Here is a 57671-nt window from a genome sequence, read left to right as displayed (position 1 = left end):
CTAATTTTTCTAAAAACTCGAAATTTGGTGCTTCTTTCTTAAATATATCTATTAAAAAATTACTACTCAAAAATGGATCATTTAAACAAGCTAAAACTAACCCACCTATTGGTAATACCAAATCAAGTTTTTTAATAATCTTAATATAATCACTAGTTGCAACAAATGAGCCTTTTTGAAAAGATGGAGGATCTATTATAACAATATCATAAGGTGACATTTTTTTGATTTTACCAAATGATTTTAAAATATTATGTGGTAAAAATTTTACATTTTTTACATCTAAATTGTTTAAATAATGATTTGTTCGCCCAATAGACAAACTAGCTTTTGACATATCAATATTTACTACACTTGAAGCTTTACCACTAATACAAACTACACTAAAAGCACAAGTATATGAGAAAAGATTTAAAACATTTTTATCTTTACAAATAGACTTTATATACTCTCTACCTTTTTTCATATCAAAAAACAAGCCAATATTTCGATTTTTAAAATCTATTTTATATTTTAATCCATTTTCAACTACAAAAAAATCTTCTACAATCTCTCCATAAATAACTTCATAAAAATCTCTCTCTTTATATTTTCTTTGAATAATGAAATTCTCAAAAGAACTATTTTTTGAAACAATCTCTAAATTTTTTATAATTTCTTTTTCATCAAAAGTCTCTTCAAAAAAAGTTGCAAAGAGCGTATTATCTAAACTATCAACTGTCAAATATGAAAAATTATAATAAAAATTCCCACGACCATGAAAAACTCTTTTTACTTCATTTGTTCTATTCTCTAAATTTTTTTCTATAATATTTTTTAAATCTTTTATAATCATTTAACCTCTATATTTAATATTTTAAAAATATTATTGAAATTGTATTTTTTATTTTTATTACACTAAGAACTATATGTTTTGTAATTTTCAAAAAGTAAAAAGTAAGCTATACAGCTTACTTTTTTATATATTTTTTATTTAGTAATTTTATCTACAAAATTACTAACAGGAGTTACTAATCTTTGAAGAAGCATACTTACTAAAATAAATGCAACCAACCAAGCAATAACAGCAGCCCAAGCTGGAAGATATACAAAGAAAATATCATACTTTGCCATAAGTGGCCAGTGAATTAAGTAAACTTCATAAGAGTAAACTCCATACATTGTCAGAAATTTGCTATCAACTTTTTTAAGTATAAAAATAACTGTAAATGCTAGCATTATTACAATTGACATTAGTTGTTCTACAAAAAAACCTTGTCCTAAAATAGAAGTTAAAGCAGGCCATGAACCAGCACCTGTTCTTTGTGATACATAAAATACAATAGCAAACATAATAAAAATAATAATATATTTCATATCTTTTGAATTGTCTCTGAAATCTTTAATATATTCTATAAATCTATTTTTTTTACCTTCTTTTACTTGTAAAAGCCAAGCTAAAATAATACCCATAGAAAAAGCAACAGTATGAAGTCTATGAAGCCAGTTACTTCCCAAATCAAAGATATTAAAAGTTCCAATAATTGTAGCAATAACCGCTAAAATAATTGCAGTTAACCATGGTTTATCTTTAAAAAATACCAATGGATATATCAAATAAAACATAATCATCCATGTAATATACCAAAAAGGAGAGTTTACATCACCAAAACCGTCTGCTGTTGGGAAAAATCCTAACATAGATTTTATAATATATCCTATAGAATAAGTTTTATCCATAAACATTGCATCTGCAATAAACATAATAATTAAAGCAATCCAGAATGGAATAAATATTTTTATAACTCTTTTTTTATAAAAATCAACTGCCTTCATAGGTCTTTTAAGCATTCCAACTGTAAGACCAAATCCTGACATAAATAAGAATAAATCAACTCCAACACCAGCAATTATAGAAAGTGGAAACAAAAAATCAGCATTTGTAACTTTCATATATGCAAAGTGTGCAAAAACAACTGTTAAAATTCCAAGACCTTTTAACTCATTTGTAACAGATATTGGAAAAACATCACTATGTGTTGATTGTTTCAAAGTAGTAAACAAAACCAATATTGCAAAAGCAATAACAACAAAAGTAGATAACTGAAGACTAGTAAACGATACAACATCATTTGCAAGTGTAATAGGACCCATCATTTTATAAATTCCCCCTAATAAATTTTAAATTAACAAAAGATTTAGTACCTTTTTTAAAATTGTGCGGATTTTACCCAATCTTAAATTAATAAAAAGTTAATAAATTATTCTTTTTTTATAATTTTTTTGTTATTATATTTTCTAAAAAATATTTTAGTATAAATAATTATCGAAAATATTCATTTCATTAATTAGGAGAGAGATTATGAAAAAAATTATTTTTATGTTTTTATTATTTGTTTCAACACTTTTTGCAAATATAGGAACAATAACACTTATTGAAGGTGAAGCTTTTGTAAAAAGAGGTGAAGAAACACTTAGATTAAACATTAGTGACCAAATAAGTAATAATGACTTTATTGAGACAAAAACAAACTCAAAAGTAAAAATAACTTTTATAGACAATACTGTTATCACAATAGGAAAAGAGTCAAGTTTAAAAATTGAGGATTATTTCTTTGATTCAAATAATAAAAACTCTGCAAAAACTGAATTAAGTGTATCTAAAGGTGCTTTTCATGCAATTACAGGACAAATTGGAAAAGTAAATCCAGAAAAATTTAAACTAAAAACAAAAAATGCAACTATTGGAATAAGAGGAACTGAAATTTATGGTGATCAAAATAGAGTATTTTGTACTCAAGGTGCAATTTTTGTAAATTCTTTTGGAGTAACTAGAGAAATTTCTCAAGGTTTTTTTGTAAATACTTTCAGTAATCAAATTCCAAGTCAATCAACGCCTATTGAACCACAACAATTTCAAGATGTTAACTCAAGATTAAACACTAATAGTTTAGGTAATAACCAAAGTCCAAATAACTTTGATAATCCTAGTAGTCCATTAGCTTTTCAAAATAGTCAAAGCCCTCAGATGACTCCAAATCAAGATAATCAAAATTCTTGGGGGTACTGGGGAGTAGGTCCAATTCAAGATGAAAATAATAATGCAAGAATTAGTAACTCTATAAACAACTCTATTCAAAATTCAAATAATTCATCAAATATAACAGATCCAGCTTATGTTCAAAATTTGATGGATAATACAACAACCACTCAATTAAACTTTAGGGGAACTATCACTCCAAATATGGATGTTGGAACAATACATGAAAATATAATATTTTTTAATTTTATTTTTGGAGGAGGAAATAGTAGAGTATCTGGAGGTTATGAGTTCAATTCAGATAATTTTATTTCAAGTGAAAGCTTAAGTGATGGCGTAATATCAAATAATGGATTTAGTTGGTCTAATATTTCAGGTGTATTTAATGGTGCTACAATAGACAGTGTTTCTGGAAATATTACGATGGATAATCGTTCAAATACTTTAGAAGGCACATTTAGTGCAAATAAGGAACCGTAAAAATATGAAATTAAAATCAAATAAAAAATTAATTTTTCAAGCACTATTTTTACCTACACTAATTTTTGCAAATGAAAACTACTCGAATGAGCATTTTGCAAAAGCTCTTGATAGTTACAATAATAGAGCTTTTCAAGATAGTTATTTAGCATTTAAAGAGTATTTAAAAAAAGAGAAATTAGACTCTAATCTAACATTTATTCTAGCAAGAAGTGCTTATGAGATAGGTAAGTTTGAAGAGGCTGAAACTTTATATAAAGAGCTTTTAGAACAAACTCCAAATAATAGTAGAGTAAAACTAGAACTTGCACAAACATATTTTCAACAAAAAAAATATGAAGAAGCTGAAGTTTTATATCAAGATGTATTAAAAGATAATAGTTTACCTATGAATGTAAGAAAAAATATAGAATTAACTTTAGATTCTTTAAATAAAAAGTCTCAAAGAAACTTTTTAAAAACAACTTTAGGTTTTGGGTATGGATATGATTCAAATACAGACAACAACTCAAATGATGATTTTGTAAATTGGGGGAATATTCCTTTATCTATTCCAGATAAAAAAAGTGATCATGTTGCAGAATATATCTTAGCTTTAAACCATACATTTAAGATTAAAGAAAATTTAACTATGGATAATAAATTCGTAGGATATATGCAAAAGTTTAACAAAGACCATAACAATGATTTAAGCCTTGCAGTTTTTGGAACTGGACTTTCTTACTATACTTCAAAATCAAAATCATCTTTAGCTTTCGATTACAACTATGTTTGGTTAGATAATAGTACATATTTATTTAACTATATTATAACTCCCTCTTTTGATTATCAAATAGATAAAGATCTTATTTATAAAACAAAAGTAAAACTTATTAAAAAAGATTTTAAACAAACGGATTATGAGTTTAGAGATTCAATGTATTATGAACTTTCAAATAGTTTAGTTTTATTAACTGAAAAATTTGGTATGAATACTTTATCTTTTGCTTTTGGAACAGATAATAAGGATAAAGGTAAAGCTTGGAATGTGGACTATAACTTTGCAAGTTTAAGATATGAAAATATGTATCCACTTACACAATCAACAATTCTTACAAGTGGAATTGAACTATATAAAGATCAATATAAAGTAAAAGAAGAGGTTTTGTATAACAACAAAAAAAGAGATGATAAAGTTATTCTTGATTTAGGTGTTTTACAATCTCTAAACAAAAATCTCTCTTTAGGTGCAACTTTAAGATATATAAATAATGATTCAAATCAAAATATATATGAATATGATAAATATGTTGTAAGAACAAATATTTACTACTCTTTCTAAGCTTTTGTTGTATGCAAATAAACACCATCAAAATCTTTTGGTGGTGTTTTTATAAACTCTTCACATCTTTTTATATAAATTTTATAAATATTTTTATTCGTTTTATTTTCGAGATTTTCTAGTTTTATAAAAAGTTCTAAAGCATCTGAAAAATTTGACTCTTTATAAAACTCAATTGCCTTATGATAATCTTCTAACTCATCTTTTAATTCATCTTGAGCCTCACCAGTTCCTATTACTTGCCAAATTTCAACTGGTTGGTTTTTACCTTTTACTCTTACAAAATCTAAAAATCTAAGTATATATTTTTCTTTTAATTTATCTTTTGTAAAGTTTGTTATATTTAGCTTTGAACCATAATATTTACATAAAGACTCAACTCTTGAACCTAAATTTATAGCATCACCAATAACAGTATAATCACTTCTTAAACTACTTCCCATCTCACCAACTATTACTTCACCAGTATTTAACCCTATTCCTATATCAATCGTTGGTAATTTATCCTTTACAAATTTTCTATTTAATTCATCTAAAGCTACTAATTGTTCTAATGATGCTTTAACTGCCATATCTGCATGATTTTCAACATCAAGTGGAGCATTCCAATATGCCATAATAGCATCTCCAATAAACTTATCAATTGTTCCTTGATTTTTTATAATAATACTACTCATAGGTTCCATATAAGCATTTAAATACTCTATTAGTTCTTTTGCTTTTAGTTGTTCTGAAATTTGAGTAAAACCTCTAATATCACTAAAAAAGATTGTTATCTCTTTGTTTTTTGCACTAAATTCATTATTATCTATATTTTTTAAAATATCATCCATAACACTTTTGGATACTTTTGAAGCAAACTTATTTTTAATAGCTTTTTCTTGTTTTATATTATAGAAAAAATCAATTATGATAGAGAATACAAAGGCTAAAACTATAGAAGAAAGTGGAAAAATTATATTTAAAACTAAACCATAAGAAAATAAAGCATGATACGAAAAAACTACATATAAACTAAAAAATAGTAAAAAAACAAAGGGCTTTAAAAGAAAAGGAGTAACTGAAACTAAAAAGAATGCAAAAAAAGCAAGTACAAAAATTGATACTATATTTACACCATCAAGATAAGAAGCTTTTTGAAGAAAATCACCTTGTAAAATATTATCAATTACATTTGCATGTACTTCTACCCCTGGAAATACATTTTCATAAGGGGTTGCCCTTAAATCATAAAGTCCTGTTGCACTTGTACCTAAAAGGGCTATTTTCCCTTCTATATCTTCTGCTTTAAAATTGTTGTTATAAATATCTTTTGCACTAATATATTGAAAACTTTTAGAAGCTCCACGATAGTTTATAAATATTCTTCCAAATTTGTCTGTAGGAATATAAAAATCTCCTAATTGAATATTTGAAACTCCATTTTCATCATAGTTTACAAAAACTTTTTGGGTATCATTTAAAGCTCTTATAATCTCCAAAGCCAAAGATGGATATAAAGTATCATTATAAGAAATTAACAATGGAACACTTCTTATAACTCCACTTTCATCTGGAATAATATTAAAAAAACCACTTGAATATGAATTTTCTTGCAATATTGGAAGATTTAAAGTCGTTCCAAAAGCCTCAATTAAATAGTTTGCATCACTATTTTTATTTTTTTCAATAAATATTGCAGGAATTTGAGGTGAATTTTTACTTGAGTTATTATCTTCAATATTAAAGCTATATCCTAAAATTACAGCCGATTTTGAAATGACTTGTGCAAACTCAAAATCATAGTTTTCTAACTCTTTGTTTATACCTAATTTTTTTGCTATTAAAGATGGTGAAGTTCTATCTTCTTCTGCAAAAACAATATCCATTCCAACTACAGCAATATTTGAATTTGTTAAATTTTCTATAATTTTTGATAATATATTTCTACTCCAAGGCCACTGTCCAAACTCTTTTATAGAAATATCATCTATATCTATAATTACAACATTATTTGAAGTCTTTGTTTCACCTTTAAAAATAAAATATGAATCTCTAATTCTATTATCAAAAGAATCAAGAAGTGATGGGAAAAATATATAAAAAACTATTAAAAAACTTGAAATTAAAAAAGAAAAAAATCCATAGATTAAAAATTTTTTAATCTTGCTTTTAAACATCTAACTGCTCAGTTAAAAGTTCAGTTTCACAATATTGTATAAATGCTCTACTCTTTTTAAAAAAATCTAGTAAATCTTTATCTATTTCACCATCTTTTACCATAAAATCTAATATTTTAAATATTTCACTTAGTGTCTTAACACCTTTATATGGTCTATCATTTGAACTAAGTGCTTCAAAAATATCAGCTAAAATTAGAATTCTATCTTCTAAAGCTATCTCATGTGCACTTAATCCTCTAGGATAACCTTTTCCATTTAATTTTTCATGATGATTTACAGCAATATGCATAATATTTGAATACTTTTTAGGAAATGGCAATGCACTTAACATTTCATAAGACAATGTTGCATGAGAGTTCATAATATCTTTCTCTTCTTTTGTTAAAGTTCCTTTTCGAATTGATATATTATAGACTTCATCTCTAGTTAAAAAGTCTTTTTCTATACTATTTTCATAATATTTATATAAAGATATCTCTTCAACCCTTTTTATATCAACATCACTCATAAACTCTTGACCTATATTTGCTTTTCCTATAAACTCCAAACTATCTTCAATATTTTGTAAACTATACTCATAGCTCTCTTTAGTTAATTTATTTTCTAAAAAATCAATTTTTAAATCTCTTTTTATAATCTCAGCTCTTAATTTTATAAGCTCAAAACCATCTATAAGTTTTTGAAGTTTTGTACTTTTATCTATTACCCACTCTGGTACTGATATTTTTCCAACATCATGAAGTTTTGCAGCTAGTTCAATTTGTTTTAAATCATTTTTAGAGTAGTTTATATTTTTATATATTGTTTCATCTTCATTTATTGAATTTGCAATCATAGGAGCTAATTTTGCCATCTTTGTAATATGTGTTGAAGTATGTCTTGATTTTGCATCAATTGCATTTGCAATAGAATTTACAAAGCTTTCCAAAAAGTTTTCTAAACTATCTATTAAAATAGTATTTGTTAAAGCCATAGCAGCTTGTAAAGATAGAGCTTTTATTATTTTCTCATCATAAGAAGTATAAATACTATTTTTCTCTTTTATCTCTTTATTTATAAGTTGGATTACTCCTATTACATCATTTTCATGATTTACCAAAGGAACTACTAACATTGATTTAGAATGATAATTTTTACTATTATCAAATGCTTTTGTACCTTCAAAATTATAATCATTACTATTATAAACATCTGAAATATTTATAACTTTTTTATCTAAAGCACAAACAACGGCTACCATAGCTCTATTTTCTTCACTATTTTCAAGATAAAGAGGTAAAGGATTCCAAGATATTTTTTCCTCTTTTGTTCCTAAAAATATATTAAGAGTTTCATTTTGAACTACTTTAAACTCTAAATGTTTTTTATCCTCACTTATTAAATATAGTGTTCCTGCATCACTTTTTGTAAGTTCTCTTATTAGAGTTAAAATCATTTCATATAAATGCTCTTTATCATTTTCACTTGATAACTTTAAATTTATATCCATAACTCTATCAAAAAGTTCAATATCTTGTATCTTTGAGTGAACTTTTAAATCATCAATGTGAATAATATCTCCATCTTCTAGGATTTTTCCACCATTTTTTAAAATACCTAAATTTTCTACCTCTTTTCTTAAAATATCTTGTTGTACAAATTTTAAGTGATATAAAAATATAGCTAGATTTTTATTCTCTATTTTATTTAAAATCATTTTTAAACTATTAGGAGTTAAATGTTTACTTACTTTTGCAATATTTTCTAAACTATTAGGAAAAGAGCACTCAATAAAAAGAGCTTTTAGATTTTTTGTATTATTTATATGAAAGATTAAATTATCATTAAAATCAGTATCTCCACTTATTATATAACTACTACTATTTTTAGAAATAATATATCCAAAAGAGCCATCAGTATGTTCTGTTTTTATAGCTTTTATTTTAAATTTACCATGAATTATCTCTTCATTTTCTTTTAATTCTTTAAATAAAAGAGTATTTTCATCTTTATTCAAAAGCTTAATATTTGAGAAATCTGGCCAAATTTTATTATTAAAAATATGCTCTTTTAAAAATTGTATAGTCTCTAATGAGCCATAAACAGTAAGTGGTGTTTCTCTTTTTGTAAAACAGTTATCCAACATAAAAGGAATATCACTTACATGATCCAAGTGTGAATGTGTTACAAAAATATGATTTATTTTATAAGCTTCATCATCTAAAGAATTTATTATATTTCCAGCATCAATAGTAGTGTCATTTGAGATTTGAAAAGAAGTAGTACCAAAATTCTTTGATTTATTGCCACTACTTCCGAGTATTTTTAGATAATTCATAAGCTTTCCCTAATTTAGATTATAAATTATTGTATCAAAATTAGGTTTAATTTTAAAATTATTTTTCTACAAACTCTTTGATTCTATTTATTCCATCTTCTATAGCTTTCATACTTGTAGCAAAAGATAATCTAACATATCCTTCCATTCCAAAAGCAAGCCCAGGAACAAGTGCAACTCCTTTACTTTCTAGTAAATCAGCACAAAATTTCATAGAGTCATTTGAGTATTTCTTAATATTTATAAATAGATAAAAAGCACCATCAGGATCATAACAAGATAGTTTAGGAATATTATTTATAGCTTCTACTGCATAATTTTTTCTTTTCTCAAACTCAACTCTCATCATCTCAATATCTTTATTGGCTTCACCTTCTAAAGCTACAATTGCTGCATATTGTGTCATCGAATTTACATTTGATGTAACTTGACCTTGAAGTTTTGACATAGCTTTTGCAAGGGCATTGTTCGGACATGCAACATAACCAAATCTCCAACCAGTCATTGCAACAGATTTACTTAAACCATTTATAGTAACTGTTCTATTATACATATCTTCACTAACTTCAGCAGTTGCAGTGAATTTTTTACCTTTATATATTAGTTTTTCATACATTTCATCTGATAAAACTATAATATCTGTACCTTTTAAAACTTCACCAATAGCTAATAACTCTTCTCTTGAGTAAATTGACCCTGTTGGATTTGAAGGAGAATTTAACATTAAAATTTTTGTTTTTGGTGTAATTTTCTCTTTTAATTGTTTTGCTGTAATTTTGAATTCTGTACTTTCATCTGTTTCAATAAATACAGGAACTCCACCGCTATAAACAACTAATTCAGGATATGTAACCCAATATGGACTAGGAATTATAACTTCATCACCTTCATCAATTAGTGCTTGAGCTAGATTAAATAAAGAGTGTTTAGCTCCATTACTTATTACAATTTTATCTAGCGTATAATCTAAATTGTGGTCTTTCTTTAACTTATTAATAATTGCTTGCTTAGTTTCTTTAATACCTTCAACTGCTGTATATTTAGTTTTTCCTTCATTTATTGCTTTAATAGCTGCATCTTTTACAACTTGTGGCGTATCAAAATCAGGTTCTCCTGCACTAAAACTTAGAATATCTTTACCAGCAGCTTTTAAATCATTTGCTAAAGCTGTTATAGATAAAGTAAGTGAAGGAGCTAGTTTCTCCATTCTATTTGCAATTTTCATAATAGTTTTCCTCAATCAAATTATCATTACACTTATGGTATAATCGGGCGGATTTTATCTAAAATTTACTTAAAGGTTTTTTTTGAATTTTGAAATTAATTTGAATAATAGTGTAATAAATGTTGAATTACATAATAAAAAGCATATAAAACATTGCTATTTAAGAATTTTAAGAAAAGATTTATTGCAAATAAAAGCAAATAGATATTTTACAATTTATGATGCAAAAGATTTAATAAATAGGAAAAAAGATTGGATACTAGAAAATATAAAAAAAGTTGAAAACAAAACATTAGAAGATGGTTATTTTCTATATTTAGGAGAAAAAAAACTTTTATCTGATTTTCCTATAAAAAATCTTGATAGTTTTTATAAAAAAGAGATAGATAGTTTTATTTGTACTTTTATTGAAAAATATTCAAATTTAATGCAACTATTTCCAACAAAAATCTCATATAGAAAAAATAAAAGAACTTGGGGTTCTTGTAACTATAAAAATGAGTTAAACTTTAATATATTGCTTATGAAATTTCCACTTTATATAATGGAATATATTGTTATTCACGAACTAGCTCACATAAAACATAAAAACCATTCAAAAAGATTTTGGGAATTAGTTGAAAAATACTCTCCAAACTACAAAGAGATAGAAAAAATATTTAAAACTCTTTTATAATTTAGATACTACTTTGATTAGTTGAATTTTTTATAATCGATCTTATCTCTTCAAATTTTTTAAATAATCTTTCATCTTTTGCCCTATTTTCAAAAATTCCAACACTTTTTTCTATATATCTTTCATCTATAACTTGATTGTTTTTTCTAAGTAAGTTATCAACATTATTTGATACAAAAAAAACAAAATTTGAAACATCTTTTATTTCTGCCATTTTTAAAAGTGCTTTTAATGTATCTTTGTTGTGTTCGAACTCAACTTTGAAAAGTTGGTGAGTTAGAACAAAATGCATAGTTTGATTTTTTATATATACAAACTTTATGCCACTTTTTAATTTTAAAGGTAGTATATTTACAAATCTTTTTATCTCTAAAAAGATATTTAATTTATCATAAGAGGGATTATTTGTAATATGATTAAGAATTTCATTAATATTTTTCATGCTTTTATTATAGCAGGAGTTTTATTTAGTTTTAGTGGTTGCGGTTTTAAAGCTAATCCAGTTTACAAACCAAGCGACAAACAACAACAACAAACAACAGAACAACAATGATATATGATTATATTATAGTTGGGGCTGGAATAGCAGGGCTTAATGCTGCTAGACTTCTACCAAAGAACAAAAGAGTTCTAATTTTGTGCAAAATGTCAACGTGGAATTCAAACACTTTTTGGGCTCAAGGCGGGATTGCAAGTGCTGTTGATAAAAGTGATATACCAACTCATATAAAAGATACTTTAGAAGCAGGTGCTAACTATAACAACCTTGAAGCAGTTGAGCTTTTAAGTACTGAATCAATTCCTACAATAAAAGAAATTATAGAAGCTGGTATGATTTTTGATAAAAATGTAGATGGAAATTTAGCATACACAAAAGAAGCAGCACATAGTAGAAATAGAATATTACATGCTCAAGGTGATGCAACGGGAAGAGAAATTCATCTATTTTTACTTGAACAATGTTCTCATGAAATAGTAACTCAAGCTGTGGTTTGTGATTTATTGATACAAGATGATATTTGTTATGGAGTTCAATATTTTACTAGTGAGTATGAACAAAAAGTAGCTTTTGCACACAATACTATTATAGCAAGTGGTGGAGTTGGTTCTTTATACAAATACCATACAAATTCAACTGCAAATGCTGGTGAAATTCATGGGATTATTGCTGAAAAAAATATATCTTTGAAAGATATGGAAATGACACAGTTTCATCCAACAGTTTTAAAAGGAACATCATTTGCAAGAAAACCACTTCTAAGTGAAGCATTAAGAGGTGAAGGCGCATTTGTTGTAGATGAAAATGGTAACAGATTTCTATTTGATTATCATCCTAGTGGTGAGTTAGCTCCTAGAGATATTGTAAGCCGTGCAATTTTTGACTACAACAAAAAAACAGGCTTAGGTATATTTTTATCTTTTAAAAATTTTGAGAAAAAAGCATTTAAACAAAGATTTCCAAATATTTATGAAAATATCAAAGATTTAGGATATGAGCTTCCATTTGAAAATGTTCCAATAAGCCCTGCTTTTCACTACTGTATGGGTGGAATAGAAGTTTCTTTAAATGGATTAGTAAAAAATTTTAAAAATCTTTATGCTATTGGTGAAGTAGCTTGTAATGGAGTTCATGGAGCAAATAGACTTGCTTCAAATTCACTTTTAGAGGGTCTTGTTTTTTCAAGAATTGCAGTTAATAAATCTTTACAAGTAGATTTTAAAATAGATAAACAAAACTACAAAAAAGAGATAAAAAAGTACATAAGAAACAAAGAGATTGATAAAGATATAAAAGATGATTTAAGAAGAACTATGTGGGAATCTGCTGGAATTGTAAGAACAAAAAAAGAGCTAAAAGATGCTTTAAATAAAATAGAGAGTTATTTATTACTTGATATTGGAAGATTGTTGTATCTTAGGCTTTTAACAGCAAAAACTATATTAAAAGCTTGTCTTCTTAGAGAAAAATCTTTAGGTGCACATTTTATAAAAGAAGATTAAAAAGAGTTTTTAGATAAAATATTCGATTAAAATATAGAAGAAAGGTTAAATATATGAAGCATGTACCAATAGTTGTATTAGATTTTGGTAGTCAATATACACAAATAATTGCAAGAAAACTAAGAGAAAGCGGAGTTTATTCTGAAATTGTTCCGTACAATGAATCAATTGAAGATATTATGGCAAGAACTCCTAAAGGGATTATACTTTCAGGTGGTCCAGCTTCTGTTTATGCTAACGATTCATATCACCCTGATTCTACAATCTTTGATTTAGGACTTCCTATTTTAGGAATTTGTTATGGAATGCAACTAATTGCTCAGCACTTTGGCGGAAGTGTAATTCCAGCAACAAGTCATGAATATGGAAAAGCAAAACTAGATATTATTGTAGAAAATGAGATTTTTAAAGATACACAAAGTGGTCAAATTGTTTGGATGAGCCATGGAGATAGAGTTGAATCAATTCCATCTGGATTTGAGAAAATAGCAATTAGCGAAAATTCTCCTTATGCAGCTATTGCTGATACAAATAGAAATATTTATGCTTTCCAATTTCATCCTGAAGTTTATCACTCAGAATGTGGAAGCAAACTTCTTAAAAACTTTGCAAAATATATTTGTGGATGTGAAAGCACTTGGAATATGGGTTCTTTTGCAAAAGAGCAAATAGAAAGAGTTAAAAAACAAGTTGGAGACAAAAAAGTTCTATGTGCTGTTTCAGGTGGAGTTGATAGCTCTGTTGTAGCAACTCTTCTTTTTGAAGCAATTGGGAATCAAGTAATTCCTGTATTTGTTGACAATGGACTTTTAAGAGCAAATGAAAGAGAACAAGTTGAGACTATTTTTAAATCAAGAGGTATTGATTTAATAACTGTTGATGCAAGTGAGCAATTTTTAACAAAACTTGCAGGTGTTACTGATCCTGAAACAAAAAGAAAAATAATTGGTGAAACATTTATTGAAGTATTTGATAAAGAAGCAAAAAAACACGAAGGTGTTGAGTTTTTAGCTCAAGGAACACTTTATACTGATGTTATTGAATCTGTTTCTGTAAAAGGTCCTTCAAAAACTATAAAATCTCACCACAATGTAGGTGGACTTCCTGATTGGATGAAATTTGAACTTGTTGAACCTTTAAGAGAGATTTTCAAAGATGAAGTAAGAGAGCTTGGACTTGAGCTTGGACTTCCAAGAAATATGATAAATAGACACCCATTCCCTGGTCCTGGACTTGCTATTAGAATTATGGGAGATGTAAACAAACCAGATTTAGAATTACTTAGAAAGGCTGATGTTATATTACTAGATGTTTTACACTCAACTGGATACTATGAAAAAACATGGCAAGCATTTACAGTTTTATTAAATGTAAAATCTGTTGGAGTTATGGGTGATAATAGAACTTATGACAACACTGTTTGCGTAAGAATAGTAGATGCAACAGATGGTATGACAGCAACTTTTGCACACATTCCTCATGAAATATTAGAAACAATCTCAAGAAGAATTATAAATGAAGTTGATGGAATAAATAGAGTAGTTTATGATATTTCATCAAAACCACCTGCAACTATTGAGTGGGAATAAAAATAAATTTTCATAATTGACTTTTTGTCAATTATGAAGAACAACTAACATGTGAAATACCAGCTATTCCAAAAAAATCTGTTGGTTTTTTAATATAATATTTTTCTTCTATCTCTTTTGTTTGTTCCTCATATGGTTTTGTCATTATCTCTTGTAGTTCATTTACAGGTTCATAGTTTCCTTCTTGTGCTTCTTGATATGCCAAAACTAGATGCCATTCTCTTAAACTGTATTTTGGATTAGTTAGTTTCATTTGATTTGATAGTTTTTGTTTAGACTCGTCATCATTTACATTTATTTGTGATTTCCAAATTTCTAGCCAATTATTCCATCTTAATTTGATATTTTCATCTTTTAAACTTCCATAAAAACTTTTTTCAAGGCTACTAATATCATCGGTAATATTTGACAGTTCTCTAAAAAATATTGTGTAATCAACTTTTGTATCAATCATAAGATTTATTAATTCTTCAAACAACTCAAAATCAAAATTTTCTAATCCCAACTTACTAGCCCAAATATTTTCCATCTTATCTTGCATAATATTTGCAAAATTATTTTCGATTTTTTCGAGTTCTTCTAAAGCTTCTTTATTTGAATTTAATAGTGGTTTTAAAGCACTACAAAATGATTTAAAGTTTTTTTGTGCAGCAACTGGCTGATTAAAAAATGAAAAGTGCATTCCACCACCTGTCCAAGATTGATATTTTGGGTCAAACATCTCTATAAATCCAAATGGACCATAATCAAGTGTAAATCCACCAGCTGCACAGTTATCACTGTTAAAATTACCTTGACAATACCCTACTCTTATCCAGTTAGCAACCATTGATGTAAGACGATTTTGAAACTCATTTGCTAGTAATATGATTTTTTCTTCTAAGTCTAAATTTTGATTTATTACCTCACTATATTCTCTATCAATCAAATGTAAAACAATCATCTCTAGCTCTTTTAAAGCATTTTTATGTTCATTTTTTCTAGCTCGTCTTCCAAAAAGTTCAAGTTGCCCAACTCTTATAAAAGAAGATGCAACTCTTGTAGTAATTGCTACATCTTCTTCAATCATAACTTCAGGGTCCATTGAGTAAGAATTATCTCTAAACCAAGGTCTTGTTACTTGCTCTTTTTTAGAAGTAAATAAAGTCAAAGACCTAGATGTTGAAATTCCAAGTGCGTATATATGTTCTTGAGCTAAAAACTCTCTTACACTTGATCTTAAAACTGCTCTTCCATCAGCACCTCTACAATATGGAGTTTTTCCAGCACCTTTTAGTTGAAATTCCCATCTTTTACCATTTATTACAGCTTCTAAAACAGAAATTGCTCTACCATCTCCATAACCATTTCCTGTTTGAAAAGGGCATTGAGAATAGTATTCACGACCATAAATAGATAGTGCATATCCTGTCGCCCAACCTTTATTTTGTCTAAGATTATCAATATTAGACATATCTCCTGAAAATAGCTTGATAAAATCATCAGATTTTATTAAATTCTCACTAAAGCCTAATTCTTTAAAAAAATTAATGCTATGAGAAATATATATTGGCTCTTTTATAGCAGTTGGACTTACAAGAACATAGTGTCCGCAAAAGACTTCTCTTGGTGATTTGTTTTCTTCATTAAATTTTGCATCAGGGTCACTGTTTAGATTATTTACAAAAGAGTAATCACTTAAATTAATTAATTCATTAAAAGTTTCTATATTATTTTTCATTATTATATTTTCCATTTATATCTTAGTTTACTAAGATTCTAACATAAAATAAACAATAATTCTTTTAATAATATTTAAAATAATAAAACTAATTTTAATCCTCATCTAAATAAGCTTTAGATACTATACGAGCCATTTTTAATAATTTTATAGGCTTGGAGACATATGAGATTTCTTTTTCTTATTATATTTTTACTCACAAATATATATGCAAATACAAACAAAGATTTTACTCTTTATAAAAAAGATGGAAAAATATCAGGACACACTTTACTTATAATTGGTGGAATACATGGAGATGAGCCAGGAGGATATTTTGCACCAGCATTTCTAGAAAAATATTACACTATAAAAAAAGGGAGTGTTTGGATTGCTCCTAGTGTAAATATAGATAGTATGATTGCAAACCAAAGAGGCATATATGGGGATATGAATAGGAAATTTAGCACTATTTCAAAAGATGACAAAGATTTAAAAAATATCGAAAAAATAAAATCTCTTATTTTGGATAAAAAAGTAGATTTAATTTTAAATCTACACGATGGGCATGGTTTTTACAGACAAAACTATGAAAATGCAATTTTTAATCCAAGAGCATGGGGACAAGCAACTATTATTGACCAAGATAAAATACACTCTTTGGAAAAATTTGGAAATTTAGATGAGATTGCATCAACAGTAAGAGATAATCTAAACAAAGATAAACTTTTTCAAGACCATCACTATTTTGGAGTAAAAAATACAGAAACAAAAGCAAAAGATGAACAACAACAACTATCTTTGACTTTTTTTGCAGTTACAAACAATAAACCAGCATTTGCAATAGAAACAAGCAAAAATATTACAGATTTAACAGAAAAAGTAATTTATCAATTAAAATCTATTGAAGAGTTTATGAGAATTATGGATATTGAATTTAGTAGAAATTTTGATGTAAACAACTATAAAGAGGTACAAAAATTACTTTTTGATTTGGGAAGAATTGAAATAAACAGCAATATATCTTTTTATTTAAATGATATTAGAAAAAACTTAAGATTTATTCCACTTAAAAAAAGTGAAAATAACTTTAACTTTGAGCACTCTTTAGGAAATAGTAAATTTACAAATGGTAACTATGAAATATATATTGGAAATAACCTAATAACAACTTTATCTCCTCAAATATTTGATAAAAATGGCTCGTTTGACAGTGTTGAGTTAGAAATAGATGGAAAAATAATAAAAAGTAAGTTTGGTCAAATTTTAGAAGTTAAAAAAAGTTTCAAAGTTTTAAAATCACCACTTAGAGTAAATGTTATTGGTTTTAGTAAATCAGGTGTTGATAGTGAAGATAGTTTAGTTCTTAAAAAAAGTGATATGGTAAGTAGCTTTTCAATAGATAATTCTAACAAAAGTTATAGAGTTGAGTTTTATCACGACAATATATTTTATGGAATGATTACAATAAAATTTATAGATTAATAAGTTTTAAAGTAGAGTAATAACTCTACTTTAAATTTTTCGGTGTACATTTTCCACTAAACTTACAAAGTGGACAAATATCAAAAAGCCCTGCAAGTAATGGAATAACTCCTAAATAAAACCAAATAATACCAGTATAAATCCCAACAATAATTAAAATAATCCCAGCAACAATTCTAAATGGTCTGCAAAAAGCTCTAATTTTATCAAATGTATTCATATTTGAACTCCTTATAATTTATCAAATTATATATAAGATAACTTAATCTAAAATAAATAAGAAAAACTTATAAAATATACTCTTTTTTAAACTATTAAGCTAATTTAATATAGAATTTAATACAAAAAATAATTAAAAATAAAAAGAGAATTATCATATGAAAAAAGAGAAAATATATTTTATACCAGGACTTATGACAGATTCTAGGCTTTGGAGTAAAGCATTACCATTTTTGGAAAATGAGTTTGAAATAGTTCATGTACCTATTCCAAACTCAACAAATTTTGATGAGATTGTAGAGATACTAAATAATCAATTTGAAGAGGAAAAAATAAATATTTTGGGATTTTCACTTGGTGGTTATATCGCATCTTACTTTACTTGCAAATATCCAAATAAAGTAAAAAGACTATTTACAGTTGCTGCAACGCCTGGAACTACTTCAAAAATAGAAAAAGTAAGAAGAGAAAAAAAACTCGAAGAGTTCGAAAGTCTAAATGATTTTTTTGGACTTGATTTAGAAAAAGCAATTATGCTTTTAGAAGAGCAAAATCAAAGTGATATATCTTTGGCTCAAATTATGGTTGATATGTTCAACTCGCTTGGAAGAGATACTTTTATAACTCAACTAAAAAGTACTTTTAATAGAGTAGATCTATTTGATAAATTAAAAGATATAAACATTCCTATGTATATGCTTTATAGCTCAAACGATAGGCTTTTGGATTTAGAGGCTTTAGATAAACTACACAATCAAAAACATAATATTAAACTTATAAAAAGAGATGGAACTAGCCACAATATTCCATTGGAGTTTCCAGAACTTTTTGCTTCTAGTATAAAGAAGTGGATAAAAGAGTAAGTTTATATCTGTTTTGTTAAACTACGAAAAATTTTAAATAAAAGGAAAATATTATGAGATATGATGTACTAATTATTGGAGCTGGTGCTTCTGGATTTGCTTGTGCTCTAACTTTAGGAAGTGCAAATGATAAATTTGAATGGGCAAAAGATAAAAAATATTTAATTTTAGATGATAATAAAAGTGATTTAAATGTTGGAAAATATTTTAATGTTGCTGGAGTTGATAGTGGAATAAATGGTGTTGATTTACTTGCAAAAATGAAAAAACAACTAGAAATATATAAAGATGTTGAATTAAAAAATGAAAAAGCTACTAAAATTGAGAATTTAGGCGAATATTTTAAAGTTACAACTGAAAACTCTACTTATGAAGCTTCTATTATAGTACTAGCAACTGGTCTTCATAAATTTGATATAGAGTGTGAAGGTGTAAATGTAAAAGATAATATATTTGTTCCAAAGCCAAATAATATATATTTAGAAAATTCAAACAATTTAATCTCTAAAAATCTATATGTAGCTGGACTTGCAAGTGGTGTTCCAACAATGTTTTCTTGTGCAAGTGGAGATGGAGCTAAAGTTGCTTGTGATATTTTTACTCTTTGGAGTGGAAAAATTGCCGTTGTTCACGATGTAAAAGCATAAAAAATAGAAGCTTTTGGTTCTATTTTACTCTTCTACTTTTGCTTGTGGATTTTTCAAAGATTCAATTTTTGCATCTAATAGGGCTAAAGTTCTTTCTTGAGTTTTATATGAAATTTCTGGTAAGTTTCCACCAAACATTTTATTTGCTTCCTCGAAACCTTTAACAATTCCATCTCTTCCTTTTTGAAGTTTTTCTAAATCATCTCCAGCAAAACTAAAAACAAAGTTTGAAACTCTATCCGAAGTTTGAGTTATTCCAAAAAAACCATTTTCACTTACAAGATCTGTTGCCTCTTGTGGTGATAAATCCATAATTGGTTTTCCTATATAACCAATATCATATAGATTTTTATCATCTATTTTACCTTTTCCACTTAAAAAATCTAAAACACTTTGTTGATCTTTTGAAGCATTAAGTCCAGCTTGTCCTACTGAGTTACCAGTAGCAATAGATTTTGCATTCATCTCAAATAAAATATATTGAGCATTCATAGATATAGCAACTTTTGCAGCTGAATTGTTTACTATTTCTTCAACAGATTTCTCTGTTTTAGGAGCAACTTGCTCTTTTGAACCCTCATCTACTTTTGAAGTAGCATTTTGTTTAAAAGCATTTAAAGCCTGATTTGTACTATTTTGGATTTGCATAGATAACTCCTTTTATTTTAAACATTTTACATTTCTTAAAATTAAATTAATATTAATTTTATTCATTTATTTCTTTTTTTATAAAAATAATTGTATTATGTAGTATATTAAAGTATTTTCTATAGGAGAATATATGAAAAAAGAAGATTTAAAATATAGCTACAACTTTTTATTAGAGTACAAAAAAGCTATAGATGAAAGCTCTATAGTCTCTAAAACAGATAAAAATGGTCTCATCACCTTTGTAAATAAAAAATTTTGTGAAGTTTCAGGTTATGAGGAGCATGAGCTATTAGGCAAAAACCATAGCATAATAAGACATCCTAGTATGACACAAGAGTTTTTTAATAAGCTTTGGAAAACTATACTAAATGAAGGTATTTTTAAAGGCGTAATTGTAAATAAAAAAAAGAATGGATTAGTCTATTATGTAGATACAACTATTATTCCTATTTTAGATGAAAATAAAAATATAAATGAGTTTATTGCAATAAGACATGATATTACAAAAGTATATGAGCAAAAAAAACTTATAGAAGAACAATTTATAGATGAATTAACTCTATTACCAAATAGACAAAAACTTTTAAAAGATTTAAAAGATAACAAAATTACAAAAATTGCTATGATAAATATAAATGGTTTTAGAGATATAAATAACTTTTATGGTTTTGAAACAGGAGATTTAGTACTAAAAAAATTTTCACAAATACTTCTTGATAAAATCTCTGCAAATATAGATTTATACAGAGTAGCAAATGATATTTTTGCAATATGTACAAAAAATAAAGATAACCTAGAAGAGATAAGAGATATATGCACAAATATTATTGAAAATGTATCTTTAAATCCAATTTTAATAAATAATAATAGCTTTTATTTAAGTATATCAATTGGTGTTGCTAGAAATTGTAAAGACACTGCTGTTCAAAATAATCTTTTGTCAAAAGCAGAATATGCACTAAGAATGGCTAAAAAACGAGATATTTCAATACTTTTTTTAGATGAAAATATAGAGCTTTACAATAAATTAAAAGATAATAAAAAGTTAATTGAAGAGTTAAAAAGTTCTCTTATTTCAAATAATCTTTTAATATATGGTCAAAAAATAATTAATAATATTTCAAAAAAAGAGAAATATGAGGTACTAATGAGAATTAAACTAGAAGATGGTTCAATTTTAACACCTTATAGTTTTCTAAAAGAGGCAAAAAAAGCGAAGATATATCTTGGAATGACAAGAATACTTGTAAAAAAAGCTTGTGAATATTTCAAAGGTAAAGATATTGATTTTAGCTTAAATTTAACTCTTGAAGATATTAAAGACCAATACACTATGGATTTTATTGTTAATGCAATGGAAAAAACAAATACTGCAAAACAGATAACTTTTGAGATAGTTGAAAGTGAAGGAATTGAAAGTTTTGCTGAGGTATCAAATTTTATAAAAAAAGCAAAAAAACTTGGTTGTAAGATTGCTATTGATGATTTTGGTACTGGATACTCAAATTTTGAGTATATAATAAAATTAGATGTTGATTATATAAAAATAGATGGTTCTTTAATAAAAAATATAAATACAGATAACAATCTATATCTTACTGTTCAAACTATTGTTGGTTTTGCAAAAGCTCTTAATATAAAAACAGTAGCAGAGTTTGTACACAGTGAAGATGTTTTAAATTGTGTAAAAAATCTAGATATAGATTACTCTCAAGGTTTTTTTATTGATGAGCCAAAAGAGTTAATTTTATAACACTAACTATTAACAAACTTTATATATAATAGTCACTTTAAATTTTTAAAGGCAAATTATGAGTGATACAATAAAAATATTTAATGCAAAAGAGAATAATCTAAAAAATATAAACTTAGAAATACCAAAAAATAAGCTAATAGTTTTTACAGGGCTTAGTGGTAGTGGTAAATCTACACTAGCTTTTGATACACTTTATGCAGAAGGACAAAGAAGATATATTGAATCTTTATCTTCTTATGCTAGACAGTTTTTGGATAAAGTTGGAAAGCCTGATGTTGAAAGAATTGAAGGATTAACTCCAGCAATTGCAATAGACCAAAAAACAACTTCAAAAAATCCAAGATCAACTGTAGGAACTATAACTGAGGTATATGACTACTTTAGACTTTTATATGCAAGAATTGGGGAACAACATTGTCATCAATGTAATAAACCAATTTCACAAATGAGTGCTACTGATGTAATAAATCAGGTGTTATCTTTACCAAATGAAGCGAAACTTATAATATTAGCACCTTTAATAAATAGAAAAAAAGGAAGCTTTACTGATTTACTTGAAACTCTTCGAGCAAAAGGTTATGTAAGAGCTATGATAGATGGAGTAATGGTAAGACTTGATGAAGATATTGAGTTAGAAAAAACAAAAATGCATACAATCAAAGTTGTAATAGATAGAGTTACAGCAAATGAAACAAATAGAGATAGAATTGCTCAAGATGTTGAAAAAGGTCTAAAAGAGAGCTTTGGGGAGCTTGAAATTGAGATAATAAACCATGAAGAGCTGAGAGTTGAAAAAAACATTCACTACTCAGAGCATATGGCTTGTTTTGATTGTAAAATTTCATTTGAACCACTTGAACCAATATCTTTCTCTTTTAATTCACCAAAAGGTGCTTGTAGCTCTTGTGATGGTTTGGGAATAAGATATGCACTTGATATGAAAAAAGTTATTGATGAAGATTTAGCTATTGAAGATGGTGCAATAAAGATAATATATGGTTTTAACAAAGGGTTCTATTTTAAAATGCTAATAGCTTTTTGTGAACAATCTCAAATAAATATAAAAACTCCTTTTAGAGAGTTAGAAGAACATCAAAAAAAATCTATTTTGCATGGAACTGTTGATGAGGTAAAATTCTTTTGGAAAAAACACAAACTAACAAGAAAATGGGATGGTGTTGTAAAATTAGCATATGATATGATAAAAGATGAAAAAGAGATGGCTGAATTTATGACAGAAAAGAGATGTGACTCTTGCAATGGAAATAGACTAAAACCAGCTAGCCAAACTGTATATGTAGCTAAAAAAACTATTCCTGAAATTTTAAATATTCCAATAGAAGAAGCTCATAGTTTTTTTCAAGATGAAAACAATTTTTCATATTTAAGTGAACAAAATAAGATGATTGCAGCTCCTATTTTGAAAGAGATAAAAGAGAGAATTTTCTTTTTATATGATGTTGGTTTAGGATATATTACTTTAGGAAGAGATGCAAGAACAATAAGTGGTGGAGAAGCCCAAAGAATAAGAGTTGCTTCACAAATTGGAAGTGGTTTAACTGGGGTTATGTATGTACTAGATGAGCCATCTATTGGACTTCATGAAAGAGATACTAGTAAGCTAATAAAGACATTAAGAGCGCTACAAGAAAAAGGGAATACTGTAATTGTAGTTGAACATGACAAAGAGACTATACAGTCTGCTGATTTTATTGTTGATATTGGACCAAATGCAGGAAAATTTGGTGGAGAAGTAGTATTTGCTGGAACTTTAGAAAAAATGAAAAAAGCAAAAACTCTAACTGCTTTATATGTCACAGAAGCAAAAAAAGTTGAATATCCTCATAATAGAAAACAAGAAGATTATATTGAAATAAAAAATGTAAATATAAACAATATAAAAAATCTAGATGTAAAACTTCCTCTTAGAAACCTAGTAAGTATTACAGGAGTTAGTGGAAGTGGTAAATCTTCACTTATTCTTCAAACACTACTTCCTGTTGCTCAAGAGCTTTTAAATCGTGCTAGAAAAGTAAAAAAAGTTGATGGAGTAGAAATAGATGGTTTGGAAAAACTTGATAAAGTTATATATCTTGACCAAAGCCCAATAGGTCGTACTCCGAGAAGTAATCCAGCAACTTACACAGGACTTATGGACGAAATAAGGGACCTTTTTAGTAAAACAAAAGAAGCTAGTCTTAGAGGGTATAAGATTGGACGGTTTTCATTTAATGTAAAAGGTGGAAGATGTGAAAAATGTCAAGGTGAAGGTGAAATTAAAATCGAAATGCACTTTTTACCAGACATTATGGTTAAGTGTGATGTTTGTAATGGAGATAGATACAATGCTCAAACTCTTGAAATAGTTTATAGAGGAAAAAATATATCTGAAGTTCTAAATATGAGTGTAGATGAAGCTTTAGAGTTTTTTGCTAAGGTGCCAAAACTAAAAGCAAAACTTCAAACTCTAAGCGATGTAGGACTTGGATATATCACTTTAGGACAAAATGCTGTAACTTTAAGTGGTGGAGAAGCACAAAGAATAAAATTAAGTAAAGAGTTAAGTAAGAAAGATACAGGAAATACTTTATATATTTTAGATGAACCTACAACTGGACTTCACTTTGCAGATGTTGATAGACTTACAAAAGTTCTACATCATTTAGTTGAACTTGGAAACTCAGTACTTGTAATAGAACATAATCTTGATGTTATAAAAAACTCTGATTTTGTAATAGACATTGGTCCTGAAGGTGGAGATAAAGGTGGGAAAATTGTAGATATGGGAACACCTGAATTTTTAGCACAAAATCATAAAAATAGTGGCTCATATACAGGTTACTATTTGGATAAAGAGATAAATAAGTAGTCTTTTTTTATTAAACAAAAAGCACATAAAAAGAGATATTTTGATAGGATAATAAAACACAATTTATGAAGGAAAATAATGAAATTTAAAGTATTTGTAGATGGACAACACGGAACAACTGGATTAAAAATTCACGAATTATTAGAACAAAGAGATGAGATAGAGCTTTTAGAAATAGATGAAAAAGATAAAAAAAATATAGAAAAAAGAAAAGAGCTTTTAAATAGTGCTGATTTAGTATTTTTATGCCTTCCTGATGATGCGGCAATTGAGTCTGTAAGTTTAATCGAAAATGAAAATGTAAAGGTAATAGACGCAAGTACAGCGCACAGAACAAATCCATCTTGGGTTTATGGTATTCCTGAGCTTACAAGCAAACAAAGAGATAAAATTAAAAATTCAAAAAGAGTTTGTGTACCTGGTTGCCATGCAAGTGGACTAATAATCTCTATGAAACCTCTTTTTAGAGAAAAAATTTTAGGAAAAAATCATAAACTTATTTGCCACTCAATAACTGGATATAGTGGCGGTGGAAGTTCAATGATAAATGATTATGAAAATGGTGATTTTGAAATTTTTGGAGCTCAAAGACCATATTCTTTAGGTTTAAATCATAAGCATTTACCTGAAATGAAATATGTTTTAAAAACAAACAAAGCCCCTATTTTTACACCAAGTGTTGGTAATTTTAAGCAAGGTATGCTTGTAATGTCATACATTGAAAAAAAGAGCATGAAAAAATCAAAAAATCGTGAAGAGCTTATAAAAGTTTATAAAGATTATTATGCTGATGAGCTTTTTATCAAAATAATTGAAAACAATGACGAATATCTAGAAAATGGTTTTTTAAATCCAATGAGATGTAACAATACAAATAGCATAGAAGTATCAATTTATGAAAACAAAACAGATTTAGTAATAATCTCAAGACTTGATAATCTAGGAAAAGGTGCAAGTGGAGCAGCTATTCAGTGTATGAATATCATGCTAGGACTTGAAGAGAGAAAAGGTTTGGAGATAAAACTATAATTATAACTCACCTTTAAATGCTTGGTCTAAAATAGATGCTTTTAGCTCTTTTAGGCTTTGCATTTTCTCTTTTTGGATTTGTTTTATTTTTTCCATTTTATTTGAAATTTCATCTAGGTATGAAACTACTTTTTGTTGGGTTTTTAGGGGTGGGACAACCATATTAATTTGAAGTAAATGTGTTTTTGCTAAAGATGGTAAAGTTGTTGATTTATTCAAATCTAAAAAATTAAAGTATTTTGTAAAATAAAATAAAAATATAGGTATTAGGAAATTTCTATTTGCTTCAATACCAAATGCAGTATCAATATTCCAAAACTTCTCTTTTATAAAAATTGGACTGTTATGTGTAGTGCATAGCACCACTTATTCCATCATCTCTTCTTAGGATGTCTGTTATTCTGTTTATTTTGCTTTCCAAATTTGCTTTCCTTTTTTTAGTGGGTGAATTTTAATATTTATATGTAAAAATTTTGCTGTTTTTTTGACATAACAAAAGTTATATGTAAAGATTTTGCGATTTTATTTACATATATTTTGAGCTATGGGTAAATTTCTTTATTTTTTCAACATAGGTTCGTAACTATGAGTAAATTTTTATCTTTTTTACACATAGTTATTAAAGTATGAGCAAATTTGTATGAATTTTACCTATATCCCTTTTCTTAACAAATCAAAAAGCTCTATATTTATAAAATATTTACTATTTTTAATTTGTATGTTTTCTAATATTCCTCTACTTTCAAGTTCACTTAAATATTTTGATGCTGTTTTTCTTGTGATATGTAACCTATCAACTAAAAATTCTATCTTTGTGTATGGGTGCATAAAAAGTATCTCTACTAAATCTTTACTATAAATTTTTGGCAACTCCTCAGATATTTTATCTTGTGTTTTTATCATCAAATCACTTATATTATTTATAAGCTCTATTGTTTCAAGTGAAGTTTGCTCAACTGCATCAAGCATATATAAAATCCACTCTTCCCATTTATCTTCTGTTCTAACTTCTTGTAAAAGCCTATAATAATCAGCTTTATGAGTAATAATATAACGACTTAGATAAAGTACGGGAATATCAAGTAAATCTTTGAGTATCAAATACAAAATATTTATAATTCTTCTCGTTCGCCCATTTCCATCATAAAAAGGATGGATTTATTCAAATTGATGATGAATTATTGCCATATTTACAAGTGGGTCGAGTTCATTTGGCTCATTGATATAATTTTCAAGATTTGTCAAAAGTTCTTGTATAGTTTCATAGTCTTGTGGTGGAATATAAATCACTTCGCCTGTCAAAGCATTTTTTAGATTTGTTCCTGCTTGTTTTCGTACCCCTGCATCATTTTGTTCTAAAACAGCTTGAATCTCTACAATATGTTTTTTAAGAAGTAGTTTTGTATCTTTTACAAGCGAAAAACCTCTTAAAAGTGCTTCTTTGTAGTTTTACACCTCTTTTGCTTCATTTGTTACACTTTCTATATCAAGATTTGCTCTGTAAAGTTCATCGTGAGTTGTGATAATATTTTCAATAGCACTACTATCTTTTGCTTCTTGTAATACCAAAGAGTTTATTAAAATAGAACTATTTGGAATAATTCTTGCAACACCGTTTAAATTTGCTAAAGCTCTATTTGCTGATATTGCTTTTTTTAGAACTTTTTGGGTTTCGATTTCTAGTTGTAATGGTAAGTTAAATAATTGTTGTTTCATTTAATTATTTCCCATAACCAATTCGAAAATAAATTGATAAATGTTGAAAAGATAAAAGTTACTAACACTGAAAACAATGGATATTTTGAAATAAAATTTTCAACTTTTTTAATAAAAGGTTTATCTATTTTTAAAAGTTCTCTTTGAATATCCTCTAAAAAATTCTTTGGTATAGATTTTTTACTTATTTTTCCTTTGCATTCATCACAAATAATAGCCTTTTCAGTATTATAAACAATATGTTTTTTATCTCCATTTAAATCAAATAGACAACCACGAGTATCATTATGAATAAATGTTTTAACTTCATTATTATCTGTTAAATTTTTCACTATCTTATAAAATATAAAAATTTCATATACATTTTTAATTATAAAATTTTCAATCGATATTTTCTTTTCACTTAAGATACTTTCTAATTCAAAAATAGAAATACAAACTTTATTATTCCCTACTCTGTGCATATAAAAATTATCATCAAACCCATAATTCATTATTGCAATACATAAGCCATCAAATTCAATATCATTCATTACTGTTCGAATTTCTGCTTTTGTATATACAATATCTAAATATCCATCATTTTTTTGCGGATTTGGTAAATTATTAATACGCTCAATATCTGAAAAATTAAAAAATTTTGATTTATACTTTTTTATAAAATCAAAGTTTACTACTCTATCAGAATGACCAATTATTATTAACTTTATTTTTATCATATTCATATTCTCTTTCATTTTATTTCAATAGAATTTTTCTTTATATCTTTTTCCAATATTTTCACATCCCCACCACTCAAAATCTTCATTTGATTAATAGCAATTTTATTCAATTTCTCAATTCTTTGACTTTTTGAAAACCCCTCATTGATTAAATGTGCATTTAAAGATTCCATATTTGCAAGACACACAAGTTGATTTACATCTGCCTCATCTCTTATATTCCCTTTTTTATTTTCGTTTTGTTCTCTCCACTCTTTTGCTGTTTGACCAAATAAAGCGACATTGAGTATATCTGCTTCATTGGCATAAACAAAATTTATTTGTTGTGGTGTTAATTCTTTTGGGATAAGATTTTCTTTGATAGCATCGGTGTGGATTTTGTAGTTTAATTTTGTAAGATTTCTTCTTATATCCCAGCCAAGCTTTTTAAACTCCTCATCTTTAAGTCTTTGAAACTCTTTGATAAGATAGATTTTAAACTCCGCACTTATCCACATCCCAAATTCAAAAGCAATATCTTTATGGGCATAAGTTCCACCATATCGACCAGTTTTAGCAACAAGTCCAATTGCATTTGTTTTTTCACTCCACTCTTTTACGCTTAGTTTATAACTATTAAGTCCTGCTTGAGATTTAATTATGGCGAATTCGCCATAATTAAAATTTGGGTTATGAATCTTCTCCCAAATTCCAAGATATTCAATAGTATTTCTATTTCTAAGCCAATCAGAAATAAAAAAATCTCCATCTTTTGCTTTGAGCATATCTGTAAGAGAGATATAATCTTCATTTTCTACTGTTAAAATAGTAATTTCTTTTTCTTGAACTATTATCTTTGCCATCAGTTTTTTCCTCTCATACTTCTACTTATCTATAAATCTCTTTTTGAAGTTCAAAATACTCATCTCTTATTTTAAAATCACCAAATGAAGCCATTAAATCTTTTTTATCAAATCCACTTTGCTCTATTAGTGTTGAGAGTTTATTCTCCTCTAGCTCTTTGAAACCATATTTTCTATACTTTTGTAGGATAAACTCTATAAAATCTTTTGCTTTTTCATTTTGGTATTTTTCTATAAATTTAGAGTTTAAAGCAGCTATTGCTCTTTCATCTCTTGTTTTTATATTGTGATTAAAAGACAAATGAGCCAAAACATCATAAATATCACTATTTTTTGCTTCAAAAATATCTTTTAAATCTTCAAGTTGAGACTCATCTATATTCATATCTTTTAGTTTTTCTAATAGCTCTTTTCTATTTTTTGGATTACTCCAAATATCTCTTAGTGTTTGCTCATCATTATAAAATCTTCCCAAAACACCTATTAAAAGCTCAAGATATTCAGAACTTCTCAAAGGCTTACCATCTACTCCTACATAAGTTGTCTCTATATTTATTACTTTTAGTTTTTTACCTTTTATATCTATTATTACTTGCTCTTTTTTTGCTTTTTCCTCTTTTGTTTTTGCTTCAAATTCATCATCATTTAAAGAGTTTTCTTTTTTATTTTGTTTTTCTTCATCTGTTTGATTTTCTTCATTAATCTCATCATCTTCAATATCTTCTATCTTTGTTGTTTTTATATCAACACTCAAAGGGTCATCATCCCAAGCTTTATCATAAAATAGATTTGTAGCTCCTACAAAATCTATAATCGTAAAAAAATCTTTTCCTTCATAAGTTCTTGTTCCTCTTCCAATTATCTGTTTGAACTCTGTCATAGAAGAAATTGGTGCAGTTAAAACTATATTTCTGACATTTTTTGCATCAACTCCAGTTGTTAGCATTTTTGAGCTTGTAAGAATAGTTGGAATATCCAAATCATTGTTTTGAAACTTCTCCAAAAATTCTCTTCCAATTTCACCCTCATCACTTGTAACTCTTACACAATAGTTGCTATCTTTTATAGTTTTATATCTATCTATTGCTACTTTCATACTACTTGCATGTGCTTGATTTACACAAAAAATAATTGTTTTATCAAAAGGATTTATATTTTCTAAAATTGTTTTTGCTAAAAGCCTTGTTCTTTTTGGAATAATCACACTTTTTTCAAACTCTTGAAGTGTTACTATATTTTTATCCAACTCACCTGTGATTATATCATCAGGATTGAAGTGATACTCATCTATATTTGTTTGAATTCTCTTTACTTTATATGGAGTTAGAAATCCATCATTTATTCCATCTTTTAAAGAGTATTCATAAACTGGCTCTCCAAAGTATTTGTAAGTATCTGCATTGTCATCTCTTTTTGGAGTTGCTGTAAGTCCCAAATGAGTAGAGTTTGAGAAATGATTTAAAATATCTCTCCAAGAGCTAGTATCATTTGCACTACCTCTGTGACACTCATCTATAATAACTAAGTCAAAAAAGTTAGATGGATACTGTTTGTAGTAAGCTATTACATCATCTTCATTTTCATCTTCACTATTTTCAATAATTCTATTTTTATTTTCAGCAATAGATTGATAAATAGCAAAAAATACATTTCCATTTGTAGGAACTTTCCCACCTCTTCTTTTTATATCTTTTCCATTTATATCTACCAAATCTTTTTCCATGGGATTAAACTCACTCATAGCTTGTAATTTTAATATATTTCTATCTGCAAGAATCAAGATTTTTGGTCTTCTGTTTGTTTTATCTTTATTCCACTTTGCTTGAAATAATCTATATACGATTTGAAAAGCTATATATGTTTTTCCTGTTCCAGTTGCCAAAGTTAAAAGAACTCTATTTTTATCATTTACTATTGCTTCAACTGCTTTTTGAACTGCAATTTGTTGATAAAATCTTGGTTTTTTATTCCCTTCAAAATAAAAATTTTGAGTGATTACTTTCTCTTCTTGCTCTTTTAATTTTCCAAATTTTCTATAAAAAAGCTCTTCTGGAGTTGGATAATCTTCTATAAACTCACCTTTTCCACAAAGGAGTGAGTGTTCATAAATCTTATCTCCATTTGTAGAGTAAACAAAATCGATTTTTAGTTTTTGCGCATAGTTTATAACTTGTTGAAGTCCATCAAGTGGGTCTTTGTTTTGAGCTTTTGCTTCAATAATTGCTAGATTCGTATTTTTGTAAGTTAGAAGATAATCTACAAAATATCTCTTTCCTCTTTTTCCACCTATTAATTTTCTACCATCTGTAAAATAGTATTCTCTACTAATAAGATTATTAGTCCAAGAACTTTGATAAAGTTTTGGGTCAATAATATTAACTCTTGTGTCTGTTTCTGTCATACCCAAAAAGTTCCCCTACTCTAATTTACTTGCTATTTTATATATAAATTTCAAATATAGCTATCGATTCTATCTAAACTGGTATGAAAAATGTATTAAAAATAAATATATAAACCCTACTAATAAATTAAAAAAAATTATCTATATTATTTATCATTATTCGCTCTTTTAAACTCCATAATAGACCTATTTCTTGAATAGTTAATACCTACAATTTGCCTTGGATAATTTAGAAAAATATCTTCTTGAACACCATTTTCTGTATGTATAACTTTTGGTGAAATATCTTTTAAATCTTTTAAAACAGTTTTTATAAAAATCGCATCTTTATCAAACTTTTTTGATTGTAAATATGGATTAAAAACTCTAAAATAAGGTACTGAATCAACTCCAGTACTAGCAGCCCACTGCCAAGAACCTATATTTGAACTTGCTTCATAATCCAAAAGTTTCAAAGCAAAATACTCTTCACCTTTTCTCCAATCTATTAATAAATTTTTTGTCAAATATGAAGATACAACCATTCTTAAACGATTATGCATAAGTCCTGTTTGATTTAAATATCTCATACTAGCATCTATTATAGGAACTCCTGTATTTCCTTCGCACCAATTTTTAAAATCATCTTCACTTTGATTCCAATTTATTTTAATTGCATTTAGATTTTCAAATTGTGATTTTGGAAAATGGTATAAAATATAGTTGTAAAATTCTCTCCAAAATAGTTCTCTTATAAAAAAATCTATCTCTTTTTTTGGTGCATTTAACTTTTTTATTTTATTAAATAGTGTTCTAGCAGAAATAAGACCAAATCTTAAATGAACACTTAAATTTGAGCCAGCATCTAAATAAAAATAGTCCCTATTTTCTTGATAATTTTGGATTTTTATTGAAAAAATTTCTATTAAATCGTCTGCACTTTTATATAAAAAATCTGGTAAATCTTGCTTTTCAAATCCTAAATCATTTAAAGTAGGAATAAAACTATAATCAAACTTTGATTTTTTTAAATTTTTAGAAATTTCAAACTCTTTTATATTGTTTGAACTATGCAAAAATTCCAAAGAGTTATAAAAAGCTGTAAATACCTTGTATGGTGTTTTATCAGCTTTTAATACATCATTTGGATAAATCAAAAAAGAGTCCGAATATCTTTTTATTGGCAATATTTTCTCGCACTCTTCATCTCTTGTTTTTGCATAAATATCAAAATCTATTGAAGTTAAAACCTCATCAAACCCTTGATTTTTTAAATCAATAAAAACATCTTTGGGATTTGCATAAAAGATTGCTAAATCAAGTCCTATTTTTTGTAAATTATTTTTTAATTCCAAAACACTTTTATATATAAAAGTTACTCTTTTATCATCTTTGGGAAGTTTATTTAATATATTTTTATCAAAAATAAAGATAGGTAGAACTTCATCTTTAGCATTTGCTAAAATTTCACTATCAAATACTCTTAAATCTCTTCTAAACCATAAAACTTGCTTCATTGTGCTAAATTTTTTAAAGTTTCATCTATATTTTTGTATTTAAAATTAAATCCTAATTCAAGTAATCTTTTAGGAATTGCACTTTGTCCATCACTTAAAACTTTTGCACCCTCACTAAATATTAGTTTTAAAACAAACTCTGGAATAGGAAAAATTGTTGGTCTATTTAAAACTCTTCCTAATGTCTTTGTAAACTCTAAATTTGTTGTAGGAGTTGGAGCCGTACAATTAAATACTCCATCAAACTCTTTTTCTATTACAAAGCTATAAACTTGTATCAAATCTTCTATATGAATATATGAAAAGTGTTGTTTCCCACTTCCTATAATTCCACCAAGACCTAGTTTAAAAGGAGTTATCATCTTTTGAAATGCTCCACCATTTTTTCCTAAAACTATTCCAAATCTAAAAATAGCAACTTTTGTACTCTCACTTTTTGCTTTTTGTGCCTCTTTTTCCCAATTTTGACAAAGAGTTGATAAAAAGTCATTTGAGAAAGATCCATTTTCATCATATTTAGCTTTGTTATCATAAATTCCAACAGCTGAAGTTGAGATAAAAAGTTTATCTTTCTTTTCAACTCTATTTAGAGATTCTACAAGTTTTTTTGTAGTATCAAGTCTGCTTGAAATCAAAAGTTTTTTATAACTTTCACTCCATCTATTTATTATATTTGCACCACTTAGATTTATAACAACATCACTAGAGTTTATAAGTTCATCTAGTTTTAAAGAGTTATTTAAAATATCTCTTTTTATTTGAACTACCTTATAGTTTTGTTTTGAGAAAAAATCTGTCAAACTTTGTCCAACAAACCCACTAGCACCAGAAATTGCAATAGTTTTCATATTTTATCCTTGTATAATTATTTTTACTGAAATCTTGTCGTTTTATAACTTACTTTTAATTTATGTTTTGTAGCTCTTCCTTGAACTCTTTTTCTCCACATCTTAAAACTACTTCTTTTTAAAAGTTCTCTCATCATATTTTTAACTTCATTTTCAGTAAAACCATAAAGCTCTTTTATAATATCAAAAGAGACTCTATCTTGCCATGCCATTTCAACTAATCTATTTTTGTCACTTTCAGTAAAAATCAAATTAGTTTTTTTAAGACCCTTCTTTTTATTTATATTAAACTCTCTAGCACTATCTTTTTGAAAATACATAAATTACTCCTGTATTGTATAAATAAGTTTTGACTTATCAAATCCCATATTTGTAATTTTTTCTAACAATTTGTTTAATACCTCATCACTAATAGTTTTCTCTCTAGATAGTATCCATAAGTACTCTTTAGATGGAGTTCCAATAATTGCATACTTATAATCTTTATCTAAATCTAAAATCCAATAATCTCCATAAAATGGTCTAAAAAAACTAACTTTTAATTTACTATTTGTATCATCAACATTATATGCAACTGCCTTTGCTTCTTTAAACTCATTTGTACTCATTTTTGTACAACTATTTATAACTTGGATTTTTTTATCATCTCTTAAAGAGTAATTTGCTTTTACATTTTTACAATCTTTTTGAAACTTATGCTCATATCTAGCAATCTCATACCAATCTCCAAGATATTTTTGTAAATCAACTTTTTTTACAGTTTGTAAATCTGTCTCTTGTTTCGTACTACAAGATACAAAAAGCATAGACAATAAAGCTACACAACAAAAACTAAATACTTTTTTCATGATTTTTCCTTATTTTAATTTTAAATCTTCATACATAGATTTCAAAGCTACTATAAAATTATAATTACTATTTAAAGCTTTTGCAACCCTATAATCTTTTATACCATGCTCTCTTGCTAATTCTCCATATTCTATCACTAATTCTCCTAAAGTTTCTGAATTATCAACTGTAAAAGATATAGGATAAATAATAACCTTTTCACCTAACTCTTTAATCTTATCTTCCATATATGGTTGTAACCATTTCATAGGACCTACTCTTGACTGATAAGCAACATCTATTTTTTTGAAATTTATATTTTCTCTTTTTAACTCATCTTTTACAAATTCAACATTTGCCAAAATATGTTTTTGATATAAATCGCCTTTATCTATAACTCTTTGAGTCAATCCATGAGCTGAAAAAACTAATTCAAACTCTTCTGCGCTATCATCTTTTAAAGTCTCTTTAATTCTATCAACTATTGCTTTGTTATAAAATATATTATCATAGTAATAATCAATAGTTTTTATTTTATTCTCAATTTTAAAACTCTTAGCACAAGATATAAAATCTTCAACAGAAGATAAAGTTGTAGTTCTTGAATAATGTGGATACATAGGTATTGCATAAATCTCATCATAATCTTTTACTTTTTCAATAACATCTTTTGCAAAAGGAGATGTATATCTCATCTCATAAAAAACATCTGCATCTACAACTTTTTGTAATCTTCTAACTAATCTTTTTGTATATCCAACTATTGGAGAAACTCCACCTAATTGTCTATAATTCTCTTTTGCTACATTTAATCTTTTATATATGATTAATTTTGCTATTAAAGCTCTAATAGGTTGAGGAGCTCCTATAATATATTTATCATTAAACATATTTTTTAAAAATACTTTAACTTCATCAAGGTTATTTGGTCCACCCATATTCATTAAAACTATTGCTCTTTTCAAAATTTTTCCTAATTTTTATTGAAATTTATAATATATAAAAGATTTTTTGTAGCTATTTTTTGTTAGTTAATCTTTTATTTAAAAAATCAGGAATAAATTAACACATAAAGAGTACAAACAAACAGTTAAAATAAATAAAATCAATTTATGAAAATATTTATACTTTACCCAAATCAACTATTTAAAAATATATCAAAATTTTTAGATAAAAAAGTGCTTTTGATAGAAGAACCACTATTCTTTACTCAATATGATTTCCATATTCAAAAGCTTGTTTTACATAGAGCATCTATGAAGTTTTATGAAAACTATTTAAAACAAAAAAATATCCTAGTAGAGTATTTTGAAAATGAGAGTTATCTTGAACTTTATAAAAACGAAGAGATTTTTGTATATGAACTTTTTGATAACTATTTAGAAAAAAAAGTTTATAAAAACTTTTTTAATATTACTACAATTAAAAATCCAAACTTTATAAATCCAAAAGACAAAAACAAGTTTTTACATAAATTTTATATAAATAGAAGAAAAGAGTTAAATATCTTTATGCAAAATGGTAAACCACTTTTCGATAAATATAGCTTTGATGAGGATAATAGAAGAAAACTTCCAAAAGATATTAAAATTCCCCCTACTTTAGCTTTTGAAAATGAGTTTGTAAAAGAGGCTTTGATTTACTGCAAAAAATTTAAGAGTGTTGGAATTTGTGAAAACTTTTATTATCCTACAACTTTTGAAGAAGCCTCTTTGCAACTAAACTACTTTTTAAAAGAGAAATTTGAGAATTTTGGCTTTTATCAAGATGCAATTACAAAAGATACAAATCAATCTTTTTTATTTCACTCAAATATCTCTAGTAGTTTGAATATTGGTTTGATTGATTTAAATGAACTTATAATTAAAATTGTAAATTTTGAAGCACCTTACAATGCAAAAGAAGGTTTTATAAGACAAATTATTGCTTGGCGTGAGTTTATGCTAAGAGTTTATGAAGATGATGGAGTAATTTTACGAAATTCAAACTTTTTTAAGTTTTCAAATCCTATGCCAAAAAAAATACTTGAAGCTAAAAGTGGAATACAAATCCTTGATGATACAATCAAAAAACTTGAACTCACAGCTTATAATCACCATATAGAAAGACTTATGATTTTAGGAAATATTTTTTTACTACTTGAAATTAAACCAAATGAGGTTTACGAGTTTTTTATGAAAAACTACATTGATGCTTATGATTGGGTGATGGTTGGAAATGTTTATGGAATGAGTTGTTTTAGTGATGGTGGAAGTATAACTACAAAACCATATATATCAAGTTCAAACTATTTATTAAAAATGAGTGATTATAGTAAAAATGAGAGTTGGTGTGAAATTTTAGATGCACTTTACTGGAGATTTTTATATAAATACTCTTTTAAGTTTGATAAAAATCCACGAATGAAGATGCAAATAGCACTTTTAAATAAAATGCCAAAAGAGAAGTTAGAAAATCATCTTTTAGTTGCGAAAAAGTTTATAGATGAAATTTTTATTGCAAATTGACATATTTTTGGAAGAAAAAATTTATTTAAAGTAAAATTACAAAATGAAAAATGATATTTATGAAAAAATGGAAATTCTTAGCAATAGTGCAAAATATGATGTATCTTGCAGTTCAAGTGGAGTTGAAACTTCATACAAAAAAGGAGAGTTAGGAGCTACTCACACAAGTGGAATTTGCCATACTTTTACACCTGATGGAAGATGTGTATCGCTTTTGAAAGTATTACTTACAAATATTTGTATTTATGATTGTGCATATTGTATAAATCGTGTTTCAAATGATATTCCAAGAGCTGTTTTTTCTCCAAGAGAACTAGCAGACATCACAATCAATTTTTACAAAAGAAACTATATAGAAGGTCTATTTTTAAGCTCTGGAATCGTAAAAAACGAAGACCATACTATGACTTTGATTTTAAAAGCTTTGAAAATTTTGCGATATGAGTATAAATTTAATGGTTACATTCACATAAAATTAATTCCAGGTTGCTCTATGGAGTTGGTTGAGCAGATTGTAAAACTAGCAAATAGAGTAAGTTCAAATATAGAGCTTCCAAGTGATAAATCTTTAAAACTTTTAGCTCCTAATAAAACAAAAGAGAAAGTTTTACAACCACTAAAATTTGCACGAGATTTAAGTTTGGCAAAGGAGCAAAAACCAATAGGAATGAGCACTCAACTAATAGTTGGAGCAACACCTGAAAGTGATAGAGATATACTTAAACTTAGCTCTGCACTTTATGATAAAGCTTTATTAAAAAGAGTTTATTATAGTGCTTATATACCTGTAAACAATGACAAAAATCTTCCTTCAGTTGTTACAAAACCACCACTTTTAAGAGAGCATAGACTTTATCAAGCAGATTGGTTACTTAGATTTTATGATTTTTCATGGGATGAGATAGTTACAGATGAGTTTCCAAATTTAGATGAGGAGCTAGACCCAAAAACATTTTGGGCATTAAATAACCTAAAATATTTTCCAATGGAGATAAACACAGCTTCAAAAGAGGAGCTTCTTAGAATCCCAGGAATTGGAGCAAGAGGAGTTATGAAGATTTTAAGTGCTAGAAGATTTAAGAAATTAAGCTTTGATGATCTGAAAAAACTAAAAATATCAATCAAAAAAGCAAAATATTTTATCACTTGCAATAAAGATTTCCAAAGGCAAGTTCCATTTTACAAAGAGAGTCTAAAAATTGCACTTACAAAACCAGAACCAAAAAAATTAGTTCAACCATCACTTTTTGATTATAGCTCAATTACAGGTGAAATATGATTTTAGTTTATGATGGAACTTTTGAGGGATTTTTATCTTTGGTTTATGAGGTTTATTATAAAAAATTAAAACCTATAAAAATATATAAAACTCTTCCAAATGAGATTTTATTTGAAGAGATTTTAGAAATAATTACTTTAAAAGATAGTGCAATAAAAGTTTTAAACGCTATAAAAACAAAATTTCCAAAAGAGATTTTAGAGAAAATTTTAAATATTTTTATGTGTGATTCAAAGGAGTTTGAAATGGCTCTTTTAGAGTATATTATCATTGGTTTTAAAGAATCAAAACAACTATACAATATAAATAACTCTTGTGTGTTTTATATAAACTCTCTTGAAAAAGAGTTATTTAAAAATGTGCATAAAATGACAGGTTTTATAAGGTTTGAAGAGTTAGAAGATAATACTTTGTATGCAAAAATTGAATCAAAATTCAATTTAGTATATTTTTTGGGAAAACACTTCTTAAAAAGATTTAATAATCAAAATTTCATAATCCACGACCTAAATAGAAAACTTGCATTTGTAAAAATCCAAAATGATTTTTCAGTTCAAGAGGTTGCTTTTTTTGATGAACCAAATTACTCAAAAAGTGAAGAAAAATTTCAAAAGCTTTGGAAGAGCTTTTTTAGTAAAGTTACTATAAAGGAAAGAATAAATCCAAAACTTCAAAAACAAATGGTACCGCTTTTATATAGAACTTATATGAGTGAGTTTAAAAATTAATCTATTTAATAAACCAAACTCTTAAAAACCCAAAAGATACTAAAATCAAAGCGATATTTTTTAGATTTTCATCATAAAAAATCAAAAATATTCCAAATAGAATAAATGATAGAGATTTTAAGTGTGAGCCAAAATACTCTTTTAAATCTTTTTTTATAAACTCTAGTTGCTCTTTGTTTACTTGTACTTCAAGCTCACCTTTTGAACTTTTTTCAACCATCTGTTTTAAATTTTTTATAAATTTTGGAAATGACTCTAACTCATCTAAAACAATTTGAGAAATTGTAGTTTTTATACCCAAAGCTTTTGGAAGATTATCTTTTAAAATTGGCAAAATATCTTTTACACCATTAAAATTTTCTATATAAGTTGTTCCTAAACCCTCTATTATTGCACTAACTCTTAAAATATAAACAGCATCACTTGGAAGTTTAAATGGCAAATCTCTTGTACTTTCTAAAACTTCAAATGCTAATTTTTGCATAGATTCACTAGATAAATTATCATTTGAGAAAATATCAAACATCTTTTGACTAAACTCTACCATCAAAGATTCTGGTGCCTCATAACTAATAGTTCCAAGTTTTTTGTTTGCTCTTACAAAAGTTTCAAAATCACCTCTATTTGCACCATCAATTAGCTCAATTATAGCAACTCTTGAGTCGTTTGGTATATTTTTTACCATTCCAAAATCAAGTAAAATCAAATCTCCATTTGTATTTACAAGCAAGTTTCCAGGGTGTGGATCGGCATGAAAATATCCATTTATTAGCATCTGCTCTGTATAGAAGTTTACAAGTTTTGAGATAATTTGTTTAAAATCAATATCATATTTTTCTAAAGATTTTTTATCATCAAATCTAAATCCATCCATAAAACTCATAACTATGGCACTATTTGAGCAAAACTCTTCATAAGGTTGTGGAAACAAAACTTCACTATTTTCATAAATACTAGAAAACTTTTTTAAATTTTCAAGCTCTATTGATAGATTTGTCTCATCTTTTATCATACTTGAAAACTCATTTATCACGGCATCTATTGAGTTTTTTGTGTAATATGAAAAAAGTGGTCTAAAAAGTTTGTTAAAGAAGTTTAATATTTTTATATCAACTCTTACTTGTTTTTCAATATTTTTTCTTCTTAATTTTACAGCAACTTTTGTATCATCTTGCAAATGGGCAATATGAACTTGACCAATTGAAGCACTTGCAATTGGTTCATTTTCAAACTTTTTAAAACACTCTTCTTTAAAAGACTCTTTAAAAACATCTTCAAAATCAGCTTTAGACATTTTTGGAAGTTTATCGTGTAGCTCTTTTAACTCATCTAAATACTCTTTTGAAAAAAAGTCAGATCTAGTTGCTAAAACTTGTGCAAGTTTTATAAAACTAGCTCCCAAATAAAAAATTGTATCTTTTAATTTTTTTGACTTTAATGGTTTAATAAATAAAAAGCTATCTCTTTTTTTAATAAGTAAAAAAAGAGATAGTAAAAATATAAATATTAAATAGACTCTAAAAGGTGAAAAAAGTTTTAAATAGATAAAAAAAGTTTTTATTTTAAATCCTCTTTTAACTTCTCTAAATCAGCTTTTGTAGCAACTCCTAGCTCATCTAAAACCTCTTTAAACATATCTTTTATCTTAGCTTTAATTCGCTCATCTTCATCTTTTCCTTTTTGCTCTAAAGATTCCAAAAAACTCTTTGCATCGCTAGTTTTAATTTTTCCTTTTTCCTCAAGAGTTTTTAACTCCTCTTCAACTCGCTCTTTTAAAAGCAAGGCTCCACCAAGTCCTGTAAATAAAATCTCTTTTAACATAATTAACTCCTTAAAATTTAAGTTTTCTAATTGGCTCCGAAGATGGCTTTGCAAAGTAGTAACCTTGAGCCAATGAAGCACCGTTATCTTTTAAGTATAAATACTCCTCTTTTGTCTCAATTCCTTCTGCTAAAACAACAATATTATTCTCTTTTGCAATATTTACAATTGCTGCAAAAACAGATTGATTTGATTTGTTTTTATCAATATCTTTTATTATTTCTCTATCCACTTTTACAATATCAGGTAGAAGTTGTACAATCATATTTAAAGATGAATAACCACTTCCAACATCATCCAAAGCTACCATAAAACCTTTTGATTTATAAAAATTTAAAATATTTTTTAGATGTTCAATATCTTCTATATTTTCACTTTCAACAACTTCAAATATAATATTTTTTGGATCAAACTCTAAAGAGTTTGCCCATTTTACAGTAGATTGTAAACAGTGATTTGGGTCATATATTGCCGTTGGAATGAAATTTATAAAAACTTTTGCTCTAATATTTTTAATAGCAGCAGTTTTTAAAGAACTCTCTCTACAAGCTCTATCTAAGTAAAAAAGCATATCTCCATCTTTTGCCCAAGTAAAAAGCTTATCTGGATAGACTAAAGTTCCATCTTCATTAACACCTCTTGCAAGAGTTTCATAACCATAAATTTCATTAGTTTTTACATCTAAAATTGGTTGAAAATGTGCTGTTAATCCACCTTTTGAAAGTAAAGATGAAAGCTCTTGAGCTGAAATTTGATTTTTATATTTTTCTAAACTCTTTACATTTTTAATTTGTGAGTAATCAAGTTTTTCATTTTCATTTAAACTAAGAATATAAATAGCTTCTCTTTCATGTTTTTTAAATATATTTTTTGAAAGAATATTACTTAAAAAATCAATCAAAGAATAAGTTTTAACAATTACAGTTAAGCTATCTTCTTTTAAATAATTAATATTGCTATCATCTAAAAAATCTCTAAATTTTTTAGATAACTCGATAACCTCAAAACCAAAAATTAGATTTGACTCACTATCTTTTAATATTGGTAAAGTTTGACACTTTATACAAGATGATGTAGGCATATTTACTCCTCTGTTTTTAAAATTTTAATATAATTTAAAATTTTTGGTACTATTTTTGTGCCAATTTATATACTTTTTTTATCCAAATACTCTCTAAACTCTTTTGCACCATCTTTTGAGCTAACAATAAACTCATCAACCCCACTAAAATATATCTCTAGTTTTGATTGCTCTACACTTTTTATAGATTTTATCATATCAACATTTACAATATATGAGCGATGAACTCTAAAAAAACTTTTATCTTTTAATATCTCTTCTAAATCTCCAATTTTCTTTTTTGCATAAACAAAATTATCTTTTGTTCGTATAATTATCTCATCTAAATCAGCTTTTATATAAAAAATCTCATCTATCTCAACTAAATAGATTTTATCAGAAACCTTTCCTAAAATCTTTTTTGAAGTAATACTTTTTTCCTCTTTATACAAAGATATTTTTTGTAATATTTTTTTTAGCTCAATATCTTCAATTGGTTTTAATAAATACCCCATTCCACCTTTTTTAAAAGCATCTAAAGCATACTCTTCATAAGCTGTCTGAAATACAATAAAAGTTTTTGGCTCAATGTTAAGTATTAGTTCAGCAAGCTGTAAACCACTAAAATTAGGCATAGAGATATCTAAAAAAGCAGCATCAAATTTTGTTTTTGAAATCTCTTTAATTGCTTCAAGAGGATCACTAAATTCAACTATATCAAAAATATTGTTATCATTTAAAACTCTTTTTAATCTGGCTAATGCCAAACTCTCATCATCTACTATTATTACTTTCAATTTTTATCCTTTAAAATAATAGAAAAAGCCATATTCCGCTCATCTTCAACATACTCAAGCTCTCCTATATTTAATATTTTTAATCTATTTTCTAAATTTGATAAACCAGTTTTAAACTTGATATTTGAACTTTTTTTACCATCATTTGAAACTTTTATATAGTTTTTATCAAATTTTATATAAATATTTAACTCTTTTCCTAAATAACCATGTTTTATACCATTTTCAACTAAAAGTTGAATTGAAAATTTTGGTATTTTTACCAGTTTTAAATCTTTGTAATCATCAATATGTAAAATTACTTTATTATCAAATCTAATATTTTCAATTCCAACATAAGTTTTAACCATTAAAATCTCATTTTCAAGTGTAACTAAACTCTCTTTATTTATTGCATTTCTTAAAAATTTTGATAGTTGCAAAACCGCATCTTCTGCTTTTTTCTTATCAATATAAATTAGTTGAGATACTGAGTTTAAGGCATTAAATAAAAAGTGAGGATTTAGCTCATTTTCAAGAGATTTTAGTTTTGACTCTATTATCTCTTTTGCAATTTGACTATTTTTATTTTTTAAAAATACAAATTGATGTAAAATCAAAGCTATTAGAAGTGTTAAAAACCCAACGACAACAGCAATACTAATCCAAAAAGAACTTATCAAAGCTATAACTTCAAAATTTGTATTTAAATATATAAAAAAAGCTGATAAAAATCCAAAAAAACCAGACAAAAATGAGAAAAATAGACTAAAAATAGACCAATATTTTTTATCTATTTTAGGAAGTATAAATCTATTTGAAGAGCTTATTAAAACCATTGCAAAAATAGCTATAAAAAAAGCTGTACTAATACTAAAAACAATTGTAGAAATTGTTTGTAAGTCTTTATTTAAAAAATAGAAAATTAAAGATTGGAAAAAACCAAATAGTATTCCAATTATTAAAATATTTAACCAATCTTTTGATGATATTTTAAGTTCATCTTTTATCATTTTAAACCTTTTTTATTTGTGATATCTTATCTAAATTAAGTTTTGGTTTAAAACTTTAACTCCTATGGCAACTCCTGGCCATCCTTGTCCTGCAAAAACAGAATCCCCAATATTATATAAATTCTTAAAAGGTGTAGTTGAACTTGGAATTTTAAAAATATTTTTAAGATTTAAAGGTGTTGCTCCACAATTAAATCTATTTATATATCTTTTAAAAGTTTTACTAGTTGCACTAAACTCTAGTTTAATATCCTCTTTTTTAATATCTGAGATATTTTTTAATAACTCATCAATTATAAATTTTGTTGTAGTATCTTTTTGTTTTTCATAATCCTCTTTTGAAAGATTATTCCAAAAAAGAGCCTTTGTATGAGATGAAATTGTAACAGAATAACCATTTTTTGATAATTTTTCATCATCTTTATGGCTAAAAGATACAAAAAAACTATTCGATAAAGAATTTGGAATATTATCTTTTAAAATAATTTGATAGTGATTTAAAAACTCTTTTTGTGAATCGATTTTTAGATAAATCACAAAAGCACTTTGATCATAAAACTCAAATTTCTTATAATATCTCTTAATCTCTTCATCTAAAAAAATATCACTACACTCAAAAACAGGAACATTTAAAACAACTTTTGAAGCTAAATACTCATCTTTTGATGATATTAGCCTATAAAAATCTTTCTCTTTTTTTATATATTTTATCTCTTCATTTTTTTTTACATCTATATCTTTTAACATATCATCAAATAGTTTCCCCATTCCACCATTTGCATAAAAAATCTTATGAAAAGGGTATGATAAAGCAATAGCAAAAGATAGAAGCGGAATATCTTTTGAATTTGATTGAAGTGTAATTTGAAGTTGAGCATCTATAAAATCTTGATACTCTTTTGAAATATCGCCTAAAACCTCTTTTATAAAACTTTTTGCACTTTTAAACATTAAAAATTTATACTCTTTAAACAATATTTCAATAGTTTTTAAAGTTTTTAAATATGAATTTAAACTATATTTTGCAAAATATATATCTTTTAATCTCCAAAATCTCTCATCAATATCTTTTAAAGTTTGCCAAAAATATCTATTATTTTTATGATAAAAAACACTATTTAAACTATCCATAAACTCTTCAAAATCTCTTTTTCTATCAATTACTTTTCCATTTATAATAGTTCTGTATGCATATGAACTTTGTATTAAATCAGGGGTAAAATTTACAATATCAAATATATCTTTTATTATATGATTATCTTCATAGCCTACAAAAGTTGTAGCTCCACTGTTAAAATAGTTTCCAAATCTTTTAAATGTAGATGCTGTCCCACCTAAATTTTTATCTTTTTCAAATAAGACTAACTGTTTATCTTTATTTAAAATAGATATTAAACTTCCACCTATTCCACTTCCAATAACAGCTAAATCGATTTTTTTCATTTAAAGCTCTTCAAATCGCTTCTAAGTGCTAGTTTTGATGGGTATGGATTTAAAAATTGTTGATTTTTTAAATAAGTTATATCAAATCTATTTATATAAATATTAAATATCTTAATTACACTAATGAGTGGAATTACTCGATTTTTAAAATCATACATACTTTCTAAAATATCAACTTTTTCCTCTTTTGTTATATGTTTTTTAAAATAACCAAAAATATGAAGTAAAATATTATAAGTTTTATTTAAAGTTGATTTTGTAGCTATTGCTTTTAAAAACTCATACTCATACTCTTTATATAGCTCTTCAATATCTTTTTTCTGGTTATTTGCTACTATTTTTCCTAATATTTTGTATGAATTTTGTGATTTTGAGTATATTAAATATTTATATGAAGTATGAAACTCTATTAAGTTTGAGATTTTTTTATCTTTTTTAAATAACTCTTTTAAATTTGCATAAGAGTAAACTTGCATCAAAAAGTTTTCTCTAAGCCAAGCATCATTTAATCTACCTTCTTCTTCAATTGGAAGATTTGGCATTTTTTCTTTTAATTTTCTTGCAAAAACACCAACTCCATTTTTAATTGATGGGGCATTTAAGGGTTGATAAACTTTAACTCTCTCCATTCCACAAGAAGGTGATGCTGATTTTAAAACAAAACCACATAAATCATCACTACAAGCTTTTAAAGCCATCTTTTCACAAGCAACTTCTAATAAATCTGTTACATCTTTTGGCTCTTTTGTAGATGTAAATATTTTAAGCTCACCATCTATTGAAACTTGTCTAATTGCTTCTCTAGGAGAGTTCCAAATAGAATTTTCAGGACAATATGGTAAAAGAGTAAAATAATCTTTTAAACTGTTAAATACAAACTCATCTTTTGCACCATGACCATCATATCTACACATATTCCCCAATAAACAAGATGAAACTCCTAAAATCATATTAAAGCCTTTTTTTATTTTATTTTATAATATAAAAAAGCTTTTTTGTATAGTTATTTTATAAGTTAATAATATATTTTTAGTTTTAAAGGATATAAAACTCTAATTTCTGAATTTTCATATACAAAATTAGAAATTATTAATTCTTTGATATTTATTTAGACTAAGCTTATACCTAAATATGTGTTATATGCAACATAACAAAGAATCAAAATTGTTCCTTCAACTCTATTTATTCTTCCATTTCTTCCTTTAAATCCATAAGCCATAACAAAAAGTGCAATAGTTAAAAGAAGCATAATTGTCCAATCTCTTTCTAAAACTTCAAGAGGGATACTATTCATAGGAGCAATAATAACAGCAATTCCAATTACTGCTAAAAGGTTAAACATATTAGAACCAACAACATTTCCAATAGCAATATCATGCTCACCTTTTCTTGCAGCCATAACAGAAGCTGCTAATTCAGGTAAAGATGTTCCAAGAGCAACAATTGTTAGACCAATTATCAAATCACTAACTCCAAAAGAGTTTGCAACTCCAACGGCTCCCCAAACAAGAAGTCTAGAACTTGCTATTAATAAAATAAGTCCAAAAATAAGCCACATAATCCCAACTTTTAAACTCATTATATCTTCGTTTAGCTCAATATCCATTTGATCTTCAAAACTATCTCCTCTACTTCTAAAAGCTGCAAAAACTGACCATAATACTAATACAAAAAAACCAGCTAAAAGAATAACTCCTTCAAAAAGTGTCAAAGTGTTATCAAGTAATAAATATCCTGTAAATAAAACTATTAAAAGTAAAAGTGGAATCTCTTTTTTTACTATTTTTGAGTTCACTGCAATTGGAGCAACAATTGCTGTAATTCCTAAAATCAAAGCAATATTTACAATATTTGAACCAATAGCATTTCCTAAAGCAAGCCCTGGATTTCCTTCATAAGCTGCAATTGCAGAAACTACCATTTCAGGAGCACTTGTACCAAATCCAACAATTAATATACCAATTAATAAACTTGGCATTCCTAAATGCTTTGCAGTTGATGCTGCACCATCAACAAATCTATCTGCACTCCAAACTAAAAGAGCAAAACCAAAAACTATTGATGCTAAATAAAATATCATAAAAACTATCTTCCTTAAACTAAATTTTTGGCTGAAAGTATACTTAAATTATTTTAAATCTTGCCAAGAATTAGCAACTGCAACAGATACTTTTAAAGGGACATTTAATACAAAAATATTTTCCATAATATCTTTTATATCTTCTGTAACCTCTTTTATATAATCATCTTTTACTTCAAATATAAGCTCATCGTGAATTTGCAAAAGCATTTTTACATTTGGATTATCTTTGTATTTTAGATGAATTTTTATCATAGATAATTTTATCAAATCAGCCGCACTTCCTTGAAATAGTGTATTTACAGCTTCTCTTAAATATGCTGCTTTTAGCATAGGAGATACACCTTGAAAATCAAAAAATCTTTTTCTATTTAATAGTGTTTTTACATAACCTTTTTCAATAGCTTTATCTTCAATAGATTTAAAATAATCTTTTACACTTTTAAATGCTTCAAAATATGAGTCAATATATGCTTTTGCTTCTTTTGTTGAAATTCCTAAAGTATCTGATAATTTTTTACTTCCCATTCCATATAAAAGTCCAAAATTAATTGTTTTTGCAATGGCTCTTTTATCTTTTGCTTCATCTTCTCCAAAAATTTTAATAGCAGTTTGTAAGTGAATATCTAAATCTTGTTTGAAAGCATTTACCAAAGCTTCATCTTGTGAAAAATGCGCAAGAAGTCTAAGCTCAATTTGTGAATAATCCACTCCAACTAACTTATAACCATCACTTGCCACAAAAGCTTTTCTAATTTGAATATCACTAAAAGCTCCAACAGGAATATTTTGTAGGTTCGGATTTTTTGAACTTAATCTTCCTGTTGTAGTACCTGTGTGTAAAAATGAAGAGAAAATTCTACTGTTTTTATCTTTTAATCCAAGTTCTAAAAGTGGCTCTATGTAAGTTGAGTGAAGCTTAAAAGCCTCTCTATATTTTAATAAAAGGGGTACGACTATATGTTTATCTTTTAAACTCTCTAAAACAGACTCATCTGTACTATAACCTGTTTTTGTCTTTTTAGAAGATGCGAGTCCAAGTTTTTCAAATAAAATAACACCTAATTGCTTTGGAGAGTTGATGTTAAAAGTTTCTCCACAAGCTTCATAAATATTTTGCGTTAGTTCATTTAGATAAACAAAGCTACTCTCTTTATATTTTTTTAAAAGCTCTACATCTACTTTTATACCTTTTTGCTCAATACTTGCTAAGACATAAATAAAATTGAACTCCAACTCAAAAGCTATATTTAAAAGCTCCTCTTCGCCTCTTTGTTTAAAAATCTCAAGCTGTTTATTAAATAGTTTTAAAGTCATCAAAGCATCTTCTGCTGCATATTGTGTTGCTTTTTCTAATTCAACACTTGAAAAATCTTCACCTTTTTTTACAACTTGACTAAAAGGAATCATATCTACTTGAAAATGTTTTTTAATTTGATAATCTATTCCAACTTTTTCACTTGTATCCAAAAGCCACGATAAAATCATAGTATCTGCATATAATTTTAAATCTAAATCAAAATTATTTTTTATAATTTGCCAATCATATTTAAAGTTTTGAAAAACAAGTTTGTATCTATTTAAAATCTCAATAGCTTTTTTAGAAGCCTCAATTGAGATTTGATTACCAACGCCTAAATAGTTATGTGCTATTGGTACATAATATGCTTTTTTATCTTCATAACAAAATGAAAAGCCTACTATCTTAGCTTTTGCTGTATCCAGATTAGTTGTCTCTGTATCAAATGCTATTAAGGCATCTCTTGGAATTTTGTTTATTGCAAGACTTAAATCATTTTCATTATCAAGTAAAATATACTCTAGTTTTTGTTCAATTGCTTGTTTTGGAATTTCTGTTTTATAGTTTAAGCCATTTTTATTAACTCTATCTAAAATTCTGTGCATATCATAAGATTCTAAATCAGTAGCTATTTTTAAAATGGGATTTTCAATAGGCAAAGAGAACTCATCAATATTTGATATAAAGTGGCAATCATCTTTTAAAGTTACAAGTTGTTTTGATAAAAAAGCATTATCTTTACTTTGAAGTAAAAGCTCTTTTGTTCTTTTTTTATCTATATTTTCAATATTTGCATATATATTTTCCAATGTCCCAAACTCTTTTATCAAAGCTTCTGCAGTTTTTGCTCCAACACCTTTTACACCTGGAATATTATCAGCTGTATCACCAACTAATGCTTGATAATCAGTAAATTGATTTGGAAGAACTCCATATTTTTCTATACATTTAGATTCATTTATAATCTGTTTTTTTGTTGGGTCAAACAAATATACACTATTTGCATCATCAATTAGTTGATATAAATCTTTATCATGAGATACAATTCGAACCTCAAAGCCCTTCTCTTTTGCATCTTTTGCAATTGAAGCAACCATATCATCTGCTTCATATCCAGTTCTTATTGCTATTTTAAATCCCATTTTCTCAACCCAAGAAATAGCAACAGGAAGTTGAACTAATAAATCTTCAGGAACATCTGGTCTTTGTGCTTTGTAGTTTTCAAATAACTCATTTCTAAATGTAGTTCCTTTTGCATCAAGAGCAAAAACTATATAATCTGTTTTAAAATCTTTTCCAATTCCAGCAACAAAGTTCATAAATCCAGTTAAAAGTCCAGTTGGAAAACCACTGCTTGATCTTAAAGGTGGAAGTGCAAAATAACTTCTAAATAAAAATCCAAATGTATCAATTATAGTAATGCTTTTTTTCATAATCTTCTTTCAATATGAGTTTAGAGATTTTATAATATAATAATCCCATTTAAAAATGGGTTTATTGTGAAATTTAAAATTTAAATATCTTAATAATTTTGATTTATCTTACTAAAATTTTATTCCAAAAAGGCGAAATTATGGCAAAGAAAAAAAATACTCTATTTGAGTGCCAACACTGTGGAGAACAATCTAGTAAATGGCTCGGGAAATGTCCTAGTTGCGACTCTTGGGATAGTTTTATAGAGTTAAATGAAGTACAACAAGAGGTTTTAAAACAAACTATAACAGCTAGTAGTTCAAGTTCAAAAGCAAGACCAATAACAGAGATTTTACAAGATGATGTTTTACGATTTTCATCTTTTAACTATGAATTTGATTTAGTTTTAGGAGGAGGAGTTGTTCCTGGAAGTTTAACTTTAATTGGAGGAAGTCCAGGAGTTGGAAAATCGACTCTACTTTTAAAAGTTGCAGGAAGTATTGCAAAAAGTGGTAAAAAAGTACTTTATGTATCAGGAGAAGAGAGTGCTGGGCAAATAAAGCTAAGAGCAAACCGTCTTGATGCCAACCATAACGAACTTTTCTTATTAAGTGAAATAAAACTTGAAGAGATTATGAGTGAGCTTTTAAGAGAAGATTATGAAGTTTGTATTATTGACTCAATTCAAACAATATATTCAGGTCATTTAAACTCAAGTCCAGGAAGTGTATCACAAGTAAGAGAAATTACTTTTGAGCTTATGAGAAAAGCAAAAGAGTCAAATATTGCTATGTTTATAATTGGTCATATCACAAAAGATGGAAGCATTGCAGGTCCTAGAGTTTTAGAACATATGGTTGATACAGTTTTATACTTTGAAGGAGAAGCTAGTAGAGAATTAAGAATGCTAAGAGGTTTTAAAAATAGATTTGGTTCAACTTCTGAAATAGGAATTTTTGAGATGACACAAGAAGGACTTGTAAGTGCAAAAGATATAGCATCAAAATTTTTTGACAAAAGCAAAAGTCAAAGTGGTTCAAGTTTAACAGTTAGTATGGAAGGAAGCCGTGCAATTATTCTTGAAGTTCAAGCGCTTGTTTGTGAAACAACTTTTCCAAATCCAAAAAGAAGTGCAACAGGTTTTGATACAAACCGTTTAAATATGCTATTAGCACTTTTAGAGAAAAAATTAGACTTGCCTTTTAATCATTATGATGTCTTTATAAATATTAGTGGTGGAATAAAAATTAAAGAAAGTAGTGCAGATTTAGCAGTAATTGCAGCAATAATCTCAAGTTTTAGAGATAGACCAATTTCAAAAGAGTCTGTTTTTATTGGAGAAGTTAGTTTAACTGGTGAAATAAAAGATGTTTACTCGATTGATTTAAGATTAAAAGAGGCTCAAGCTCAAGGAATTAAAAAAGCAATAATTGCTCAAAAAACAAATCTAAAACTAGATTTAAAAACTTTTGCAGTTGATGAAGTATCAAAAGTAATAGAGCTTTTTTAAGCTCTATTATTTAATCTAATTTTTATTTGCTAAAGCTCTTCTTTGTGCACCTTCAATAAGTCTTGAAGTTGAAACAATAGCTCTTGTGTGAGTCCCTCTTCCGCAAACTCCTGCACTATCAATTACTTCAATCTCAAATTTATAAAGTTTTCCTTCCATTCCTACAAAAGTTGCTGTTGAAATAGCTACATCATTTTCCAAAGTTGCTGCCATATGTGTAATATTTACATTTACACCAACACTTTTTTCATCATCTTTTAATAGTGGTAACATTAATTTTGCAGCACTACACTCCATCAAAGCTATCATTCTAGCTGTTGCAAAAACTTCTGGAAAAGTTAAATCAGCTGATATATTTAGATTTGATGCTAAATCTTTTTTCTCAACTTTATAGTCAATTGATGCCTTTTTCCCTACAGTTAAACTCATCATCTCTCCTTGGATTTATTTTAAAAGTAATATACTATTAAAAATATATTAATTTAGGATAAAAAATGATAGATTTTGAAAATCAAACAGATTTTTTGGTGAATTTAGTAGCACTTGAAAAAATAGTTACATCTCTTACAACAAAAGATTTAGAGTTAATAATTGTAGATAATAAGACCATAAAAGAGATAAATTTTGAATATAGAAAAAAAGATGAAGCAACAGATGTTTTGAGCTTTCCAGTTGATGGAGATTTCGAACATTTACCTTTAGGAACTATTATTATTTCAATAGATTTTGTAAAAGAAAAAGCAAAAGAGTACGGACATAGCGAAGAAAATGAGTTGAATTTACTTTTTATTCATGGTCTTTTACATCTTTTGGGGTATGACCATGAGGTTGATAATGGAGAACATCGAGAAAAGGAAGAAGAACTTATAATAAAATTCAATCTTCCTTCTAGTTTAATAGTAAGAAACTCTTAAACTAACAGTTTGTACATTTAATACAAACACCACTTAAAACGATATTTGTTGAATCTATTTTAAAAGGAGTAAGTTTAGAAACTTGCTCTACTATATCAGTTGAATCAAGCATAATATCTTCAATAAATCCACAATCTTTACAAACTAAGTGAGCATGTTCTGTTTTTATTAACTCATAAACAGATTTTTCATTTGGAATTTTAACTTCACTTAGAAAAACTCTTTCTACCATAGAGTTTATATTTTTATAAATAGTTGCAAGAGAAACTGATGGAAATCTTTGTATCAATTTTTTATAAATTTCATCAATATTCATATGTCCATTTGTATATAACTCTTCAACAATAGCAACTCTTTGCGGAGTAACTTTTAAGTCATAATCTTTTAATAATCCTGAAATATTCAGCATAAATTTTCCTTTTATTTATATGTTAATTAAATTTTTAGGATTATATCAAAAAGAAAATCAATTTATTCTTGTTTATTATCAATTAATAAATTTTATTAAAAAATATACGAATAGATATTTTTTTCTTTACCTTTTAAAAATAAAATATTTGATACAATTTCCAAAAAAATGGAAACAAAACTTGTATAAATATCTAATAATCTTTATTTTTAGTACACTTTTAAATGCACAAAATTTAAAAATAGCATCTTATAATGTAGAAAACTTCTTTGACTTAAACTACGATAAAACAGAGTACAATGAGTATATTCCAAATAATAAATCAGCATGGAACCAAAGAAATTTTAATATAAAATTGAAAAATATAGTAAAAATAATAGAAGATATAGATGCTGATATTATTGCTTTACAAGAGATAGAAAATGAAGATTTAATAAAACTATTAAAACAAAAATTACCACAATATGCATATTATAACTTTACAAAATATCCTTCTAGTGCAGTAGGGATTGGATTCTTATCAAAAATTCCAATCAAAAATAGCCAAAATATAAATGTAAAATTCCAAAAAGGAGTTTATAGACCAATTTTAGAAACAACTTTCAAAATAGAAAATATAGAATTTAAAATTTTTAACAACCACTGGCCTTCTAAAAAGGCTGCTGAAAATTATAGAGTTAAATATGCAAAAACTTTGTATGATAGATTAAAAGAGCTTCCGAATGATTACTATTATATATTATTAGGAGATTTCAACTCTGATTATAACGAGTTTCAAACATTCAAAAATAATCAAAGATTAAATATAACAGCTGGTATTACTGGAATAAATCATATTTTAAACACAACAGTTGATGATAAGTTTGTTATTTTAGATGATATGAATAGTTTTGATAAAAAAGTTCACTACAATCTTTGGTTAGAACTTCCTACAAATGAAAGATTTTCAACAAAATTTAGAAACCAAAACAACACACCTGATAATATAATAATAAGCTCTTCTTTGGTAAATAACAAAGAGTTTTCATATGTAAAAGGCTCATTTGTAGTCTTTAAACCAAATTATTTATTTGATAAAAATGACATAAATAGATGGGAAATGAGTGAAAATAGAAATGAAAAAGTACATAAAGGTGAAGGCTTCTCAGACCATCTTCCTATTTTTGCACTATTTTCAACAAATAACTCAAACAATAATATAAAAAAATTAGATGAAAATATTGAAAATAAGCTTGAGATATCATCACTTTATAATAAAGAAAAACTTCTATTTCCAGTCTTTTTAGATAATGTTATAGTTTTGTATAAAAATGGTGACAAAGCAATAATAAAACAAGAAAATAACAGAGCAATTTATATTTTTAAAGGTGCAAAAGATTTAAAACAAGGCTTTTCATATAATATTCAAGTAAATCAAATCTATGATTTTTATGGTTTAAAAGAGATAAAAGATTTTAATATTTTAAAAGAAAATAGTAGTTTTAAAAACTACAAAGATTTATTTTTAGATGGCTCAAAAATAGATATTTTTGATTTTAAATATGAAAATGAAGTAATTACAAATTTAAAAGGTTTTATTACTAAAGGTAATTTACAAATAAATGGTGGAAAAACTATCAGATTATTTGCAAAAGATAAAAATATTTTACCAAAAGATGGTTATACAATAGAGATATTAAATGCACAATTAGGCTCTTATAGAGGAAATATGCAAATAATTTTTCACACAAAAGATGACTACAAAGAGTTAAAATGAGCCAAAAAAGTAGATTGTTAAAATCAATTTTTACAAACAGTTCTGGTATTTTAGTATCAAGAATAACAGGTTTTATAAGAGATTTAATGACTGCTTCAATTTTAGGAGCAAATGTCTATTCTGATATATTTTTTATAGCATTTAAATTTCCAAATTTATTTCGTAGTATCTTTGCAGATGGTGCTTTTACGCAAGCTTTTATTCCTTCATATGCAAAATCAAAGTATAAAATAAGATTTTCATCTATTATATTTTTACAAATTTTAGCTTTTTTGATTGTTTTATCTTTGATTGTTACTATGTTCTCACATCTTTTTGCAAAAGCTTTTGCTATTGGATTTAGTGAAGAAACAATAAATTTAGCTGCACCACTTTTTGCTATAAATTTTTACTATTTACCTCTTATTTTTGTAGTAACTTTTATGGGGGCACTACTTCAATATAAACACCATTTTGCTACGACTGCATACTCAACAGCACTTTTAAATCTCTCAATGATTGCTAGTTTGATTATTGCAAAAGGGCTTGAACAATATACTATTACATTTTATCTATCTTTTGGTGTTATATTTGGTGGTATTTTGCAAGTAATCGTACATATAATTGCTATTAAAAGAGCAAATTTAGGAAAAATATTTATATTTAAAAATCATAAGAAAAAAGAAGAAAATAAGTTTTATAAAAATTTCTTTGCGGCAACTTTAGGCTCTTCAACGATGCATATTTCAGCTTTTATAGATACCTGGTTGGCTTCAATGTTAATTAGTGGTTCAATATCATATTTATACTATGCAAATAGAGTTTTTCAGCTACCTCTTGCAATTTTTGCAATAGCAACTTCAATAGCACTATTTCCAATGATTGCAAAGGCTATAAAAAATAAAAATGAAGATGAAGCTCTAAAACTTATGAAAAAATCAGCTCTTATTTTATTTGCAGTTTTGACAATTTCAATGATTATTGGAATAGTTTTTGATAAATTTATTATTGAACTTCTATTTCAAAGAGGTGCTTTTACAATTGAAGACACTATAAATACAGCACTAATTTTAAAAATGTATTTAATAGGACTTTTACCTTTTGGATTAGCAAAAATATTCTCACTTTGGCTATATGCAAAAGAGCAACAAATACTAACTGCTAAAATATCAGCACAAAGTTTGGTTGCAAATATTATATTTTCTTTAATTCTAATAAAACCTTTTGGAGCGGCTGGTTTAGCTTTTTCAGGAACACTAAGCGGTTTTGTACTATTTTTTCTTACTCTTAGGGCTTTTGGGTTTGATAAATTTATCAAAATGTTTAAGAACTCTTAGTTTTAGCAAAAATTTGATAAAATCAAACACTTTTTTTTAATTTTAGGGAATATATGATAAATTTTTTTAAACAATACGCACCATTTTATAAAAACTATAAACTTCAAATTTTTTACGCTCTTATTGGAATTATTCTTGTTGCAGGAGCAACAGCTGGAACAGCTTATGCAATTCAACCTCTGTTAGATGATATTTTTATAAATAAAAATGTAGATATGCTATATATTATGCCGATAATTGTAGTTGTTTTATATACTTCAAAAGGTTTTGGTGGATATATTCAAGCATACTTTATATCTTATATTGGGCAAGATATAACAAGAATTATACGAGATAGACTTTTTTCTCATGTTTTAAAATTAGATTTAGATTTTTTTCAAAAAACACACGGTGGAGAGCTTGTAAGTAGAATAATAAATGACATAAATAGAATTCAAAGTGCTGTTTCAAGCTATTTAGCAGAGATAATAAGAGAGAGCTTAACGATAGTAGCTTTAGTTGGTCTTGTAATTTATCGCTCACCTGAACTTGCATTTTATGGACTTATTGTTTTACCTTTAGCTTTTTATCCTTTGAGTATATTAGCAAAAAAGATGAAAAAGCTATCTTTTAAATCTCAAGAGAGTAACTCCGATATTACATCAAGTCTTACAGAATCTTTTAATAATATTGAGATAATAAAAGCAAACAACACTGAAAATCTAGAAGCAAAAAAATTTAGTGTATTTAATATGATTTTCTTTAAATACAATATGAAAGCAGTAAAAACAAATGAATTAACATCTCCTATTATGGAAATTTTAGGAAGTTTAGCATTTGGTGCTGTTATTTTGGTTGGTGGAAGCAAAGTTATTAGTGGTGAACTTACAACTGGTGAATTTAGCTCTTTTATAGCAGCACTTTTTATGCTTTATACTCCAATAAAAAGAATATCTGGTTTATACAATAAAATGCAAGATGCACTTGCAGCAAATGAGAGAATAAATAGTATTTTTGAAAAATCTCCATCTATTACTTCTGGTGAAATAGAAAAAATAGATAATATAAATAGTATTAAATTTGAAAATGTATCTTTAAAATATGATGATATTGAAGCTTTAAAAAATATAAATCTTGAAGCAAAAAAAGGCGAAATAATAGCTCTTGTAGGAGATAGTGGTGGAGGAAAATCATCTTTAATAAATCTTTTGGTTAGATTTTATGACTTAAGTGCAGGAAAAATAACTTTTGATGATATAGATATAAAAGATTTATCTTTAAAAACTTTGAGAGAAAATATAAGTGTTGTAACTCAAAGAGTATATATTTTTAATGATACAATTGCAGCAAATGTATCTTATGGTGAAGAGCTTGATGATTTAAAAGTTATAGAAGCTTTAAAGCAAGCCCATGCTTACGAATTTGTTTTAAATATGAAAAAAGGTATTAACACAATTTTAGATGAATTTGGAACAAATTTAAGTGGAGGGCAAAGACAAAGAATCG

49 protein-coding genes and 1 pseudogene (2 of these 50 running past the window's edge) are annotated in these 57671 nt (G+C 26.6%); 20 read left to right on the top strand and 30 right to left on the bottom strand.

Annotated features, from left to right (window positions below):
* Positions 1–835, bottom strand: partial view of a class I SAM-dependent methyltransferase gene (locus tag ACRYA_RS04600; protein ID WP_105917393.1) — the 5' portion only. Its footprint begins 74 nt before the window's first position; only the first 835 of its 909 coding nucleotides appear in the window; the start codon lies at positions 833–835; the stop codon falls past the left edge of the window.
* A gap of 134 nt (positions 836–969) precedes the next feature.
* The gene (locus ACRYA_RS04595) at positions 970–2136 is read right to left on the bottom strand and encodes an acyltransferase family protein (protein WP_228199787.1); all 1167 of its coding nucleotides are present in this window, start codon (positions 2134–2136) and stop codon (positions 970–972) included.
* 205 nt (positions 2137–2341) lie between these two features.
* Here ACRYA_RS04595 and ACRYA_RS04590 point away from each other — a divergent pair, with 205 nt between their 5' ends.
* Positions 2342–3499, top strand: coding sequence for a FecR family protein (locus ACRYA_RS04590; RefSeq protein ID WP_105917392.1), 1158 nt, complete (start codon positions 2342–2344; stop codon positions 3497–3499).
* 4 nt (positions 3500–3503) lie between these two features.
* Positions 3504–4820, top strand: a complete 1317-nt coding sequence (locus tag ACRYA_RS04585; RefSeq protein ID WP_105917391.1) for a tetratricopeptide repeat protein — start codon at positions 3504–3506, stop codon at positions 4818–4820.
* Here ACRYA_RS04585 and ACRYA_RS04580 read toward each other — a convergent pair.
* Genes ACRYA_RS04580 through ACRYA_RS04570 form a run of 3 tightly spaced genes read right to left on the bottom strand, consistent with a single transcriptional unit; the run spans position 4817 to position 10524 of the window.
* Positions 4817–6979 (bottom strand): CHASE2 domain-containing protein, encoded by a 2163-nt coding sequence (locus ACRYA_RS04580; RefSeq protein ID WP_105917390.1) that lies wholly within the window; start codon positions 6977–6979, stop codon positions 4817–4819. The genes ACRYA_RS04585 and ACRYA_RS04580 overlap by 4 nt on opposite strands.
* On the bottom strand, positions 6972–9299 hold the full coding sequence (locus ACRYA_RS04575) for an HD domain-containing phosphohydrolase (protein ID WP_105917389.1): 2328 nt from the start codon (positions 9297–9299) through the stop codon (positions 6972–6974). Before ACRYA_RS04575 ends, ACRYA_RS04580 begins: the two co-directional genes overlap by 8 nt.
* A gap of 58 nt (positions 9300–9357) precedes the next feature.
* A complete protein-coding gene (locus tag ACRYA_RS04570; protein ID WP_105917388.1) occupies positions 9358–10524 on the bottom strand; it encodes a pyridoxal phosphate-dependent aminotransferase in 1167 nt (388 codons plus the stop codon).
* Between the two features lie 82 nt (positions 10525–10606).
* On the opposite strand from ACRYA_RS04570, the gene ACRYA_RS04565 reads away from it, so the two are divergent.
* A complete protein-coding gene (locus tag ACRYA_RS04565) occupies positions 10607–11200 on the top strand; it encodes a M48 family metallopeptidase (RefSeq protein ID WP_105917387.1) in 594 nt (197 codons plus the stop codon).
* Position 11201: 1 nt separating this feature from the next.
* Here the strand turns inward: ACRYA_RS04565 and ACRYA_RS04560 are convergent, their stop codons facing one another.
* Entirely contained in the window at positions 11202–11642 is a 441-nt protein-coding gene (locus ACRYA_RS04560) for a hypothetical protein (RefSeq protein ID WP_105917386.1), read from the bottom strand.
* Between ACRYA_RS04560 and ACRYA_RS10740 the strand changes: the two genes are divergently transcribed.
* The 3 genes from ACRYA_RS10740 to guaA are packed head-to-tail and all read left to right on the top strand — an operon-like array spanning position 11613 to position 14790.
* Positions 11613–11753 carry a hypothetical protein gene (locus ACRYA_RS10740; protein ID WP_165786080.1) on the top strand — a complete coding sequence of 47 codons (141 nt, stop codon included), beginning with the start codon at positions 11613–11615 and terminating at the stop codon, positions 11751–11753. The two genes, ACRYA_RS04560 and ACRYA_RS10740, sit on opposite strands and share 30 nt — an antisense overlap.
* Complete coding sequence (nadB, locus tag ACRYA_RS04555; protein ID WP_105917385.1) at positions 11750–13201, top strand: L-aspartate oxidase; 1452 nt, start codon at positions 11750–11752, stop codon at positions 13199–13201. Before ACRYA_RS10740 ends, nadB begins: the two co-directional genes overlap by 4 nt.
* A gap of 53 nt (positions 13202–13254) precedes the next feature.
* Positions 13255–14790 carry a glutamine-hydrolyzing GMP synthase gene (gene guaA, locus ACRYA_RS04550; protein WP_105917384.1) on the top strand — a complete coding sequence of 512 codons (1536 nt, stop codon included), beginning with the start codon at positions 13255–13257 and terminating at the stop codon, positions 14788–14790.
* A gap of 31 nt (positions 14791–14821) precedes the next feature.
* On the opposite strand, the gene ACRYA_RS04545 is transcribed toward guaA, so the two are convergent.
* The gene (locus ACRYA_RS04545) at positions 14822–16525 is read right to left on the bottom strand and encodes a protein adenylyltransferase SelO family protein (RefSeq protein WP_105917383.1); all 1704 of its coding nucleotides are present in this window, start codon (positions 16523–16525) and stop codon (positions 14822–14824) included.
* 150 nt (positions 16526–16675) lie between these two features.
* Between ACRYA_RS04545 and ACRYA_RS04540 the strand changes: the two genes are divergently transcribed.
* Positions 16676–17974: a M99 family carboxypeptidase catalytic domain-containing protein gene (locus ACRYA_RS04540; protein ID WP_105917382.1), complete on the top strand. Its 1299-nt coding sequence runs from the start codon at positions 16676–16678 to the stop codon at positions 17972–17974.
* A gap of 25 nt (positions 17975–17999) precedes the next feature.
* Here ACRYA_RS04540 and ACRYA_RS04535 read toward each other — a convergent pair whose 3' ends face one another.
* Positions 18000–18194, bottom strand: a complete 195-nt coding sequence (locus tag ACRYA_RS04535; RefSeq protein WP_105917381.1) for a YgaP family membrane protein — start codon at positions 18192–18194, stop codon at positions 18000–18002.
* A gap of 157 nt (positions 18195–18351) precedes the next feature.
* Between ACRYA_RS04535 and ACRYA_RS04530 the strand changes: the two genes are divergently transcribed.
* Both ACRYA_RS04530 and ACRYA_RS04525 read left to right on the top strand, forming a co-directional pair.
* A complete protein-coding gene (locus ACRYA_RS04530; RefSeq protein WP_105917380.1) occupies positions 18352–19056 on the top strand; it encodes an alpha/beta fold hydrolase in 705 nt (234 codons plus the stop codon).
* A gap of 53 nt (positions 19057–19109) precedes the next feature.
* Complete coding sequence (locus tag ACRYA_RS04525; RefSeq protein WP_105917379.1) at positions 19110–19703, top strand: FAD-dependent oxidoreductase; 594 nt, start codon at positions 19110–19112, stop codon at positions 19701–19703.
* A gap of 24 nt (positions 19704–19727) precedes the next feature.
* Here ACRYA_RS04525 and ACRYA_RS04520 read toward each other — a convergent pair whose 3' ends face one another.
* On the bottom strand, positions 19728–20351 hold the full coding sequence (locus ACRYA_RS04520) for a hypothetical protein (protein ID WP_105917378.1): 624 nt from the start codon (positions 20349–20351) through the stop codon (positions 19728–19730).
* 133 nt (positions 20352–20484) lie between these two features.
* On the opposite strand from ACRYA_RS04520, the gene ACRYA_RS04515 reads away from it, so the two are divergent.
* From ACRYA_RS04515 to argC, 3 genes are all read left to right on the top strand, one after another.
* A complete protein-coding gene (locus ACRYA_RS04515) occupies positions 20485–22107 on the top strand; it encodes an EAL domain-containing protein (RefSeq protein ID WP_105917377.1) in 1623 nt (540 codons plus the stop codon).
* Positions 22108–22165: 58 nt separating this feature from the next.
* Complete coding sequence (gene uvrA, locus ACRYA_RS04510) at positions 22166–24979, top strand: excinuclease ABC subunit UvrA (RefSeq protein WP_105917376.1); 2814 nt, start codon at positions 22166–22168, stop codon at positions 24977–24979.
* A 78-nt stretch (positions 24980–25057) separates the two neighbouring features.
* Complete coding sequence (argC, locus tag ACRYA_RS04505; protein ID WP_105917375.1) at positions 25058–26008, top strand: N-acetyl-gamma-glutamyl-phosphate reductase; 951 nt, start codon at positions 25058–25060, stop codon at positions 26006–26008.
* Here the strand turns inward: argC and ACRYA_RS04500 are convergent, their stop codons facing one another.
* The 10 genes and pseudogenes from ACRYA_RS04500 to hemH form a co-directional block, all read right to left on the bottom strand.
* Positions 26009–26371, bottom strand: coding sequence for a restriction endonuclease subunit S (locus ACRYA_RS04500; protein ID WP_165786079.1), 363 nt, complete (start codon positions 26369–26371; stop codon positions 26009–26011).
* Between the two features lie 288 nt (positions 26372–26659).
* A pseudogene (locus tag ACRYA_RS04495) lies at positions 26660–27724 on the bottom strand (Fic family protein).
* A complete protein-coding gene (locus ACRYA_RS04490; RefSeq protein WP_133160981.1) occupies positions 27721–28443 on the bottom strand; it encodes a hypothetical protein in 723 nt (240 codons plus the stop codon). The pseudogene ACRYA_RS04495 and the gene ACRYA_RS04490 overlap by 4 nt, the downstream one beginning before the upstream one ends.
* 14 nt (positions 28444–28457) lie before the next feature.
* A complete protein-coding gene (locus ACRYA_RS04485; RefSeq protein WP_105917372.1) occupies positions 28458–29288 on the bottom strand; it encodes a KilA-N domain-containing protein in 831 nt (276 codons plus the stop codon).
* A 25-nt stretch (positions 29289–29313) separates the two neighbouring features.
* Positions 29314–31689, bottom strand: a complete 2376-nt coding sequence (gene hsdR / locus ACRYA_RS04480; RefSeq protein ID WP_207796771.1) for an EcoAI/FtnUII family type I restriction enzme subunit R — start codon at positions 31687–31689, stop codon at positions 29314–29316.
* Between the two features lie 146 nt (positions 31690–31835).
* Complete coding sequence (locus tag ACRYA_RS04475) at positions 31836–33185, bottom strand: cryptochrome/photolyase family protein (RefSeq protein ID WP_105917370.1); 1350 nt, start codon at positions 33183–33185, stop codon at positions 31836–31838.
* Complete coding sequence (locus ACRYA_RS04470; protein ID WP_105917369.1) at positions 33182–34033, bottom strand: TIGR01777 family oxidoreductase; 852 nt, start codon at positions 34031–34033, stop codon at positions 33182–33184. Before ACRYA_RS04470 ends, ACRYA_RS04475 begins: the two co-directional genes overlap by 4 nt.
* 23 nt (positions 34034–34056) lie before the next feature.
* The gene (locus ACRYA_RS04465) at positions 34057–34353 is read right to left on the bottom strand and encodes a TIGR03643 family protein (RefSeq protein ID WP_105917368.1); all 297 of its coding nucleotides are present in this window, start codon (positions 34351–34353) and stop codon (positions 34057–34059) included.
* A gap of 3 nt (positions 34354–34356) precedes the next feature.
* Positions 34357–34881: a lipocalin family protein gene (locus ACRYA_RS04460; RefSeq protein WP_105917367.1), complete on the bottom strand. Its 525-nt coding sequence runs from the start codon at positions 34879–34881 to the stop codon at positions 34357–34359.
* 9 nt (positions 34882–34890) lie between these two features.
* A complete protein-coding gene (gene hemH / locus ACRYA_RS04455) occupies positions 34891–35826 on the bottom strand; it encodes a ferrochelatase (protein WP_105917366.1) in 936 nt (311 codons plus the stop codon).
* A 147-nt stretch (positions 35827–35973) separates the two neighbouring features.
* Between hemH and ACRYA_RS04450 the strand changes: the two genes are divergently transcribed.
* Genes ACRYA_RS04450 through ACRYA_RS04440 form a run of 3 tightly spaced genes read left to right on the top strand, consistent with a single transcriptional unit; the run spans position 35974 to position 39375 of the window.
* Complete coding sequence (locus ACRYA_RS04450; RefSeq protein WP_105917365.1) at positions 35974–37368, top strand: cryptochrome/photolyase family protein; 1395 nt, start codon at positions 35974–35976, stop codon at positions 37366–37368.
* A 43-nt stretch (positions 37369–37411) separates the two neighbouring features.
* Positions 37412–38647, top strand: coding sequence for a putative DNA modification/repair radical SAM protein (locus ACRYA_RS04445; RefSeq protein ID WP_105917364.1), 1236 nt, complete (start codon positions 37412–37414; stop codon positions 38645–38647).
* Complete coding sequence (locus ACRYA_RS04440; RefSeq protein ID WP_105917363.1) at positions 38644–39375, top strand: TIGR03915 family putative DNA repair protein; 732 nt, start codon at positions 38644–38646, stop codon at positions 39373–39375. Before ACRYA_RS04445 ends, ACRYA_RS04440 begins: the two co-directional genes overlap by 4 nt.
* A gap of 1 nt (position 39376) precedes the next feature.
* Here the strand turns inward: ACRYA_RS04440 and ACRYA_RS04435 are convergent, their stop codons facing one another.
* From ACRYA_RS04435 to polA, 9 genes are all read right to left on the bottom strand, one after another.
* Positions 39377–40669, bottom strand: coding sequence for an ABC1 kinase family protein (locus ACRYA_RS04435; protein ID WP_105917487.1), 1293 nt, complete (start codon positions 40667–40669; stop codon positions 39377–39379).
* Positions 40670–40932: 263 nt separating this feature from the next.
* The gene (locus tag ACRYA_RS04430) at positions 40933–41196 is read right to left on the bottom strand and encodes a hypothetical protein (protein ID WP_066168903.1); all 264 of its coding nucleotides are present in this window, start codon (positions 41194–41196) and stop codon (positions 40933–40935) included.
* A 10-nt stretch (positions 41197–41206) separates the two neighbouring features.
* Positions 41207–42277 carry an EAL domain-containing protein gene (locus ACRYA_RS04425; protein WP_105917362.1) on the bottom strand — a complete coding sequence of 357 codons (1071 nt, stop codon included), beginning with the start codon at positions 42275–42277 and terminating at the stop codon, positions 41207–41209.
* A 65-nt stretch (positions 42278–42342) separates the two neighbouring features.
* Complete coding sequence (locus tag ACRYA_RS04420; protein ID WP_105917361.1) at positions 42343–43053, bottom strand: LytR/AlgR family response regulator transcription factor; 711 nt, start codon at positions 43051–43053, stop codon at positions 42343–42345.
* Positions 43050–44045 carry a sensor histidine kinase gene (locus ACRYA_RS04415; protein ID WP_105917360.1) on the bottom strand — a complete coding sequence of 332 codons (996 nt, stop codon included), beginning with the start codon at positions 44043–44045 and terminating at the stop codon, positions 43050–43052. Before ACRYA_RS04415 ends, ACRYA_RS04420 begins: the two co-directional genes overlap by 4 nt.
* 30 nt (positions 44046–44075) lie before the next feature.
* Positions 44076–45488 (bottom strand): phytoene desaturase family protein, encoded by a 1413-nt coding sequence (locus ACRYA_RS04410; RefSeq protein ID WP_105917359.1) that lies wholly within the window; start codon positions 45486–45488, stop codon positions 44076–44078.
* On the bottom strand, positions 45485–46438 hold the full coding sequence (locus ACRYA_RS04405; RefSeq protein WP_105917358.1) for a YbgA family protein: 954 nt from the start codon (positions 46436–46438) through the stop codon (positions 45485–45487). The genes ACRYA_RS04410 and ACRYA_RS04405 overlap by 4 nt, the downstream gene beginning before the upstream one ends.
* A gap of 158 nt (positions 46439–46596) precedes the next feature.
* Positions 46597–47568 (bottom strand): calcium/sodium antiporter, encoded by a 972-nt coding sequence (locus ACRYA_RS04400; RefSeq protein ID WP_105917357.1) that lies wholly within the window; start codon positions 47566–47568, stop codon positions 46597–46599.
* 48 nt (positions 47569–47616) lie between these two features.
* Entirely contained in the window at positions 47617–50301 is a 2685-nt protein-coding gene (polA, locus tag ACRYA_RS04395) for a DNA polymerase I (protein WP_105917356.1), read from the bottom strand.
* Between the two features lie 140 nt (positions 50302–50441).
* Between polA and radA the strand changes: the two genes are divergently transcribed.
* On the top strand, positions 50442–51791 hold the full coding sequence (gene radA, locus ACRYA_RS04390; RefSeq protein WP_105917355.1) for a DNA repair protein RadA: 1350 nt from the start codon (positions 50442–50444) through the stop codon (positions 51789–51791).
* 15 nt (positions 51792–51806) lie between these two features.
* Here radA and ACRYA_RS04385 read toward each other — a convergent pair whose 3' ends face one another.
* Complete coding sequence (locus tag ACRYA_RS04385; RefSeq protein WP_066359036.1) at positions 51807–52220, bottom strand: thioesterase family protein; 414 nt, start codon at positions 52218–52220, stop codon at positions 51807–51809.
* A gap of 65 nt (positions 52221–52285) precedes the next feature.
* Here ACRYA_RS04385 and ybeY point away from each other — a divergent pair, with 65 nt between their 5' ends.
* Positions 52286–52705: an rRNA maturation RNase YbeY gene (gene ybeY / locus ACRYA_RS04380; protein WP_105917354.1), complete on the top strand. Its 420-nt coding sequence runs from the start codon at positions 52286–52288 to the stop codon at positions 52703–52705.
* 1 nt (position 52706) lies between these two features.
* Here the strand turns inward: ybeY and ACRYA_RS04375 are convergent, their stop codons facing one another.
* Positions 52707–53114 (bottom strand): Fur family transcriptional regulator, encoded by a 408-nt coding sequence (locus ACRYA_RS04375; RefSeq protein ID WP_105917353.1) that lies wholly within the window; start codon positions 53112–53114, stop codon positions 52707–52709.
* Between the two features lie 181 nt (positions 53115–53295).
* On the opposite strand from ACRYA_RS04375, the gene ACRYA_RS04370 reads away from it, so the two are divergent.
* The 3 genes in view from ACRYA_RS04370 to ACRYA_RS04360 are tightly spaced (at most 53 nt apart) and all read left to right on the top strand, a layout consistent with a single transcriptional unit that may run on beyond the window.
* Positions 53296–54870, top strand: a complete 1575-nt coding sequence (locus tag ACRYA_RS04370) for an endonuclease/exonuclease/phosphatase family protein (protein WP_228199785.1) — start codon at positions 53296–53298, stop codon at positions 54868–54870.
* Positions 54867–56186 carry a murein biosynthesis integral membrane protein MurJ gene (gene murJ / locus ACRYA_RS04365; RefSeq protein ID WP_105917351.1) on the top strand — a complete coding sequence of 440 codons (1320 nt, stop codon included), beginning with the start codon at positions 54867–54869 and terminating at the stop codon, positions 56184–56186. The genes ACRYA_RS04370 and murJ overlap by 4 nt, the downstream gene beginning before the upstream one ends.
* Before the next feature lie 53 nt (positions 56187–56239).
* Positions 56240–57671: the 5' portion of an ABC transporter ATP-binding protein gene (locus tag ACRYA_RS04360; protein WP_105917350.1), read on the top strand. 278 nt of this gene lie beyond the right edge of the window; only the first 1432 of its 1710 coding nucleotides appear in the window; the start codon lies at positions 56240–56242; its stop codon lies off the right edge, out of view.

The sequence above is a fragment of the Aliarcobacter cryaerophilus ATCC 43158 genome, from assembly GCF_003660105.1.
Taxonomy (GTDB): domain Bacteria; phylum Campylobacterota; class Campylobacteria; order Campylobacterales; family Arcobacteraceae; genus Aliarcobacter; species Aliarcobacter cryaerophilus.
The sequence above is the reverse complement of the archived record's forward strand: the minus strand, read 5'-3'. Positions and strand labels throughout refer to the sequence as shown.

Excerpts from the sequence above, each read along its gene's own strand:
- ACRYA_RS04595 (WP_228199787.1), bottom strand. The coding sequence starts at position 2,136 with ATGATGGGTCCTATTACACTTGCAAATGATGTTGTATCGTTTACTAGT.
- ACRYA_RS04590 (WP_105917392.1), top strand. The coding sequence starts at position 2,342 with ATGAAAAAAATTATTTTTATGTTTTTATTATTTGTTTCAACACTTTTT.
- ACRYA_RS04585 (WP_105917391.1), top strand. The coding sequence starts at position 3,504 with ATGAAATTAAAATCAAATAAAAAATTAATTTTTCAAGCACTATTTTTA.
- ACRYA_RS04580 (WP_105917390.1), bottom strand. The coding sequence starts at position 6,979 with ATGTTTAAAAGCAAGATTAAAAAATTTTTAATCTATGGATTTTTTTCT.
- ACRYA_RS04575 (WP_105917389.1), bottom strand. The coding sequence starts at position 9,299 with ATGAATTATCTAAAAATACTCGGAAGTAGTGGCAATAAATCAAAGAAT.
- ACRYA_RS04570 (WP_105917388.1), bottom strand. The coding sequence starts at position 10,524 with ATGAAAATTGCAAATAGAATGGAGAAACTAGCTCCTTCACTTACTTTA.
- ACRYA_RS10740 (WP_165786080.1), top strand. The coding sequence starts at position 11,613 with ATGATTAAGAATTTCATTAATATTTTTCATGCTTTTATTATAGCAGGA.
- ACRYA_RS04560 (WP_105917386.1), bottom strand. The coding sequence starts at position 11,642 with ATGAAAAATATTAATGAAATTCTTAATCATATTACAAATAATCCCTCT.
- nadB (WP_105917385.1), top strand. The coding sequence starts at position 11,750 with ATGATATATGATTATATTATAGTTGGGGCTGGAATAGCAGGGCTTAAT.
- guaA (WP_105917384.1), top strand. The coding sequence starts at position 13,255 with ATGAAGCATGTACCAATAGTTGTATTAGATTTTGGTAGTCAATATACA.
- ACRYA_RS04545 (WP_105917383.1), bottom strand. The coding sequence starts at position 16,525 with ATGGAAAATATAATAATGAAAAATAATATAGAAACTTTTAATGAATTA.
- ACRYA_RS04540 (WP_105917382.1), top strand. The coding sequence starts at position 16,676 with ATGAGATTTCTTTTTCTTATTATATTTTTACTCACAAATATATATGCA.
- ACRYA_RS04535 (WP_105917381.1), bottom strand. The coding sequence starts at position 18,194 with ATGAATACATTTGATAAAATTAGAGCTTTTTGCAGACCATTTAGAATT.
- ACRYA_RS04530 (WP_105917380.1), top strand. The coding sequence starts at position 18,352 with ATGAAAAAAGAGAAAATATATTTTATACCAGGACTTATGACAGATTCT.
- ACRYA_RS04525 (WP_105917379.1), top strand. The coding sequence starts at position 19,110 with ATGAGATATGATGTACTAATTATTGGAGCTGGTGCTTCTGGATTTGCT.
- ACRYA_RS04520 (WP_105917378.1), bottom strand. The coding sequence starts at position 20,351 with ATGCAAATCCAAAATAGTACAAATCAGGCTTTAAATGCTTTTAAACAA.
- ACRYA_RS04515 (WP_105917377.1), top strand. The coding sequence starts at position 20,485 with ATGAAAAAAGAAGATTTAAAATATAGCTACAACTTTTTATTAGAGTAC.
- uvrA (WP_105917376.1), top strand. The coding sequence starts at position 22,166 with ATGAGTGATACAATAAAAATATTTAATGCAAAAGAGAATAATCTAAAA.
- argC (WP_105917375.1), top strand. The coding sequence starts at position 25,058 with ATGAAATTTAAAGTATTTGTAGATGGACAACACGGAACAACTGGATTA.
- ACRYA_RS04490 (WP_133160981.1), bottom strand. The coding sequence starts at position 28,443 with ATGATAAAAATAAAGTTAATAATAATTGGTCATTCTGATAGAGTAGTA.
- ACRYA_RS04485 (WP_105917372.1), bottom strand. The coding sequence starts at position 29,288 with ATGGCAAAGATAATAGTTCAAGAAAAAGAAATTACTATTTTAACAGTA.
- hsdR (WP_207796771.1), bottom strand. The coding sequence starts at position 31,689 with ATGACAGAAACAGACACAAGAGTTAATATTATTGACCCAAAACTTTAT.
- ACRYA_RS04475 (WP_105917370.1), bottom strand. The coding sequence starts at position 33,185 with ATGAAGCAAGTTTTATGGTTTAGAAGAGATTTAAGAGTATTTGATAGT.
- ACRYA_RS04470 (WP_105917369.1), bottom strand. The coding sequence starts at position 34,033 with ATGAAAACTATTGCAATTTCTGGTGCTAGTGGGTTTGTTGGACAAAGT.
- ACRYA_RS04465 (WP_105917368.1), bottom strand. The coding sequence starts at position 34,353 with ATGTATTTTCAAAAAGATAGTGCTAGAGAGTTTAATATAAATAAAAAG.
- ACRYA_RS04460 (WP_105917367.1), bottom strand. The coding sequence starts at position 34,881 with ATGAAAAAAGTATTTAGTTTTTGTTGTGTAGCTTTATTGTCTATGCTT.
- ACRYA_RS04450 (WP_105917365.1), top strand. The coding sequence starts at position 35,974 with ATGAAAATATTTATACTTTACCCAAATCAACTATTTAAAAATATATCA.
- ACRYA_RS04445 (WP_105917364.1), top strand. The coding sequence starts at position 37,412 with ATGAAAAATGATATTTATGAAAAAATGGAAATTCTTAGCAATAGTGCA.
- ACRYA_RS04440 (WP_105917363.1), top strand. The coding sequence starts at position 38,644 with ATGATTTTAGTTTATGATGGAACTTTTGAGGGATTTTTATCTTTGGTT.
- ACRYA_RS04435 (WP_105917487.1), bottom strand. The coding sequence starts at position 40,669 with ATGTCTAAAGCTGATTTTGAAGATGTTTTTAAAGAGTCTTTTAAAGAA.
- ACRYA_RS04430 (WP_066168903.1), bottom strand. The coding sequence starts at position 41,196 with ATGTTAAAAGAGATTTTATTTACAGGACTTGGTGGAGCCTTGCTTTTA.
- ACRYA_RS04425 (WP_105917362.1), bottom strand. The coding sequence starts at position 42,277 with ATGCCTACATCATCTTGTATAAAGTGTCAAACTTTACCAATATTAAAA.
- ACRYA_RS04415 (WP_105917360.1), bottom strand. The coding sequence starts at position 44,045 with ATGATAAAAGATGAACTTAAAATATCATCAAAAGATTGGTTAAATATT.
- ACRYA_RS04410 (WP_105917359.1), bottom strand. The coding sequence starts at position 45,488 with ATGAAAAAAATCGATTTAGCTGTTATTGGAAGTGGAATAGGTGGAAGT.
- ACRYA_RS04405 (WP_105917358.1), bottom strand. The coding sequence starts at position 46,438 with ATGATTTTAGGAGTTTCATCTTGTTTATTGGGGAATATGTGTAGATAT.
- ACRYA_RS04400 (WP_105917357.1), bottom strand. The coding sequence starts at position 47,568 with ATGATATTTTATTTAGCATCAATAGTTTTTGGTTTTGCTCTTTTAGTT.
- polA (WP_105917356.1), bottom strand. The coding sequence starts at position 50,301 with ATGAAAAAAAGCATTACTATAATTGATACATTTGGATTTTTATTTAGA.
- radA (WP_105917355.1), top strand. The coding sequence starts at position 50,442 with ATGGCAAAGAAAAAAAATACTCTATTTGAGTGCCAACACTGTGGAGAA.
- ACRYA_RS04385 (WP_066359036.1), bottom strand. The coding sequence starts at position 52,220 with ATGAGTTTAACTGTAGGGAAAAAGGCATCAATTGACTATAAAGTTGAG.
- ybeY (WP_105917354.1), top strand. The coding sequence starts at position 52,286 with ATGATAGATTTTGAAAATCAAACAGATTTTTTGGTGAATTTAGTAGCA.
- ACRYA_RS04375 (WP_105917353.1), bottom strand. The coding sequence starts at position 53,114 with ATGCTGAATATTTCAGGATTATTAAAAGATTATGACTTAAAAGTTACT.
- murJ (WP_105917351.1), top strand. The coding sequence starts at position 54,867 with ATGAGCCAAAAAAGTAGATTGTTAAAATCAATTTTTACAAACAGTTCT.